Genomic DNA, 57,671 nt, shown 5'->3' with positions numbered 1-57,671 from the left:
CTTGGAAAACGCGTTGGTAACATCGTCCAGACCCATGATCAGCTCGGCGATGTTGGCGTTCATCACCTCAGTATGGGCGTGAACATCCTCAAGCGAGGCATTTTCGATGTCGATATCGGCCTCGGCCGTTCCAATCTTGGCCCGCGCCGCTTCGATCCGCGAGGTCAGCCCCTCAATCTGCGACTGGCTTTCGCGCACTTTCGTTTGCGTTTCTTTGATAAGCGCTTCGAATTGCTGGTTCGACATCTCTGCTGTCCTTTTTTTCTTTAATTACCCAATAAGATAGGGAATGTTACGGTCATTTACATCCCCTTGAGTCCAAAAATCACGCAAACTCTGGCAAACTTGGGGTGGAAAGGAAAGCCACGTGATCGCAACCTGACGTAGAACTCAACGCTGCGACTATGCTGCAACGATTGGGTCTGAAAATAATTTGATCAAATCTGGGCTGATCGACCCGCATCGGTGGACATAGACAAAGCCCTCAACACCTGATTGGGTGCGGCAACTCAACTTCTGCGCGGAGAATGACATGCTGGACGCAACGACCGATCTGAAATCAATTCTGAAGAATCCTGACTTGCTTGTAACCAAAGCCTATATCGGTGGTCAGTGGGTGGACGGTGACAACGGAACTTTCGACGTGACCAACCCGGCCCGGGGCGATGTGGTGGCCAAAGTGGCCGATGTCAGCCGAACGCAAGTCGCCGGAGCAATTGCACAGGCCGAAGCCGCGCAAAAGGAATGGGCCAAGTTGACCGGCAAGGAACGAGCGGTGATCCTGCGGCGCTGGTTCGACCTGATGATGGAGAACGCTGAAGATCTGGGCAAGATCCTGACCGCGGAGCAGGGCAAACCACTGGCTGAGGCCATCGGCGAAGTCGGCTATGGTGCCTCCTTCATCGAATTTTTCGGGGAAGAGGCCAAGCGCGTGTATGGCGAGACCATCCCGGGGCATCAGCGCGACAAACGGATCATGGTGCTGAAACAGCCCATTGGTGTGGCGGCCTCGATCACACCCTGGAACTTTCCCAACGCCATGATCACTCGCAAGGCAGGACCTGCGCTGGCGGCGGGGTGTGCTTTTGTTGCCCGCCCGGCGGCAGAAACGCCACTGTCCGCGCTGGTTCTGGCGCGTCTGGCGGAACAAGCCGGCGTGCCAGGTGGTGTGTTCAACGTGGTGCCTTCATCTCAGGCCAGCGAGATCGGCAAGGAGTTCTGCGAAAACCCCGGTGTACGCAAGCTGACCTTTACCGGCTCGACCGAGGTGGGGCGCATCCTGCTGCGGCAAGCTGCTGATCAGGTCATGAAATGCTCGATGGAACTAGGCGGCAATGCACCCTTTATCGTGTTTGATGATGCGGATCTGGATGCTGCGGTCGAAGGCGCGATGCTGTGCAAATTCCGCAATAACGGCCAGACCTGTGTCTGTGCCAACCGCATCTATGTACAGGCCGGTGTTTACGACGCGTTCGCTGCCAAACTGAAAGCGGCGGTCGAAGCCCTGAAAATCGGCGACGGTCTGGCCGAGGGCACCACAACCGGTCCGCTGATCAATGCCGATGCGGTCACCAAGGTGGAAGAGCATATCAAGGATGTCACGGACAAGGGCGGCGCCGTTCTGACCGGCGGCTTGCCTCACGATCTGGGCGGTACGTTCTTTCAGCCGACCATCGTGACTGGAGTGACTCAGGACATGATGGTGGCGCAGGACGAAACCTTTGGCCCGCTGGCCCCGCTGTTCAAGTTCGAGGATGAAGATGACGTGATCGCCATGGCGAATGACACAATCTTTGGCCTGGCCTCGTATTTCTATGCAAAAGATCTGAGCCGCGTCTACAAAGTGGCCGAAGCGCTGGAATATGGCATTGTCGGCGTGAACACCGGCATCATCTCGACCGAGCTGGGCCCGTTCGGCGGCGTCAAGCAATCCGGTCTGGGCCGCGAAGGCAGCCATCACGGCATGGAAGACTATCTTGAGATGAAATACGTCTGCATGTCGGTCTGATCTGGCGGCCATCGCCTTGGGGCGGTGGCCATTCTGCCCACAGGCGAGGCGTTGTTCCGGTCAAACGGGCCGGTGACGGCTGGGCGACGGCTGGGCAATGACGTTATTTCACCAAGCATGAATTCCCCGCGGGCAAGCTTCGTGGGGACTTTTCTTACAGGCCTGATCCGATCCCAAGCTTACGTCTTTTCCTCTTTCGCTATCACGGTCGTTACGGGGCGCGTCACCCGACTTCTGGTGATTGCAATCGCCCCTATGACCAAGGCACAGGCTATGGCTTGCGCAGTTGTGATCGCTTCTCCAAACGCGAAGAACCCGACTGCAAACATTGTGGGCAATTCAATGCTTCCGACAACCGCAGTTTGAGAAGCTCCGATCAGCGGCGAACAGATCGTGTAGACAAGCTGCGGCACAAGCGCCGTGACCAATCCAATTCCAATGATCAGAACCCAATCGGACTGACCTTCAGGAAGCAGCGTGGAAACGTCTGCATTTAGCATCAAAGGCAAAAGCCCAAGAACCGATCCCAGAGACACCGAGGCGATACGGGCAAGTGGCGCAATTCGTGACAACCTGTGGACCAGAACAGAAATCCCGAAGCCAAAACCAAATGGCGCCGCCAGCGAGATTAAAAGCGTAGGAATGTGCTCGACCGGAACGGATGCTGGCGAGCCTGCTATGATGGCAGCCAGAATGATGAGACCAGACGCAAGAAACGCGCGCCTTGTGGGAGTATCGGCGAACAAAGCCCACGCAATGATCAACGTGAAAACTGGATATGTCATATAGAGCACGCCCACCGTCGATGCGGGCAGTGTCTTTAGGGCTGTGACATATCCGATCCAGCCAAGCCCCATCACCACTCCGACCGCAAGACCCCAACAAATCTCGCGCCAGGCTGTTCGATGTACGACGAGAACTGGCAGTAACAAAACCGCCGGAACGATGTAGCGGTAGAATGCGACGGCGAAAGGTGCGACGCCCTGCTCGGTCAATCCCCTGCTGAAATAGGGAACAAGCCCGAAACAGACTGATGCGAAAAGTACGCCAACAACCGCAAGCGATTGGGGAATAGCCGGTCTGGTCTGCGTGTATGCCGTCGACATCTGCAAGTTCTAGCACAGGTTCACGATGAGTGTAGCCGAGTTTACCGGGCCCACGCTTTGATGTGCAAAGGCGCTTTCATCAAAGAACAACGCCCCGCGTCTGGAGGAACGCGGGGCGCGGGTGTTGCGGCAGTCCGGGAGGAGGAGACTGCCGCTAGGCTTTCAAAGCCTCAGTTCACGGCCTTGGCGTCAACCACATCTTTTTCGATGGCTTTGGCCGAGGTAATTTCGATCCGGCGCGGTTTCAGGGCCTCGGGCACTTCGCGCTTCAGGTCGATGTTCAGCATTCCGTTTTCATGACTTGCGCCGGTGACACGGACGTGATCGGCCAGCGCAAAACGACGCTCGAACGCGCGGGTTGCGATGCCGCGATGCAGATAGCTGCGGCTCTTGTCCTCGGATGCCTTCTTACCCGCAACAACCAGCGAGTTTTCTTTCACTTCAACGGACAGGTCGCTTTCCGAAAAACCAGCGACGGCCACCGAGATACGGTACGTGTCGACATCGGTTTTTTCGATGTTGTAGGGCGGATAGCTTGGCTGTGCCACATCATTGGTCAGAACGCGATCCATCATGTCGGCGATCTGGTCAAAGCCAATGGTGGCGCGGTGCAGCGGTGCAAAATCAAATGTACGCATGTGTCATATCCTCAGTCTTGAGCGATTCACGATCTGGCCCTCCGGCTGGACGGACCAATGTTAATGACGGACCCCGTTGTGGCGATCCGATATCAGTGACATGGGAAGCGATTTGACCGAGTTCAACCCCCGCCGGAGCTGATGAATTTCGCACCAGACCCGGACGTGCCGGACCCAGCCTGTAACCGGCGGATCGTAGCCGTTGGTTTTGGCGCATCGCGCCGCATGATAGACTTGAGTTCGGCCACTATCTCGTCAAGCTCCATGCCGAACCCCACCTTTCTGCGACCGTTCGTGCCTACCGCTGAAACCACGGACAAAACCTGCCAGCGCGAGCCGTTTTTTGCCAGAATGGCGGATCCGGAAGACCCGAAGGTGACGTCGCAATCAAAAGTGATCAGGCCCTGCCTGCGATCCAATACGCGGCACGACCTTTCCCGCGTGATCGCCTCGGATCGTCCGCGCCCATACGAGGCTATGCTGATCTCGTTTCCCGAAACTCGCCCGCTGTGCAACACGAAAGGATCGGCAATCGAATACGGGATGGGCTCATTCAGCCGCATCAGGGCGACATCCATCCGAACGCCTTCGTGCGAAAGCGGGTTATTTGAAGCGTAGCCGGGCAGAACGGCAATTTGCGTAATCTGACGCTCGGCCAACGCGCTGCCGTTGCTCAGACCCGCACGAAACGTGATGTCTTCGGGCGCGTATGTTTCCTCGGTACGGCGGTCTACAGCACAATGGGCAGCGGTCAGCACCATGTCCTGCGCGATCAGAGTACCTGTGCAATAGGACTCTTCGCGCACATCCAGCCGCCCGATTGCTTCCCAACCATAAAGGTCGTCCCGGTCTGTCAGCTTGCGTTTGTTGGCTTGCGCGTGGGATGCGGTCGCCAGAACACTCAGGCCCAAAAGCAGACTTAGAAAGACCTTGGTCATGGCCGGATAAACCTTGCACCGACGTTCTTGCCCGTCCCTGAACCGGAGGTCGACAATCCAAATCCGTGCCCGGCAGACAGCTCGTCGCGCAGCAATTGCAGCGAATGTTCAACCGCAGTTCCAATCGCAACGCTCTGGCCATCCATGCTGGCCTTTGCCGCCACAACCGACACGATCTGAGGGCGCGCGCCTGTAAAGGAAAAAACCGGTGCTCCTGAAGATCCGAAGTCGACGTCGCAGGACATGATCATAACGCCTGCCTGCCGGTTCATGACCGAACAAACCTGTTGCAACGATGGCGCTTCTGACCGGTCATGTGCATATGACACTACGCCCACTTCCGCACCCCGGCGCGGCTGATCTCCTGATTCAAACGGAATGACCGATGTGTTGCGGATCGGCTGCCAAAGCTCGATCAGGGCGACATCCGAGCCGACACGGTCCGTCGACGACTCGGCACTGAATTGATAATCCGGGTGAATTACAGCTTGTCTTGCCGTTCGATAAGCCAAAGCGCGGCCCAGCCGCCACCCGGCCAGAAATTCGATATCGGACGGGTTCACCCGCTGCCCGGACACCTTGTCGAACAGGCAGTGCGCCGCTGTCAGCACAAGGGTCGGCGACACAAGCGTTCCGGTGCAGAACCCTTTTCCGGCAATATCCAGACGCCCGACAGCCATCCATTCGCGCCCGGAATCCGAGGTCTCCAGGCTTTCCAGCCTGGTGTCCTGTGCTGTAGCCGCCATCGGCAAAGCACAAAGAACAATCGCCTTAATCCATTTGCGCACTCGGGTCTCCGGGGACTCACTCTGAAGCTTTTGTCCTACGTGTCACGTTGGGCAAAAATAGGGCGTTCGGTGTTCAGGTGAATTTCCTGAGGAAATGATGCGGGGCGGCATCAGAGTGGCTTATCGCAAAATTGGAACAGAGTCTCCTGCCCGTTGCAACGCGGGTGGTTTCGGCCCCCCTGTTGCCCAATCCAGCAACTCGACCGTATGAACGACTGGCACTTGGGTGCCGGACCCGATTTGCATCATGCAACCGATATTGCCTGCTGCGATGATATCAGGTTTCTTGACTTCAAGTGTCCTGATTTTACCCTGCTTCAACTGACCCGAGATTTCCGGCTGCATCAGGTTGTAAGTCCCTGCGCTACCGCAGCACAAATGGCTGTCGGCGGGCTCGACCACTTTGAACCCGGCACGTTTCAGCAGGTCTTTGGGATAGGTCTTGATCTTCTGCCCATGCTGCAGCGAACAGGCTGCGTGATACGCAACTGTAAGGTCCTGATCACGCCCTTCGGGCAATTTCAGCTTCATAACCAGCTCACTGATATCCATCGCGATACCCGAGACCCGCGCAGCATCGACCGAGAGCGCGTCGTTCCGGAATATATGCCCGTAATCCTTGACCGTCGTCCCACAGCCCGAGGTGTTGATCACGATGGCGTCCAATCCGTCGCCGTCCATCTCGCGAATCCAGGCCCTGATATTGGCGATTGCGGCTGCGTGGCTGTCTTTCACCTTGCCCATGTGATGGGTCAGCGCTCCACAACATCCAGCACCCTCAGCCACCACAACCTCACATCCCAGCCGGGTCAGCAGACGGATCGTGGCGTCATTAATGTCAGTATTCAGCGCTTTCTGAGCGCAGCCCGTCATCAGGGCCACCCGCATTTTCCGCTCGCCTTCGGGCGCAAAGCTTTGAGGGTCATCGTTACGGCTGACCGGCGGAATGTTCTTGGGCGCCATGTCCAGCATGGCACGCAAACGGGCATCTGGCATCAAAAACCGGAACGGGCGACCCAGTTTCGCCCCGATCAGGGCCCAGCGAAAGCGCATCGGATAGGGCAGGATCTGCGCCAGAACCCAACGCAAAATACGATCCGCCAAAGGGCGTTTGTAATTCGCCTCGATATATTCCCGCGCGTGATCGACCAGATGCATATAGTGCACACCAGATGGGCAAGTGGTCATGCAAGCCAGACAGGACAGGCACCGATCGATATGTTTGACCGTCTTTTCATCGGGCTGCCGCTCGTTTTCGAGCATATCCTTGATCAGATAGATGCGCCCGCGCGGACTGTCCAACTCGTCGCCAAGAACCTGATAGGTCGGACAAGTCGCCGTGCAGAATCCGCAATGGACGCAATTGCGCAGAATTTCGTTCGCGCGCTTGGTTGCCGGGTCTTGCAGCTGCCGTTCTGAGAATGATGTCTGCATAAACCTATCCCATCAGCCCCGGATTAAACAATCCACGTGGGTCAAACTTAGCGCGCAACCCCTTTGTCAGGCTCGAGACGGCCGCGTTCTCCGGTTGAAAACGCCCCAGTCGCGCGACTGTTTCTGCATCCGCTCGTACAAGTGTCGCGTGGCCAGAAAACACACCCAGACGCGCGCGCAGATCCGTACCTTTCGGGACGCGCAGCCAGACAAGCCCACCGCCCCAGTCGAAAAGCAACTGATCCGCTTCGGCACGCGCTGAAACTTCGGCCGCATCTCCGGGTTTTACTGAAAGCCGCCAGACATCCCCGTCCTGCCCCTGAAACGGATGAGCATCGCGGATACCAGCCCAAAGCGTGTCTGCATCCGCTTCCTCTGAAATCTCTCCAAACCGGGACAGTTCAGCCGTCAATCTGCCTGTGCGATATGCGACCGCGTCCGTGAAGCCTTCGACCCTAAGCAGGGCTTTCCCGGCGTCGGGATCATACGCGGCCCCCGTTACCTCGAACGGCGATCTCAGCGCAGCGGACAGAACCCGAACCGCAGTTCCAGCATCCCGAACTCCAACAGATAGTGTTGCGGCGCGTTCCGGTTTGGGCAGCACCTTCAGCGAGACCTCGGTCAAAACCCCTAAAGTACCCCAGGACCCGCCCATCAATTTGACCAGATCGTACCCGGTGACGTTCTTCATCACGCGGCCACCGTTCTTGATCACCTGCCCGCGCCCATTGACATAGCGTACCCCCAGCAGAAAATCCCGGCAGGCCCCGGCTTGTATCCGTCGCGGGCCCGAAATATTGGCCGCGACGACGCCGCCAATGGTCGGTTCACCTTGTGTCCCCAGCAATCCGCGATGATCCATCGGCTCAAACGCCAGGTGCTGGCCCTCTGCTTCCAGCGTCGCCGTGATCTCGGCCAAGGGCGTCCCCGCCCGTGCAACAAGGGTCAGCGCCCCGGGTTCGTATAGCGTAATACCGCGCAAAGCTCCGGTTTCGACTTCCGCATACGGGCTGGCAATTCCACGCGTCCCGCCTCCGACAATGCGTACAGGGTTTTCTAACCCGACCACCAGCTTTGCCAGATCGGCCTCAGTCTCAGGTCTCATTGGCTTCATCTTTTCCAAAATACTCCGGGGGCAAGGGGGCGGCACCCCCTTATTCTGCAGCCATACGCCGCGGCTCCGACACGTCGAGCGGAAACACTTTGGCCGCGTTCAGCAGCCAATTGGGATCGAAAACGTCCTTAACCGCCATCTGCGCCTCAAGGTCGGCAGGTGAATATTGATGAGACATCAGATCCCGCTTTTCGATCCCCACACCATGTTCCCCAGTCAGACAGCCGCCCTCGTCAACACACAGCTTCAGAATCTCTGCCCCAAAAGCTTCGCATTTTTCCAGATCGCCGGGTTTGTTGGCATCGAACAAGATCAGCGGATGCATATTTCCGTCGCCCGCGTGGAACACATTTCCGACCGGCAACCCAAACTCCTCACTCAATTCTCCGATACGACGCAGAACGGTTGGTAGGGCTGACACCGGGATCGTGCCATCCAGACACATATAATCGTTCAATTGTCCCATGGCACCGAATGCAGATTTCCGACCCAACCAGATCTTGGCGCTTTCCTCAGCCGACTGGCTTTCGCGCAATTCAACCGGGTCATGGCGTTTTGCTATCTCGATGATTTTCGAAAGCTGAAAATCTATTTCAGCGTCAGACCCCTCCACTTCGACGATCAGCAGCGCGTTGCAATCGGGATACCCGGCATGGGCGAAATTTTCGCAGGCCCTGATGCACAATGTATCCATGAACTCGATCGCGACCGGCAATATGCCCGATTGGATGATGTCCGAGACACACTGCCCCGCAACCTCATTGTCATTAAAACCCATCAGGACCGGTCGTGCGCCCTCGGGCTTGCGAAGAATACGCAGCGTGGCCTCGGTCACCACACCCAGTTGACCTTCGGACCCACAGATGACGCCCAACAGGTCCAGACCTGGTGCATCCAGATGCGCACCACCGATTTCGACAACGCTGCCGTCCATCATGACCATGGTCACGCCCAACAGGTTGTTTGTTGTTACCCCATATTTGAGGCAATGCGCTCCGCCCGAGTTCATCGCGATATTGCCAGCAATGGCACAGGCCAGCTGCGAAGACGGATCGGGGGCGTAGAAGAAATCCTCTTCCTCGACCGCACCGGTAACGCTTAGATTGGTGCGACCCGTCTGTACTTTGATGAAGCGGTTGTCATAGTCGATTTCCAACACCTCATTCATCCGTGCGACGCCCAGAATGACGCAATCCGCCGTCGGCAAGGCTCCACCGGCCAGTGAAGTTCCCGCCCCGCGCGGCACCACAGGCACGTTTTCGTCATGACAAATGCGCAGAACATCCGAAACCTGCTGTGTGCTTGACGGCAGCACGGCCAGCATTGGCGGGCATTTATAGGCCGTCAAAGCGTCACACTCGTAAGCGCGGGTTTCGGAGGGGTCATGGATGATCGCATCTTCGGGCAGAACCCGCGACAGCCGCGCAACAAGCGCAGATTTCCGGCTCAGAACATCCGGGCTTGGCTTTGGCATCTCCATGGCATTCCTCCTTTTGGTAAAATTATATTACCAATTTATCGCACTGGCAAGTTCCCATGCCCGACCTTACTGTCGCGGTCATGATCTGGATCGAACGTGCCGCTCTTTTTGCCCCTCTAGACTACGCATCATTGCTTTTGCTGCTGGTTGCGTGGCTGTGGATCGGGTGGAAAATCGAACATCCGTCACCGCAGAGGCAATCCGTAGCCCTCATGATGGACGATTACCGGCGCGACTGGATGCGCGAGATGGTGACCCGCCAACCGCGCATGTTCGACGCGCAAGTCGTGGCGGCCATGCGGCAGGGCAGTACATTTTTCGCGTCGACCACGATGATTGCCATCGGGGGCGGGCTGGCCTTGCTGGGCAACACCGAAAGGCTGGCAGGCGTCGCAATTGACCTTGCCATCGGCAGTGTCCCGGCAATGGTCTGGGAGATCAAAATCCTTTTCGTCGTATTGCTGCTGGCCAACGCATTTCTGAAATATGTCTGGGCGCACCGCCTTTTCGGATACTGCGCCGTGTTGATGGCTGCAGTTCCCAATGACCCCGAAGACCCGCAAACCTATCCCCGCGCCGGTCAGGCGGCTGAGATCTGTGTCACCGCCGCGCGCAGCTTCAACCGCGGTCTGCGCGCAACCTATTTTGCACTGGCGTCGTTGGCATGGCTTCTTGGACCTGTCGCGCTCATTTTGGGCACAGCGGTCACGTTTGGCGTCTTGTATCGGCGCGAGTTCGCCTCACACTCCCGGGAAATACTGATGGCCCGAGCCGCCAGCACGGATACGTGATACCGATGCGCTATCCCACTGGTTACACTGGTGCGATGCGATACTTGATTCTCTTCGCCTTACTGGCCAGCCCTGCCCTTGCCGACCCGCCAACAATCGAACAGGTCCTCACCAGTGCAAACAGTGATACATGGCGGTTCGATGTGACGATCCGGCATCCCGATACGGGTTGGGATCATTACGCCGACGGCTGGCGTGTTCTGGATATGGATGGAAACGAGTTGGGAATGCGCGTCCTGCTCCATCCTCACGAAACCGAACAACCCTTTACCCGCTCTCTGGGCGGGGTGGTCATTCCCGATGGCATGACCCAGGTGCAAATTCAGGCGCGGTGCATCGTCGATGGATGGAATGAAGGCACCACAGTGGTCAAACTGGATTGACCCTCAGAAAATACCCATGGCCAGACCGGCACTCAAAGCGGCTCCTGTCTCGCGGCATTGATCCAGTTGGTCTTGCGGGATTGTCTTTTCGGCCAAAATGGCCTCGGGCGTTTGCGCATGAGTACAGATGATCAGCGGAGGCTGAACAGCTTTTAATCGCCAACCGGTGGCTATCCGTGCGATCTGACGGGCGGCGTTTTCACCATCCGATCCTGCGCAAATCATCTGCGCATAGGGTCGGCCTTCTAGCTTTCCCAGCACCGGGTAGTAACAGCGGTCAAAGAATTCCTTCATCAGACCCGAAATTGCCGCCAGATTTTCTGGTGCGCAAAAAATGTAGCCATCGGCAGCCAACAGATCGTCCGGCCCGGCTTGATCGGCTGGCATAAGCTTTGTGTCAGCCTCACCTCGCGCCGCTTCGGCCGCGGCTTCGGCCATCTGCCGGGCACCGCCTGTGCGCGAGTGGTAGACAATCAGTAGCTGCGCCATGTCAGACCCGGTGATAGGGGCCACCTGACAGAATGGTCGCGGCCCGGTAAAGTTGCTCGGCCAGCATCACACGGACCAGCATATGGGGCCAGACCATCGACCCGAATGAAATGGAAAAATCCGCCTCGGTCCGCAGAACCGGGTCAATTCCATCCGCACCACCGATCACAAATGCCAGGTCCTGCCGACCCGCGTCGCGCCAATCACCCAGCTTCTTCGCGAAATCGGGCGAGGACATGACACGCCCCCGTTCATCCAGCGTGCACAACACCGCCCCTTTGGGCAGGGCCTTGCGCAGCAGCGCGGCCTCGGCTGCCATCCCTGCGTTTTTCTTGTCTTCAACCTCGATCACCTGCGCAGGCCCAAGGCCCAGCGCACGGCCGGTCCGGTCAAATCGGGTCAGGTAATCGTCAAGCAGTGTCTTCTCGGGTCCGGCGCGCAATCGCCCGACCGCAACTATGCTGATACGCATATCTCTCTCGCCTCCGGCCTGTTAATGCAGGCCGGGATAGCGCCTCAGTTCGCCGAGGCGCTGCCGCCCTGAGGCAGCCACATCTTTTCCAGCTGATAGAATTCACGCACTTCGGGGCGGAAGATATGGACGATGACGTCGCCCGTATCGATCAGCACCCAGTCGCCGGTATCCTTGCCTTCGACCTTCGAGGTGAAACCGAATTCCTGCTTGATGCGATCCGTCAGCTTTTCCGCCATGGCCGACACCTGACGGGTCGACCGACCCGAGGCAATCACCATGTGATCCGCAACCGATGACTTGCCCTGCAGGTTGATCTGCACGACGTCTTCGGCCTTGTCATCGGAAAGTGAGGAAAGGATTCGTTCAAGCAGCTTGTCGCTGATTGACTGAGAGTGGGCCATTATGTTGACCCCATCATCGGCGGGCAAACCCGCCTGTGTATGTAGAGACAGGACATAGTCCTCCTTTGTTGCGCGCCGTGAAACCCCGGCGCCGGGGTACTAATAAGGTAGCAAGGGGAATGCAACATTTCAATGAATGCGCGCTGCAGCGCGTACACAGACGCTTACTCTGTGATGATCTGTTGCGCAGTTGCGCCGTCCGGTAACAGTCGGATTTCGCGCTGCGGGAAGGGGATCGAGATACCTTCTTCCTTGAATGCGTCCCAAAGCGCCAGATAGACATTGCCCCTGATATTGGTCAGCCCCTTTGTCGGGTCGCTGATCCAGAACCTCAGCACATAATCCACGCTGCTGTCACCAAATCCGGTGATGTGGCAAACCGGTTCATGTTTGCCGCCGCTCAGGACCCGGGCAACCGCCTTTACCGCCCTGATTGCGGTTGCGCGCACTTTATGCGGATCGTCGTCATAGCTGGTACCAAAATCCAGATCCAATCTCACGAACCGGTCGGAATGCGACCAGTTCACCACCTGGTTGGTAATCAGATCTTCGTTTGGTATCAGGTACTCGCGCCCGTCCCGTGTTACGACCGACACATATCGCGCGCCAAGTGCATTGATCCAACCGAACGTATCCCCCAACGAGATCACATCGCCCGGTTTGATCGAGCGGTCCATCAGGATGATGATCCCCGATATCAGGTTCGACACCACTTTTTGCAAACCGAACCCGATACCCACGCCGATGGCGCCGGACAAAAGCGCGATGCCGGTCAGATCGAACCCCAACGTTCGGATCGCAGCCATAAAGACTGCCCCGTAAAGCAGAACCTGTATGCCTTTTGACAGCAGCACCTGCATGGACGGGGTTATGTCGTCATTGCTTTGCAATGCGCGTTCGGCTGCGCGCGTGCCGATACGGGCCAGTGTCAGCAGGATGCCAATCAGCAAAGTTGCCTTGAGAATCCCAAGAGCCGAAATATGCAGGTCCCCAATGGAAATTGCGACACCGTCAAGAAAACCCGCGACATCATCCGTCAGATTCAGCGCGACAAGCGTTGCGTAGATCCACATTGCCCACTTGAAAATCCGGCGAAGCGTGCGGTTTTGGACCAGTCTCGCGACCAGTGCTATCGCCAGCCACGCCGCCGCCAACGTAGCTATCACCCCGATAATATAGCTGCGCGACGGCCAGGTGAGCTGCTGCATGGTCAGATACAATGCCCACGAAAGCAGAATGAAGTAGACCAGCGCCAACCGCCGCATCAGCTGAACCAGAACCCGCAGCCGCCATTTCGGCCATCCCGTGCGTGAACGAGCCCAGGCATCCCATCTAGACTGGGTCAGGAATTTCAGCAGCAAAGCCAGCGCCCACAGCAACAGGATGATAAGCAGTTGATATTGTCGCCAGCCCGGCGTGACGATCAGATCAAGCAGCCTCTCGAATTGCGCGGAAAAAGCCGCAACCATGTTGTTATAGAGGTCGGTCAGCGTACTTGGGATCAGGTCTTGGTTCATGCACGTCTCCTGCGGGGCCAGCTTGGACAGCAATGCAGGGCGATGCAAGCCTGACACTGGTTTTGAACCTTGATTGCCGGAAGGGCGCGGTATATCTGAACCGCATGAGACTCAATGTGGCCCAACTTCAGAATCTGGAAGATCGCGCGCGCTTGCGTGAACGGTTCTTTGGCGCTGCCCGCACGGTTTTGGCGCGCCTATCCGTCGCCTGAGCCAACTCGCCAGCTATTTCTCATTACATACGGGAGAGGACCGATGTCCCCCAAGACACTCTATGACAAGATCTGGGATGCCCATGTCGCGCACGAAGCCGATGATGGAACCTGCCTGCTTTATATCGACCGCCATTTGGTGCACGAAGTCACCAGCCCGCAGGCATTTGAAGGGCTGCGCATGGCAGGCCGTAAAGTGCGCGCGCCGGAAAAAACCATCGCTGTACCGGACCACAACGTGCCGACCACACCGGACCGCGTGAATGGGATCGAAAACCCGGAATCACGCATTCAGGTCGAGGCGCTGGACAAGAACGCCAAGGATTTCGGCATTCACTACTACCCGGTAAATGACGTGCGCCAGGGCATTGTCCACATCGTTGGCCCGGAACAAGGTTGGACCCTGCCGGGTATGACCGTTGTCTGCGGCGACAGCCACACAGCGACCCACGGTGCATTCGGCGCGCTGGCCCACGGCATCGGTACGTCCGAGGTTGAGCATGTTCTGGCCACGCAAACGCTGATCCAGAAGAAGTCCAAGAACATGAAGGTGGAAATCACCGGCAAGTTGCAACCGGGCGTGACCGCCAAGGACATCACTCTGGCTGTGATCGGTGAGACCGGCACTGCTGGCGGTACCGGCTATGTCATCGAGTATTGCGGCGAAGCAATCCGTGATCTGTCGATGGAAGGACGCATGACCGTCTGCAACATGGCGATTGAAGGCGGGGCTCGTGCTGGTCTGATCGCGCCGGATGAAACAACGTTCGACTATGTCAAAGGCCGCCCGCACGCGCCGAAAGGGGCGCAGTGGGAAGCGGCTCTGACATGGTGGAAAACGCTTTACACCGACGAAGACGCGCATTTCGACAAGGTCATCACTCTGCGCGGCGAAGACATCGCGCCGGTCGTGACCTGGGGCACCAGCCCCGAGGACGTTCTGCCGATCACCGCAACCGTCCCGAACCCCGAGGATTTCGAAGGCGGCAAAGTCGATGCAGCCCGCCGCTCCTTAGAGTATATGGGACTGAAAGCCGGCCAGAAGCTAAGCGAAGTTGAGATCGACACCGTCTTTATCGGCTCGTGCACCAACGGCCGGATCGAGGACCTGCGAGCCGCCGCCGAGATTCTGAAAGGCAAAAAGATCAAGGACGGCATGCGCGCCATGGTCGTTCCAGGTTCGGGTCTGGTCCGCGCGCAGGCCGAAGAAGAAGGTCTGGCGGATATCTTCAAAGAAGCCGGTTTCGAGTGGCGTCTGGCAGGATGTTCGATGTGTCTGGCGATGAATCCCGACCAGTTGCAACCGGGTGAACGCTGCGCCGCGACTTCGAACCGCAACTTTGAAGGCCGTCAGGGCCGGGGCGGGCGTACCCACCTGCTGAGCCCGGCAATGGCCGCCGCAGCGGCAATCACAGGACGGCTGACAGACGTTCGTGAAATGATGTAAGCTACCCTCATAACTGGATATTTGAGGGATTGAAGACATGAGTGACTGGACAAAATGGCTATTGCTTGGACTTCTGTCCATCGTGTTCGGCATCTTTGTGCTGGGCGCACCGGTCGTGGCATCAATTACCGTGACGGTGGTCACAGGTGTGTTGCTGTTGATTTCGGGCGCATTGCAGGTTGTTGGCGGCTTCACAGTCGAAGGGACAGGCAACAAGATACTGTCACTTATCATGGGTGTCGTGATGCTGTTTCTGGGCTGGTCCTTTCTGGATCACCCACTGCAAGGAACGCTGACACTGGCAACCGTCTGCCTGATCCTGTTCATGGCTGGCGGCATTGCCCGCGTGATCCTGTCGTTCCAGATGCGTGGAACACAGTATTTCTGGGCGACGCTGGTCTCGGGCATCATGTCGATTGTTCTTGCAATCCTGATCTGGCGCTTTGCTGCAATGGACCCTTCGGTGCTGCTGCAATTGCTGGGCATCCTGCTGGGGATCGAGATGATCTTTAACGGGCTCGGCCTTGTCTTCATGGCGTTCTTCGTCAAGGACGCACCAAAAGAAACGAAACAAACTTAACGCGGGGTCTGGGCGCGGCCCTCTCCCGCAGGAGTGTGAACATGGATAAGTTTGAAAAAGTCCACGGGGTGGCCGCCCCAATGCCGCTGATCAATATCGACACCGATATGATCATCCCGAAAGTACACCTGAAAACCATCAAACGGTCGGGCCTGGGTGTCGTTCTGTTCGACGAGATGCGTTATCACGATGACGGTCGGGAGAATGAAGAATTCGTCCTGAACAAGCCCGCCTATCGCGAGGCCGAGATTCTGGTTGCTGGCGACAATTTCGGCTGTGGGTCCTCACGCGAACACGCGCCCTGGGCGATCAAGGATTTCGGCATCAAGGTCGTGATCTCGACCAGTTTTGCCGACATCTTCTTCAACAACTGTTTCAAGAACGGCATTCTGCCGATTGTTGTCGGGGTAGAACACCACGCGATCCTGATGGATGATGCGCATAAAGGCGAAAACGCCCGCATGACCGTACATCTGGAAGACCAGCAGATCACCACATCGGACGGCGTCGTGATCGATTTCGAAATCGATCCTCACCGCAAGCACTGCCTGCTGAATGGTCTGGATGATATCGGGCTGACGATGGAAAAAGATCATCACATCGACAAGTTCGAGGATCACGCCAGTCAGGCCCGTCCCTGGGTGTGATTCTGGGGGCGAATCTGTGGATACTCAACCTGACGGGGTCGCCAAGGCGGCCCCGCTCGCATTCTTGGGGTTGATTTTTCGAAAACCACAACATGTGGGTATCAATTTGAGATACACGTCGGATTTGCGTCGAAAATGATGCAATACCGCACCAGTTGCGCCATCTTTTTGCCCGAAATCCCGTGTTTTCTGCACCTCGGCTTGAGCAAAATGCCGCTTATCGTTCATGTTGACGCTGAAGAGGCATCCGTCAACGTCAGACGAAGCGACGGGCACAAGTTGGAAACAAGTCGACAAAGATCGGCTGATCCGGTTTGAAAAAGGGTTCGGATAGTGATTGCGCGCACAACAGGGGCGGCGATACGCGGTATACTTGTTGCACTTATGGTGCTGACACCTGCGTTGTACCTGCCTGTCTCATCTACGAACGGGACCGAGATACTGGTCTTTCTCGCGATCCTCGCGTTTATCCTGACCTTTGCCGAATACAATTCAGCCTTTCCCAGCTTCATCGAATTTCGCGACGCGCCCCCGGTCAATCGCCTTCGGTTTGTCGGCCTGATGTCGATGGTCACCTTTCTGACGCTGATCTGCAAAAACGCCTTTGAACCAACGCAGTTGACCACATTCTCTTATTCGGTTGGTTTGGCTGTCGCAAATGTGGTGGATTTCCCCTATTCTCCGGTGCGCCTCATCGTGTTGATGTTGCCCCCGGATGCCAGCCACGCCTTGATTGAACTGGTCCGCATCACGGCCAGCGTGGCTTATGTCGCGGCATTGGTCACGATTGTCAGCTTTGCCTATGCGGTCAGGGTTCGGGGTTGGCCAACCGGAAATGGTGCCTTCAATGTTTGGACAAACCTGCCGCTGTTTGACCCGACCAAAGGGGGCGATGTCGTTACGCGCCTTCAACGGGATGGCCGCCTGAACATCTGTATCGGCATTCTGCTGCCATTCCTCATTCCGGCGATAATCAAGTTGATGAGCAGTGTGATCGCCCCAATCTCTCTCGGGAACCCACAGACCTTGATCTGGACCATGAGCGCATGGGCCTTCCTGCCCGCCAGCATGATCATGCGCGGCATGGCGACCCTTAGGATCGCGGGCTTGATCATGGAAAAACGCCGCGCTTATTCGACCAGCGAGTCAACACAGGCCGCATGATCCGCACCCTATGTCTGCTATTGCTGCCCTTTGCGGCACAGGCAGAGGTCGTGCGTATCGCCACCTATAATACCGAGCTCAGCGAAAAAGGTCCTGGCCTACTGCTTCGCGACATTCAACGCGATGACGCGCAGGTTCTGGCCGTTGTCGACGTTATCGCGTCGGCGCGCCCTGACATAATCGCCCTTCAGGGTATCGATTGGGATCTGAACAATACTGCTGTAATCGCCCTGACCGGGAAACTGCGCAACGCGGGGCTTGATTACGGATATTACCTTGCCACACAACCCAATGCCGGGCTGGAAACCTCGCTTGATCTGGACGGTGATGGCAAGACCCAAGGCCCCGGCGACGCCCAAAGCTGGGGGCAATTCACAGGTCAAGGTGGGCTGGCGGTGTTGTCGCGATATGAAATCATCACCGCTGAGGTTCAGGATTATTCCGAGCTGTTGTGGCGGAGTTTACCGGGCGCCACCCTGCCCGGCGTAAACGGGCACCCCTTCCCGTCTGACGCGGCACATCAGATACAACGCCTGTCTTCTACCGCACATTGGGTTGTACCGATCGAAACCCCTTATGGGCGGCTCAATCTCATGACCTTTCATGCCGCGCCACCCGTTTTCGATGGGCCCGAGGATCGAAACGGATTGCGCAACCAGGATGAGATCCGGCTCTGGTCTGTTTTACTGAACGGTGAACTGGGGCCAGTTCCCGAAGGTCCCTTCGTAATCGCCGGCGATGCCAACCTTGACCCAACGCGTGGAGAGGGCCGTAAACAGGCCATTCAGTCCCTTCTGGCCCATCCGCGTTTGCAAGACCCGCTGCCGAAAGACCCGTCAGGTTCAACCTCAACGGTCGCGTGGAAGGCCACTGGTGAAATGCGCGTGGATTATGTGCTGCCGTCGGCCGACCTGCGCATTTCGGATGCCGGTATAACGTGGCCGGAAGAAGGCACCAAGCTGTACGAATCCGCCATGCGCGCCAGCAGGCACCGATTGGTCTGGATTGACGTCACCCTGCCCTAAGGCGTGACCGACTCTCCGTTCGCATAGGGCAAAGCCACAAGGCTGGGTGAGATCGCAGAACGCAATGCATCATCCAGATCTGTCTGATGCACGGAACCCAGCAACTCGGTCAGGTACGATCCGTCCAACTGATGTGGCACCTGCCACAGGTACCGCATTTCAATCAGGTGTGAGGACATGCGCCAGAATGGTCGCGCCAGCTGCAATGGCCACCATTGCATAGGCTTCACGGATATGTCCCGCCCGGTCACTCTCGTCAGAGACTGCGCGATCTCAGCTCCGGTCAGGGTGTAGCCAGCAAAAGGAACATCGCAGAACCGCGGCAGATCCTTTCGGATTTCACATAGCGCGACGGCAGCTTGGGCCAGATCAGGCAGATAGGCCCAGGCGTGCGGGGCCTCCGGATCTCCGGGATACACGAATTGATTGCGCGACAGATGCTTGATCATGACCTGATCGAACCAGTTTCCAGATGCCTCAGTGTCAATGAAATCGCCTGCTCGCAGAAGGATCGTTCTGACGGTTGAAGCGCGATACGCCTCCTCCATTTCAATCCGGATACGGCCAAGCGGATTGGTGGCCAAGTGCGGTGTAAGGCCGGACCATGGGCCTTGCGTGTCCGCTCCAAACACATAGACGTTGCCGGGAACCAGTACGGTGGCTCCGGTCTCGGACGCGGCGTCTATCACACGTCTGGTCAGGTCGGGCATTTCACGCGACCAATCAGGATAGAGCGGGTTCCACCCATTTACGATGACATCTACCCCTTTTGCCGCCTGGGAAAGAGAACCGGACCCGCGACGGAATGTCTGCACGGTCCAACCCGCATTCCGAAACGCCTTTGCAGCATTGCGCCCAAACCGGCCCGACGCGCCGAGTATCAGAGCAGTTTGTGTCATTGATGCCTCCTGTTTCAGGCCAACCTATCCATTCAATGCACGTATGGAATTGCCGGGAAATGTAGAATGTGTATTCAATTATGAATGGATAAAGCACTGACACATGCGGATTGGTCTCTGATCCAAAGCTTTCTGGCCGTGGCCGAAACAGGATCCCTGTCTGCCGCTGCTCGGCACCTTGATCGCAGCCAACCCACATTGGGGCGGCAAGTACAAAGCCTTGAGACCGAACTGGGCGTATCCTTGTTCGACCGGCACGCGCGTGGCTTGAAACTGAGCGTGGCAGGTTCCCAACTCTTGCCAATGGCGCAGCAAATGCACAGCGCCATGACTGCCTTCAGCCTTGCCGCCGCAGGGCAGTCGCAACAGCTTGAAGGCTCGGTCCGCATCACCGCTTCGGTCTTCGCGTCGCATCATCTGCTGCCTCCGATTCTGGCGAATATCCGAAGGCAGGAACCCGCCATTCAACTTGAGCTGGTCGCCACCGACACCACGGAAAACCTGTTGTACCGCGAGGCAGATATTGCCGTTCGCATGTATCGCCCCGCGCAAATGGATATCATTTCGCGTTATCTGGGTGAGGTGCCGTTATGCTTCTGCGCGGCCAGGTCCTATCTCGACCGTAAGGGACGCCCCAAGACACCCGAGGAACTTTTTTCCCACGACCTTGTGGGGTTTGACGCCAATCAGGAAATCATCAAGGCCATGCGCGAAAAAGGATGGCCCGCAAGCCGCAACAGTTTTGCGACCCGCTGCGATCTGCAAAGCGCCTATTGGGAACTGATCCGCGCGGGATGCGGCATTGGCTTCAGTCAGGTCCAGATGGCCGAAGCCGACCCGGATGTCGAAATCTTGCCGCTGGATGTTGAAATCCCGGTTCTGCCCGTATGGTTGGCTGCGCCGCAGGCCATGCGCCAGACCCCACGTATCCGCAGGGTCTGGGATTTGCTGGCAGAAGGGCTCAAGGCCAGCCTCTGAGGATCAAAGAGGGCCCGTATACGTTCCGCGCGCCGGGTAGTTATTGCCCAACGTGAACTTCAGACCATCCGCGATATCCGACATCGACGGACGTCCAAAAGGCGTGGTCTGCTGCCACCCAAAATAAAGCGTCCGGTCAGGTGTGATGTAAAAATGTCCGGGTTCCGCAAACAGGTCTGGTTCGGCACTGCCTTCGCGCCTGGTCGAGATGTTCAGCCCCCAACCCTCCCGTGCCTCAGACAGGGGCAGGCTGTGGCCTACACGCAGGCGGGAAACATTGGCTTTTGCGGCGGTTTCAGCGGCACGTTCGGCGGTATCGGTGGTGATCATGATAACCTCGACACCCAGCGCCGCGAAATCGTCCAGCGCCGCCTCGGCCTCGGTCATCTGCCTGATGCAGATCGGGCAATGCAATCCGCGATATTGAATCACCAGCGTTCCGTTTTCGCCCTTGTTGGTCTCGAGGTCGAAACTGCCATGGGCGACAGTTTCGATTTTCAGCGCAGGAACCAGATTTCCGGGTGTCAGCATGTGTTTTCCTTGTGTTTTGACAGGTCTGTCTCATTGACCCGATGCTGCGCAGACGCTAGGGCCTGTGCAACAAAACGCAAGGAGACCCTTCATGCCCAACCCCTCGCTCCTCATCCTGCCCGGAGACGGAATTGGCCCAGAAGTTATGGCCGAAGTGCGCAGAATCATCGATTGGTTCGGTGCCAATCGTGGTCTTCAATTTGACGTGAGCGAGGACCTGGTGGGCGGAGCCGCTTATGACGCCCACGGCAAGCCTCTGTCCGATGAGACCATGGCAAAGGCGCAAGAGGTTGACGCGGTTCTGCTGGGCGCCGTCGGCGGTCCGAAATACGACGATCTGGATTTCAGCCTGAAACCCGAGCGTGGCCTGCTGCGCCTGCGTAAGGAAATGGACCTGTATTCGAACCTGCGCCCCGCGCAGTGTTTTGACGCGCTTGCCGATTTCTCTTCGCTGAAGAAAGACATCGTTGCCGGTCTGGATATCATGATCGTGCGCGAATTGACGTCGGGCGTCTATTTCGGTGAGCCGCGAGGCATCTTCGAGGAAGGCAACGAACGCGTCGGCATCAACACCCAGCGTTACACCGAATCCGAGATTGAACGTGCTGCGCGCTCGGCTTTTGAACTGGCAATGCGCCGCAACAAAAAGCTGTGCTCGATGGAAAAAGCCAACGTGATGGAATCGGGCATCCTGTGGCGCGAAGTCGTCACCCGCGTCGCAGCGGACTACCCCGAAGTTGAGCTGAGCCATATGTACGCCGACAACGGCGCGATGCAGCTTGTGCGCGCACCGAAACAGTTTGATGTGATCCTGACCGACAACCTGTTCGGTGACATCCTGTCCGACTGCGCCGCGATGCTGACCGGGTCGCTGGGCATGTTGCCTTCGGCCTCTCTCGGCGCGCCGATGGCTAATGGTCGGCCCAAGGCAATGTATGAACCCGTCCATGGCTCGGCCCCGGATATCGCGGGTCAGGGCAAAGCCAACCCGATCGCCTGTATCCTCAGCTTTGCTATGGCCCTGCGCTACAGCTTTGATCAGGGCGAAGAAGCGGATCGTCTGGAGGCCGCAATCGAGAAAGTATTGGCCGATGGTGTACGCACCGGCGACCTGCTTGCAGATGAGGGCGTTCAGCCTGTATCAACCACTGAAATGGGCGACGCGATCCTTGCGGCCTTGGATGCCAGCGTCTGAAACACAAAACAGCGAAATGACAAAAGGCGGTGCCCGATGCACCGCCTTTTTTCGTTTTTTCCCTCAGAGAAGGCTCTAGTTTCCACCGAAAATATTCTTCAGCAGATTGTTGATATCATCGGCAAAGCCTCCGCGCTTTCGACGCGGTTGTGGCTGTGCGACCTGAACCGGAGGTGCCGGTGCCATCATCGGCAAAGGTGTGGGTGTCATCCCTTCGGTGACACGCAGCATGGTTTCTCTCCAGATTTCCGCAGGCAAACCTCCGCCGGTCACACCAGATAGGGGCGTGTTGTCGTCATAGCCCATCCAAACGCCGGTTACGTAATCCGCAGTAAACCCGATGAACCATGCGTCCCGCGCCGCCTGGGTTGTGCCCGTTTTGCCCGCCACCTGCCAGCCGGGCAACTTGGCCCGTCCACCTGTGCCTTCGGACACCACACGTTCCATCATCCATGTCAGCTGTTTGGCAGCCGCGTCGTTGATTACCCGTTCACCGATACCGGTTGTCGTAACCATGACAGGTGCTTCATCACCCAGCAGCTTCAACTCGGTCAGGCCATAAGGTTCAACGGCAGAGCCGCCGTTCAGAATACCTGCATAGGCCCCCGTCATCTCAATCAGCGTGCTTTCCGACGCGCCCAGCGCCAAGGCCGGACCTTGCGCCAGATCGCTGGCAATGCCAAAACCACTGGCCACGGTGCGGACGTTATCCAAACCCGAAATCTCGGCAACTTTCACCGCCGGAATATTCAGCGAGTTCTTCAAAGCATCCGCCAGTGACACGCGCCCGTAGTACTTGTTGGTATAGTTCTTGGGGCACCATTGACCGGACCCGGGAATGTTCACGCAGTAAGGTTCATCCATCACCGTATCCAGCGGCGAATAGCCGAGTTCCAGCGCGGTGGCGTAGACAAAAGGTTTGAAGGACGAACCGGTTTGGCGCTTGGCGATGGTGGCCCGGTTGAACACCCCGGCAACCCGTGTTTCTCGGCCGCCGACCATGGCTCTCACCGCTCCGTCCGCGGACATGACCACGATGGCCGCCTGCGCCTTGGAGCCTTCGCGCACCTTTTCCTGAAAGATGAATTGCAAAGCCTCTTCCGCCGATCGCTGAATCCGCTGATCCAAAGTCGTCTGAATCACAACATCTTCGGTTGTGTTATCACCAAAATAACTGGGAAGTTCCGAAACAACCCAATCTGCGAAATAGCCGCCCGCTCGGGCAGCTGCAGCTTCAGACAGTTGCGCCGGGCGCGTACGCGCTTCGCTGGCCTGTGCGGCGGTCAGATATCCCTGATCCTCCATCAGACCGATCACCAGCCGCGCCCGATCCTGAGACCGTTGCAGGTTGTTGGTCGGCGCATAACGTGTAGGCGCAACCAGCAGACCAGCCAGCATCGCGGCCTCTGCGGGCGAAACCTCGGCGGCAGATTTTCCAAAGTAGCGCTGGCTTGCGGCTTCGAACCCACGCGCGCCTGCGCCAAGAAAAGCGCGGTTCAGGTAGATCGTCAGGACCTCGTCCTTGGAGTATTTCACCTCCATTGCCAGCGCATAGACAGCCTCCTTGGCCTTGCGCCACAAGGAACCCTGACGGCAGTCGGCCTCATACGCGGCCTCGGAATCCCAATCGCCGGGATCATAGGGAACACCCAGACACAGCAGTTTCGCGGTCTGTTGCGTGATCGTCGATCCGCCATGCCCGGACAAAGGCCCGCGGCCTTCTTTCAGGTTGATGCTGACCGCGCTGGCGACACCACGCGGGCTGACCCCGAAATGCCGGTAAAATCGTTTGTCTTCGGTTGCGACAACCGCGTTTTTCAGATGCGGAGACACGGTATCGGCCGTGATCACGCCACCAAACTGATCACCACGCCAGGCAAAGACCTTGCCGTCACGATCCAGTAAGGTCACGGACCCCCGCGCACGCCCATCCAGCAAGGCATCCACATCCGGCAAGGTTGCGTAGACGATACCCACCGCCAGCGCGAGCAGCATGGCCGAAATCGCGCCGACACGCCAGGTCAGGCCCCAGATCAGCCGCCAGATCCACCGGAACAAACGGCGAAAGATACCACCGCCTTTGCCCCCTGATGACTTGCGGGTTTTCCTGCGTGTGGTTTTGCGCGTGGCCGTTTTGCGCGCCGTCGATTTCTTGCCCGCCGCGCTTTTTGTCGCCGCCGGTTTTCGGCCCTTTGAAGGGTACCGTCTATCCGCGACCAATGTCGGCTTGCGGCGCTTGGACTCAGTCATGCTCAAACTCTGCCCGGTTATACTTTTTGGTCACCATACCTCGACAACCGCAGTATGTAGAGGTCCGATTTTCCGGAATTTCCCCTCTCTATAGTGCTCAATTATTAGTCGCAACGGCCGTGTTGTGCAAAAATTGTGCAACTTCGCGTTATTTTCCGACTGGTTTTGGACCCGGAAGCGTTTCTTACTGCGCCGCGGCGCGCTTTTTTTCTGCAGGTGCAAACAAGCCGGTCCCACCGGACAATCAGAGGGGAAAGACGTGAAACTGATCATTGCGACAATCAAGCCGTTCAAGCTGGAGGAGGTGCGCGAAGCACTGACCGAGGCTGGCGTGCGCGGCATGATGGTAACCGAGATCAAGGGCTTTGGCTCGCAGTCCGGTCACACCGAAATCTATCGTGGTGCCGAATATGCGGTGAACTTCGTGCCCAAGATCAAGCTTGAGATCGTGGTGCCTGCGACAATGGCCGACCAGATCGTCGAGACCATCACCAAAACCGCCAAAACCGGCAAGATCGGTGACGGCAAGATTTTTGTCCTCGATGTCGAACAGGCAATGCGTGTGCTTACCGGGGAAACCAACGAGGACGCGCTGTAAGTGCGCCCACTCACAATCATTCGAGGACTGACAATGAACCTGATGAAATCTCTCATCCCTGCCGCCGCCATTGTTGCGCTGCCGCAGATGGGTCTTACGCAAGAGGCCGCCGCAACCGGCGAAGCGGCACAGCACACCCAGTATATCTTTACTACGCTGCTGTTTCTGATGGCGGGCTTTCTTGTTTTCTTCATGGCCGCAGGTTTCGCCATGCTGGAAGGCGGTCTGGTACGATCCAAGAACGTTGCCATGCAGATGATCAAGAACGTGGCATTGTTTTCATTTGCCGCAATCATGTACTGGCTGATCGGGTTCAACCTGATGTATCCCGGCGACGGTTGGTCCATCACGGGCTGGCTTGGCCCGTTCTTCTCGACCACAACGCTTGATGCGGTTGGTGTTGCGCCGGCGGATGCGGCACTGGACTATGCTTCGGTCGGTTCAGACTTCTTCTTCCAGCTTGTGTTCGTGGCCGCGACCGCATCCATCGTTTCCGGCGCCGTGGCGGAACGGATCAAGCTTTGGCCCTTTCTGATCTTCGTCATCGTGCTGACAGGCATCATGTACCCGATTTCCGGTTCATGGAAATGGGGTGGCGGCTGGCTGGATGCCAAGGGCTTCTCGGACTTTGCCGGTTCGACCATCGTACACTCGGTCGGTGGCTGGGCTGCGCTGGCAGGGGCCCTTATCCTGGGTCCGCGGATCGGCAAGTACAAAGATGGCAAAGTTCACCCAATGCCCGGCTCTAACCTGGCGCTGGCAACCCTGGGAACGTTCATCCTGTGGCTGGGTTGGTTCGGATTCAACGGCGGCTCGCAGCTGGCGATGGGAACAGTGGGTGATGTATCGGACGTGTCACGCATCTTTGCCAACACCAACATGGCGGCTGCTTCGGGCTCGGTTGCAGCGCTGATCCTGACTCAGGTTCTGTACAGGAAGCCCGACCTGACGATGGTGCTGAACGGCGCGCTGGCGGGTCTGGTCTCGATCACGGCCGAACCGCTGGCCCCAACCCTGTTCGGTGCCCTGTGGATCGGTGCCGTGGGTGGTATTATCGTGGTCTTCGCGGTCCCGATGCTGGACAAGTTCAAGATCGATGATGTTGTCGGTGCCATCCCGGTCCACCTGTTCTGTGGCATCTGGGGCACCATTGCCGTCGTCTTCTACGGTGACGCAAGCCTGGGCGCGCAGCTTCTGGGCATCGCTGCATACGGCGTTTTCACCTTTGTCGGCGCACTGATCCTGTGGACGATCCTGAAATCCACCGTCGGCATCCGTGTCAGCGAAGAGGATGAGATCAACGGCCTCGACATGGCGGAACTGGGAATGGAAGCATACCCCGAATTCTCGAAAGGCTAAGCCTTGCCGCCACCTGACAAAAAAAACCCGGGCGTTCGCGCCCGGGTTTCCGTTTCGAATGTCGCGTCGGCGTCTAAACCCCGACATCCACAATTGCTTTGGCCAAAATCGGCACAGTCGCTGCGTTCAACCCGGCAATGTTTAGGCGACTGTCACCGACCATGTAGATACCGTGTTCAACGCGCAGTTTCTCGACCAGTTCCGGTGCCGCCCCAAGACGCGAGAACATGCCGCGGTGCTGGGCGATGAACCCAAACCGGTCGGATCCGGCCAGACGCTGCAACTCGTCAGCCAATTGCTGGCGCAGGCCCAGCATGGACAGGCGAACCTCTTCCAGTTCAGTTGCCCAGTCTGCCCGCAATGCTTCATCCATAAGAATGGTCGTCACCACGCGCGCGCCGTGGTCCGGCGGGAAGGAATAGTTCTGGCGATTCAAAAACGCCAGCGTGGCCTGATTCAACGCCGTTTCAGCCGCGTTGTCACTGACGGCCATCAGCAACCCGGTGCGCTCGCGATAGACGCCGAAGTTTTTGGAACATGACGCCGCAATCAGACATTCCTTTACCGATGAGGCCACCAGCCGCACGCCTTGCGCATCCTCTTCCAGACCGTCACCAAAACCCTGATAGGCAATGTCGATCATCGCAACGAGGCCCAGCGCATTGATCAGGTTCACAACCTCCTGCCATTGCACCATGTTCAGATTGGCACCGGTCGGATTGTGGCAGCAGCCATGCAGCAAAACCACGTCACCCGCTTTGGCGGTTTTCAGGTCTGCGATCATCCCATCGAAATCGACGCCCCGGGTCTCTTCATCGAAGTAACGATACTGAACGGTTTCCATCCCCAGGTAATTCAGGATCGACAGATGGTTGGGCCAGGTCGGGTTCGACACAAACACACGTGCCGAAGGGTTCGCCATCCGGATCAACTCGAACGCCTGACGACAGGCGCCGGTGCCTCCGGGTGTCGCCACTGCGGCGATGTTGCCACGCGGCACCGAAGTACCCAAAATCAATCCGATCATCGCATCCGCATATGCCGGATCACCGGCCAGACCGGTATAGGCCTTGGTTTCCTGTTCTTCCCAGATGCGCTGTTCGGCGGCTTTCACCGCGCGCATCACCGGCGTCACGCCTTCGGCATTCTTGTAGACACCAACACCCAGATCGATCTTCTGATCACGCGGGTCTTCGCGGTACATCTGCATCAGCGCCAGAATCTTGTCGGCGGGCTGCGGTTTCAGGTTCTCGAACATCAGTTCTCTCCGGTTGCGACGGGCAGGGTCGGGAAGGCACCCCATTCAGCCCAGGAGCCGTCATAAAGCGAGTGGTCTTTCTTGCCCATGCGTTCCAACGCAAGGCTGAGAATGGCGGCCGTGACACCTGAACCGCAAGAGGTGATAGCCGGTTTAGACAGATCGACGCCTGCAGCCTCGAATATGGCGCGGCAGTCCTCGGGCGACTTCATTGTTCCATTGGCGTTCAACAACTGCCCAAAGGGCACATTGCGCGAGCCCGGAATGTGGCCCGAACGCAGCCCTTCGCGCGGCTCGGGTGCGGTTCCGGCAAACCGGTCGGCCGAGCGGGCATCGATAATTTCGTGATCTGCCAGTTTGGCGGCGGCGGAAACTTGCGTGACATCGCGGACAAGCTGGTTTTGCACGCGAACAGTCATGTGACGGTCGCGAATGACCGGAGGCAGATCCTCGATCTCGCGCCCCTCGGCCTGCCACTTCGGCAACCCCCCATCCAGAACCGCGATGTTTTCCTGCCCCATCAGACGGAACAGCCACCAAACGCGCGCAGCAGACATCAGCCCGGCACCATCATAAACTACAACCTGATGACCATCACCGACACCCATGGCGCGCAGGCGCGACATGAATTTTTCGACCGGTGGCGCCATATGAGGCAGGTCGGAACGGTGATCTGATATCTCATCAATATCGAAGAACCGTGCTCCGGGGATATGCCCGGCATCATATTCGGCCTTGGCATCACGGTTTTGCGCGGGCAAATACCACGACCCGTCCAGAATCCGCAGATCCGGGTCTTTCATATGCGCGGCCAGCCATTCGGTGGATACGAGGGTTTTCGGATCGTCCTGCATCAAAGCCTCCCCTAAGCGAGCTTGGGGTTTCCCTATACCCCGTGGCATGGGCGTTCAAGGCTGGATAGCGCTAGCGCTTGCTAACCGCTGGATTTATCGCGCCTTACGCAGGCGGAAATGCTGGATGATGCCGATGAAGCTGATCACAATCCAAAACCCTTCGATCAGCATCGAGGCCAGATTGAAATTCTCAAGCAGCGAGAAGACGATCAGGACAGACCCCAGCAGGTTGATCACCGGAAAGGCCAGGTCATCGGAATTCATCATCCGCATCTGCGTCGCGAAATACGCCGCCACCACGATCAGCGCCCCGAATGAGCCGATGGCATCCACGATGGTAAGTGTGTCAAAGATAGCCGTCATATCTGGGCCGTGCCATTTTCAGGAAATTCAGTGTGTTGCGCATAGTGATGCATGTTCAGAAACGCGGCCCCCTGCGAACCGGCGCGATACCCGTGCGGCAGGTCCGCAGCAAAGCGCAACCCCTGCCCGGCCTGCAAAGGCACCCAATCCTCGCCACGCAGAATTTCCAAAGTACCACTGAGGACAAACACTTCCTCGGTCACCCCGACGGCATGAGCCGGGGATTCGTGGCTTTGGTTCGCGGCAAGGTTCACGTGAAAGGTCTCGGCTCCCAGTGCGGGATCGAAGGGAAAGACGATCTTGACCTCGATACTGCCGGGAAAGGTTACAGTCTGAAAGACCGATGGATCGCCCAGCGTTGTATCGATCAGCCCGCTGAGCGGTATCTGAAAGCCTTTGGCGATTTTCCAAAGCGTGGCGATCGTTGGGCTCGATTCGCCGCGCTCAATCTGACCTAGCATGGCTTTGCTGACCCCGGTCATCTCGGCGACTTTAGACAGGCTCAACCCCGAAGCTGTCCGCACATCCCGTAATTTCAGCGTAATGTCGTCCATAGCCATACCCGCGCCCTGCGATTTACCTTGTACGTTATAACGCACATGTGCTACGTGCGCTATAACGCACGAACCCCGAATTATGCAACCCGAGGCAACAGGGAAAACAGCATCATGCCAATGTACCGATCCAGAACCTCTACCCATGGCCGCAACATGGCTGGCGCACGTGGCCTTTGGCGGGCCACAGGTATGGGTGACGACGATTTCGGCAAACCGATCATCGCCATCGTCAACTCGTTCACGCAGTTTGTGCCGGGTCACGTGCATCTGAAGGACCTGGGCCAGATGGTCGCGCGCGAGGTCGAAGCCGCGGGTGGCGTGGCGAAAGAGTTCAACACCATCGCCGTGGATGACGGCATCGCAATGGGCCATGACGGGATGCTGTATTCGCTGCCCTCGCGCGAAGTGATCGCGGATTCGGTCGAATATATGGTCAACGCCCATTGTGCGGATGCGATGGTCTGCATTTCGAACTGTGACAAGATCACTCCCGGCATGCTGATGGCCGCCATGCGCCTGAACATCCCGGCCATTTTCGTCTCAGGCGGTCCGATGGAAGCGGGCAAGATCGACATCGCAGATCTGGAGGCCAAGAAGATTGACCTTGTGGACGCTATGGTGGCCGCTGCGAACGACAAGTTCACTGACGAACAGGTTCAGCATATCGAGGAAAACGCCTGCCCCACATGTGGTTCATGTTCGGGCATGTTCACCGCGAATTCGATGAATTGTCTGGCTGAGGCACTGGGTCTGGCCCTGCCGGGTAACGGCTCGACTCTGGCGACGCACGCAGACCGCAAAGAACTGTTCCTTGAAGCCGGCCGCAGGATCGTCGAGATCACCAAGCGCCATTACGATCTGGATGAAAAAGGCTTTCTGCCCCGTGAGATTGCCACCTTTGATGCGTTCGAAAATGCCATGAGCCTTGATATCGCCATGGGTGGATCGACCAACACGGTGCTGCACCTGCTGGCCATCGCGCATGAGGGTGAAGTTGACTTCACCATGGCCGATATGGACCGCCTCAGCCGTCGTGTTCCCTGCCTCTGCAAAGTCGCGCCCAACACCGAAAATGTGCATATGGAAGACGTCCACCGTGCCGGTGGTATCTTCTCGATCCTGGGTGAACTCAGCCGCGCGGGCCTGCTGCACAACGAATGCAGCACGGTGCATTCGGCCACGATGGGCGAGGCGATTGCCAACTGGGACATCACCATCGCCAACAACCCCAAGGCACAGGAACTGTTCAAGGCCGCCCCCGGCGGTGTGCGCACCACACAGGCGTTCAGCCAGTCGAACCGGTTCAAGGAACTGGACACTGATCGCAAGGGCGGCGTGATCCGGTCCAAGGAACACGCGTTCAGTCAGGACGGTGGTCTGGCGGTTCTGTTCGGCAACATCGCCCGCGACGGCTGCATCGTGAAAACCGCTGGTGTGGATGGCAATATTCTGCAATTCACCGGCTCGGCTTACGTGTGCGAAAGCCAGGATCAGGCAGTCAGCGATATTCTCACTGGCAAGGTGAAAGAGGGCGACGTGGTGGTGATCCGCTATGAAGGCCCGCGTGGCGGTCCGGGGATGCAGGAAATGCTGTACCCGACATCCTATCTGAAATCGAAGGGTCTGGGCAAAGCCTGCGCCCTGCTAACCGACGGGCGGTTTTCGGGTGGAACATCCGGTCTGTCGATCGGCCATGTCTCACCCGAGGCGGCTGAAGGCGGAGAGATTGGTCTGGTCCAGAATGGCGACACGATTGAAATCGACATCCCCAACCGCTCGATCAATCTGGCCGTCTCAGATGAAGAGCTTGCCGCCCGGCGCGAAGCACAGGACGCAAAAGGCTGGGTGCCTGCTGCGCCGCGCAAACGCAAGGTGTCTACTGCGCTGAAGGCCTATGCCAAGCTGACCACCAGCGCGGCAAAAGGTGCCGTACGCCAAGTCTAAACTGACACATTACCGGTCTGCTGACGCGGCAGACCGGTAACCCGATCATGCACAGGCGCTCTCGGGCTAAACCAGAGCAGATGTTTCGCATGAAACGTTGACAGTGGACGGGGCGTCCTGCCTTAAGATCAATCGCCCAGCTTGGCGTGAATTTCGTCCAGATCGATTTCGCCGATCGGCATCTTGTTGGCCGGGTTTTCGAAATCGTATTTGAACAACTCGAAATCCTGCTTGTAGATCTCGTAGACCAGATGCATCGACAGGTCGTCGAAATAATCCTCGACCGGATGTGCGCGCTTGGGGCCATGGCCTTCGGATTCGTTGAACCGGGGTATTTCGGACAGCGAAACTGAATGCTTCAGCTTGGTATTGTCCAAGACACCCTGCATCCCGTCGTTGAACGCTTCGGTCCAGAAGATCCGATCATAACGGCCACCGTTCACGATGAAGGTCGACACGTGACCAGACATGGCCGACCAGTGAATGTCCGGGTCCATCGGGCGTCGCCAGCGGATGGTATCCCGCGCAAACAGCAGGAACCGGCGAAAGCTGGCGATTTGGTCAAACTCTCCCTTGCCATCGTCACCGCCCACCTCGATCCCGTAATTGTAGATCAGCGTCGGCACCAGATTGCCACGATACCGTTTGCCGTTGCGCTGAATCCCGCAGATCTTGTCGAAAAACGAGCTCAGAATACGCGTGTATGGGTTGCGCACACAGGTAAAGGAATACGAAGCATGATCGCGCACATTTTTGGAAATCAGATCCTGGCTCTGATCAAAGGCCCATTTGTGCATGCCATCCTTGGCGTCATGGATGTCACCGTCAAAGAACTGGCCGTGATCCGAATAATACATGATCTGCCCAATGGTCGAGCAGGCGCATTTGGGCACGACGCGGTACACCATGCTTTCGCTCTCGGTCATCCAGGTACCGGGAAAACCCATCTGCTGTGCCTCCTACGCTGGTCTGGTCTCAAACCGATATGCCAGCTTTTGATAACAAGGAACCAAAATTATTCTGTTTATTCAATCGCTCATCCTCAGTATCACGGTTGAAACCGGGCAGAAACGGAAATTACCTAACCTCGATGGCGAAGATTGCCTATATATTGCTGTGCCATAAGGACCCTGATGCAATCATTGCACAGGCTGAACAGCTGACTGCTGCGGGCGATTGCATGGCTATCCACTTTGACGCCCGTGCCAGCGTCGAAGCCTACGGGCGCATTCGTTCCGCGCTGGATCAAAATCCGAACGTGACCTTTGCCAAAAGGCGTATCAAATGCGGCTGGGGAGAATGGTCGCTGGTGCAGGCCACGCTGAACGCCTTGCAGGCCGCCGTCGAAACCTTCCCCCGCGCCACGCATTTTTACATGCTGTCCGGTGATTGCATGGCGATCAAAACGGCAGAATACACCCATCGTTTTTTGGATGATCACGACAAGGATTTCATCGAAAGCCACGACTTTTTCGAAAGCGACTGGATCAAGACCGGCATGAAAGAAGACCGGCTGATCTATCGCCATTATTTCAATGAACGCACCCAGCCGAAACTGTTCTACGCTGCCTATGAAACGCAGAAGCGTTTCGGGCTGACGCGGCGAATTCCCGAAGACCTTCAGGTTATGATAGGCAGCCAATGGTGGTGTCTGCGCCGCCGAACGGTCGAGATGATTCTGGACTTCCTGCGACAGCGCAGGGACGTGATCCGGTTTTTTGCGACCACCTGGATACCCGATGAAACCTTCTTTCAAACGCTGGTACGCCATCTGATCCCGAAGGGTGAAATCGAAAACCGTACACCGACATTTCTGATGTTTTCGGATTATGGAATGCCCGTCACGTTCTACAACGATCACTATGACATGCTTCTGGGTCAGGACTATTTGTTTGCCCGCAAGATCAGCCCAGAGGCGCATGAGCTGAAAGAGCGCCTCGGCTCACTTTACGCGAGTGAGGGCATCGACTTTTCCATCTCGAACGAGGGGCGCAGTCTGTATGCGTTTCTGGCCGGCCGGGGGCGCATCGGGCGCCGGTTCGGGCAACGTTTCTGGGAGGCCGGAAGTGTTCTGGGCCCCGACCGAGAGCTGTTTGTGATCGTGTGCAAGAAGTGGCATGTCGCCAAAAGGCTGGTCGATCAGATCGCGTCTGAAACAGATATCCCCTGCGTCGAATACCTGTTTAACGAAGAGGAAACTCAACTGCCTGATCTGGGCGGTATTGAAACGACGCTGACCAAGCGCTCGCGCCATCGGCGGGCCGTTGTACGAATGCTTTTCGAAAGTTTCGGATCAAACCAGTTGGTTCTTTGCCTCGACCCGGCCAATCTGGACGTTGTTCAGGATTTCAGCGGTGATCAGGCCAAAACCCATGTGCTTGAGATCGAATGCGAATATTCGGACGAATACCTGATCGGACATGCGCGCCGCGTCGGCTTGGCGGGGGACAACAGCCCGGTCGAGACTGTTTCCCATCTGCTGCCGACACTTCGCAATGATCTGAGTTACGAGTCCCAACAAATCCGCGCCGCCGGTTTGGACAATTACCTGCGACTGCGGGAAACCGCCCAGCGCGCCGAAAACGTAGCTGTCATATCCGAATTTCTAGGGGTGGACGAAGAAAAGGCCAGCGCGGTTATGCGGCTGGACTACCTGTTCGCCGATTAAACGGAAGATCAGCCTGAAATCCGACAGCTTTTCGGCCCCCTTCGGTGCATAAGGTGCACCGCATATTTGCCTGCCGGAGCGGACGGCCTAAACCCAACATCACTGCCACCGTGATTTTTATTCAAAAATCGGATACTGTGCAGCCAATTGGGCCAATTTGCTTATACTTTTTCTTTGGCAGGCCGGCCCTGGCCAGTGACAGGCAAAAACAGACCCGCCCTTAATTCAGAATGACGGGTATCTGCACATCGCAAAACCCGAAAGCCCCGGCTGGCCGCACTTAGACATTTGAAACGCAACTCCGGGGGGAACAGTTGTGCTTATAGATCAAATTGAAACGTCCAGATCATATATCCCAAATGACGCAGACTGGAACCTGATATACAAGGTTCTGCCGGGCGAGGCCAAGATTGCCGACCCGTCAGTTATTAACCCTCATTTCGAATGTATCGAGGTGACCGACAACACGGTTCTGCCAGCAAGCGGCATGTATGTTGTTCTGCGCGGTGTGGTTCAGCTGCGGCAGAATGGAAATCCTTTGGCCAGCGCGGATGTTGGTGACTATTTCTATGAAGAGCACCTTCAGATATCGGACATTCCCGTCAGCCTCGAAGCGCTTGCGCTGGACGGATCGCGGCTGGCTTTTCTGTCCAGCGAGAACTGGCGTCAGATACCAGAGGAAATCCGGCAACCCTGCTTCGCCACGATGTTCGGCGATCTGGTCAGTGTTCAATTGCAGAATTTCCAGCAGCCGATCAATTGTTGCAGCGTGACGGCTGCCGCCCTCAGCATGTCCGCGTTGGGCTTCAGTTGCGAAGTGAACGACATTTTCCGTGAATGCGCGCTGCCTTCGTCTTTCGTCGTCAATGACGGTATCTCACTGGGTGAGCTGTTTGACGTCGCGTGTACCTACATTCATTCGCAGGGCCTGCGGGACAGGGTTCAGGTTCAGGCCTATTTCATGGACGAGGACACGACAAACGTGCAGCTGTTGCTGGATGCGATTGACGAATCCAACCGGCTGGGTGGTGACAACGATATTCTGGTGGCGAATTTTCAGGTCGGCGTCGCCCATGGCAAAGCGAATATGCCGGGCGGGCATTTTGCCGTCATCGCCAAGTGCAACCCAAGCACTGGGCTGGTGCACATGATGGACGTACATCCTGAAAAATACGGCAAGCTTTGGGTTACAACCGCAGACCGGCTTTGGAAGGCGATGTCGGACCGTGATGGAACCTCGATGCGGTCGCGTGGCATTTTGCGCTTCTCGGCGCGTGCCGCGGTCAAGACGCATCTGAAGACATTCAAGCAACGATGCAACTATGTCGACAGTACACTTTATCTGGCAAAAGACCCAAAGAAACGGCGCAACCTGTTCCGCCGCGCCACTCCGAACATGAACTCCTTGGGTGTTTTGGTGGAAAGCCTCGCCATTCACGGCGACGACAAGGTAGACGAAGACGAGCTGCTGCGGGCCACCGAAGCCTCTTTCACGGATGTTGTCTCACGGGTGGCCACGGCCGCGGACATGCACGACATGGCCCAGAAATACCTGAACGGGTCCGAAAACGTGCACCTGAGCAGTTCACTTCGCAGTTTCGGAACGCGCGAGGACACATCGATCGATACCCCCGAAGACTGGTTCAAGATGCAACTTCAGGGCCTGGACGCCATTACGGACCGTCACCTGATGATCAATATCGACTTTAATCGGGTCACCGGGATCGAAGCCATCCGCCCACCGGTAAACGTTTACCGGGAAACCGCGTTGCTCGAAGAATTCTGGTGCCTGTGTATCGCATATGATGAAGCAACCGACCTTGTGACGATCGTCGACATGAGCCCCGCAACGTCACAGGTCTGGCAAGCCCCTCGCGGCAACATCTTCCGCGGCCTGCGCGATCTGGAAAATCCGGCGTTGCTGGTGATCGAAACGGTTGAGCCGCCCGAAGACCCCGGAGATGTCGCCAGCATTATCCGGAACAACCCCATGGTTCTGTTTTATGAAGATGAAGACCCATGGTCCTACATGCTCAGAAGTGTTCTTTCGAACATCGGTGCGACCAGCGTAAAGCAGGTGGATGTGGGCGGTCGCGACCCCAACGCGATAAAGATGCGACGTCAGCTGATATCTTTAGGTGAAAAACCCAAAGTTCCCTACCTGTTTTTCCAAGGCCAATGCATCAGCAAAGGCGAAAAGCTGGAAGACATTGTGGACATGATCAAGGCGGGTCACCTTCAGGACCGCATGATCGAAGCGGGTCTTCCCGTTTCCAAGCTTGAAGAGACGCCCAGCCTGAACAAGAACATGTTCGGCTATCCCAAAGGTGTGATGAACCAGGTAAGCAGCGGCAAACGCAACGTGCTGCTTTGTGCCTGCGGATCATCAGCGGCAGACAAGATCCCCGAACTGGTTGAGCGCATCGTCGACGCCGGACACAATGTCAAACTGATCCCTTCCACTTCGGCCGAAAAGTTCTTTCGGGACTTCGGCGCTGAACGGATCGACGCCAAGATCACCCATAACGACTACTACCGCGACGATGATGAATGGAACTTCCGTTACATGGAATTCGACATGCCGGTGCGAGCGTCTCATCTGGCGCTATGCGACTGGGCCGATTGCGTGATCGTCGCTCCTATCACCTGCAACACCATGGGCAAAGTGGCAAACGGGATCGCCGATAACCTTCTGACCTCGGTCTTTGTGGCATGGCAGTACCAGAAGAAGCCCGTGATCCTGTGCCCGGCCTGTAACACGAATATGTGGAACAACATCACCACCCAGAACAATGTCGCAAGGTTGAAGACGCTGGGCATTGATTTCATAGGTCCCCGGGAAGGCCGGCTGTCAAACGGTCGGATGGGGATTGGCATGATGGCCACACCTGACCAGATCATGGAGGCACTGGGCGAGGCGTTCGAAGAACTGGACGACCAGAAATACCGCGTGTGCAAATGGGCCCGAGAGGCTGCCGCCGCTGACGATATCAATGAATGGAAACGTGTGTTCCGCGCCATCGATGAAGGTGTCGTGGGCATCAATATCGTGGACGAAGCCCACGGCGATTCATTGTTGCATTATGCGGCCGGTGGCGAAGGCGAATTGAACGAAGGCGGTCACGATCTGGGCAAGCCCGACTATGAAGCGGCGCAGGATTTGATCGACCGCGACATCGACGTCAATATCGTCAACGATCACGGTTTCACCGCATTGCATGTGGCTGTGATGAACAAAGCCCCAAGGATGGTCGGCATCCTGTTGCGCGCCAAAGGCATGGATGCAACCTCATGCATTGAATTTGTTCAGGGCATGGATATCCCGCCCGAAATCCGGACCATGCTGGATGCTTGGGCGCAGGATCACAACCTTAAGATAAAAGATGCGGAACAGGGCCGTGACGAAACCTTTGTTGCCATCCAGGAACCCACCTATCTGTATTTCACATACGGCTCCCTGAAACAGGGGTTCCCGAACCATGAGGCACACAACCGGGTTTTGAATGACTTTGTCGGGCCTGCCCGCACGCGGCAACCAATGCCCCTGATCGTTCCAAATGAACCGTTCTGCGACAATCCGAACTGTGGCTTCCTGCACCGAATGGCAACCCTTGTCGATCAGCAGGGCATGGGCAAACAAGTAAGCGGAGAGGTTTATCGGGTGACGGAATCGGGCCTGCACGAACTGGACAAACTGGAAGGCTATCATGGTCCGGGCTCACCCAAGAACGTCTATATCCGCAAAAAGATCAACGTGATTGTGGACGGGGTGATGAAACCCGCTTACGCCTATGTGATCGCCGATCCTGAAAAATACCTGCAAGACTGGCGTGACGGCAAATCCGAAGTCATTAGCGACTACACGCTGGATATGGCGCAGGGTGAACCCAAGCCCGGATTTGCGCCGGCCATCTAGTTTTCCGCTGCGCTGACTTGTGGCGGTTTCGGGCTTTCCATGGAGCTAAGGTTATAGGCCGTAATCACCACCATACAAAGCAGCACGAACGGCCAGAACCCGGCCTTGGGAATAAGGTTGTCCCGATAGTGGATGATCCGAAACGACGTCTCAACGTCGGACGCAAACAGGTATGTATTGACCGAAACTGCCAGCAGCATGAAGTACATCATGAAAAAGAACGACTCCATATAGATCACGGGAGAGCCCGCGAACCCTTCGCGCAGCTGCACATGGGCCAGCAGGATCACGAAAAACAGAACCGAGCATGTTCCAATCACACTGGAGGTGCTGAAGTCATGCCGATCGGCCAGCCCCTCACGGCGTGTGACGGTCATCAGCGCCCCAAACAGCAGCATTGTCACGACAAGCAGCGGGACCATGTGCACGATAAATGCGTTTGCGAAATTGCGTTTGATGACAAAGTTATAATGCAGTTCGGGCCTGTTGGTTTGATAGGTGTTCTGCGTGATGCCCAACGTCGTATCCAGGTTTGACAGCTTATAGTCGAAATAGGTGTTCTCGCGTTCCCAGGTGCCCATCACGATCTGACTGTCGATGCCGAAAATATCATCCGGCCCGGTCGCGGTATAAGCCTCAATGTCGGGAACCAGCGCAACATTGACGTCAAAAGATGCGGGCCAGACGCGCACCCAGACCGTTTTGTGATCAAAGGGGTAACGGGTGTAGTCAAAGCTCTGACGAAGGGTTTGTTCAAAGTACCACCCGATCAGCACGCCATCCTTTTGCGGTAGCCGATAGGCTTCTTCGATCAGGCCATTTGCTGTATCGACCGCTTCGGGCAGAAGGAAACCGATCTCGCCCTCGGCTGGACGGATCTTGTCATGTTCACCTTCGACGTAATGCTGCCAGATGTAGCCGGTGACCTGAACGTCGCTAGCACCAAGAAAGCTGAACGATTTGACGAATATCCCCGTTTTGACGCGGTAATCTGGTGCTGAGTCCAGCTCATCCAGAAAGGCATCCACCGATGCCTGATCCGGAAGCTGCGTTGGATCCCCCTCAAAATGGTTCAAGTCGATCCAAAGCCTGAGCAACAGACCGGCGAGCCCAAGGGTCAGCAAGCCAGAAATCAGCCACACCTTTCTTTCTACACTCATTCAGCCTCCTGCGGTGTCGCCTAATCAACCAGAAACCCCACTGAACCCACAAGGGATTGCGTGATGCCCATCGTTGCAAATTGCGTTTTCAGGTCAGCATATTCCGCGTGCTGTTTGGGCAGAGTGTTCTGCTGTCCGCTTTCAGCCAGCAGTTGTGTTTGGCGAATGGACAGATCGACCATCGGCAAAGGCTCGGTGGTGGTGAAGGCTGCAAGCCCATCTGCATATTCAATTGCTGCGTCCCAATCGCCGCGCGCCAGCATGACGGCGCTGGCATCCGAGTAAAAGTGCAGGTGACTGTGCCCCACACATCCCTCGGCAATGATTTCAGACCCCAGGTTCAACAAGCGCGTTTGCTCATCAGGGTTGGTCTCGGCCATTGCCAGAGCCGACAGAGCCTTGGGCCCTACAAAGTTCCGCCCATGTTCAAGCGCGATTTCAACCGCGCGACGCCCAGTCGTACGCGCGCGGTCTGACTGTCCGGTATAAACCTGTGTTCGCGCCAGGTGTTCAAGGGCCTGCGCCTCAAGACGTTTTGCCCCGACGCGTTCCGCAATTTCGGCTGAAACAATGAACGCGTCCAGCGCCTGATCAAGGTTGCCCAGAAAGGTCTCGGCCACGCCCAGGCAGGTCTGTGCAACGCATTCCGGAACAAAGGCAAAGTACTTTTGCGAGATTTCAATAGCCTCAATGGCGTCCGCCTTGCCCTGTGCGACGTCCCCGGTGTAACTGCGCGCGACGCTGAGATTGTGCAGATTGGCAGCCAGATCGCGGACCAGCCCTTTTTCGCGCGCCCGCTCAACAGCCTGCGTATAAAAGCCTGTCGCTGTCTTCATGGTGGCTTTCATGAAGTTTGCATCACCAAATCCGCTTAGCGCCCCTACCTCAAGGCGGGCAGAGCCAAGTTTGCGGGCAAGCGTCAGGGCGCGTTCATTGGCGCTCAGCGCTTCCTTGTCCCGGCCCAGAGGGAAATAAACATTACCGCGCACGTAGCTGATCTGAGCCACATCCCGCTCTGACCCGCAACGCTCGGCGGCGGATTCAGCCATATCGAGTGCCTCCAGGGCATCCTGATACAGGCTGGCTTGCCGTGCGGCCTGCGCCAGCCCGATATGCGCGCGGCTGATTTGCTCATCGGTTTCGGCAACCCGGGCAGCTTCCCGAAATTCACGCAGTGCGTCGCCGGACAGACCCTGAAGCCTGTGCGTCTCAGCACGAGCGCACAGCAGGTCGAACCGGACACCTGCAGGGGACGGCAGTTCCAGGGCGCGTTCGATCAATGGGCTGGCATCGTCGAATCTGAAGGCCTGGATCAGTTTGTCTGCCGCCTCCAGATACGCCTGCGCGGCGTTATTCGCCCCGGCCCGGTCCAGATGCTGTGCGCACAGGGTCGCATCGCGATCCTCGAACCACTTGGCGGCCTGCCTGTGCAGGCGCGCGCGCTCGGATTTGACCAACGTCGCATAGGATCCATCCCGGATCAGCGCGTGGGCGAACATGAGGTCAGGCCCTGCCTCTCGGACCAGCGCGGATCGGATCAGGCTGGTCGTATCCAGATGCCCTTCACCCAGAATGAAGTTCAGAACTTCTGCAGAGAACCGTTGCCCCAATACCGATGCTGCCTGAATGGCGGCGCGGCTGGTTCGATCAAGTGCATCCAGTCGGGACTGAACGATCCCCTGAATACTGCCGGGCACGCTTTGTTGGGTAAGTACATCCGTATTGCGCAACAACTGTTCAAGAAACAGCGGATTGCCCCCGGCGCGTTTGACACAGGTGTCCAGCAACTCGGGGTCGATGGCCGTGAATTCTTCGACCAACAGTCTGGCCTGTTCCTCGCCCATCGGCGCCAGTTCCATCTTGGATACCAGCGCGCCATCGGTTGCCATTTGCCAATCCCGGTCAATCGGGTCGCCTTCGGCCCGGCTGGTCATCATCAACACGCAAGGGATATCCCGCGTTGCCGCCGCAATATGAGAGCAGGTCATCAGGGTCTCGGGCGAAGCCCAGTGGATGTCCTCGATCTGGATCAGCAGGGGGGCTTCCTGGCTGCAGGCCGACAGCAACTCGTCAATGACCTGCCGCCGTCCGCGCAGGCGGGTCTTGTTGTCCATCACCGCAAACACCTCGGCCAGTCCCGAATCCTGCTCCAGCTCAAGCAGCGCATTGAGGTGCGCGGCGTTCGGCGGGCTGACCCAGCCCCTGGCGATTGCGTCCCTGGCCGCTGCGGCACCCGTTTCCGCGCCGTCTGACGGGCCAAGACCCAGAATGCTGCGGGCGACCATCTGAATGGCCGAATGCCCTTCGCGCGCGCCGAAATCCATCACGACGCCGTTGTGGATCGTGTAGGACTGGCCGGATGCCAGTTCAGCAACCTGCTCGGACAAATGGGTTTTCCCGATCCCGGGCTCACCCAGAATCACATGGACTTCGCCCTTGCCGTGGCGTTTGCATCGGTCGAATGTGGCCGAGAACACCGACAGCTCCCGCTCGCGCCCGATGAATTTGTGACGCCGTGTGCGAATGTTCCGGGCCAATCGATCCAGACGCCAAACTTCGACAGGATCATTCAGCCCTTTGATGGCCTTCACACCAATGGATTCGCCCACGAAAAGCGGCCCCAACGCGCGCTGAATGTCATGTGAAACCAGAGTCTCACCCCCAGCGGAAATATCCGTAAGGCGGGACGCCAGATTCACCCCATCCCCTGTAACGGTGTATTCTGTATGCGACTGACTTCCGGTCGTACTGGCAATGACCTGACCTGACGCAATACCGATGTGGCAGGAAAGCGGCGGCGACAAGGTCGGTAGAACTACATGTATCTCGGCAGCAGCACGCGCCGCCCTTTCGGTGTCATTGGTATGCGAAATCGGCGCTCCGAAAACGGCCATGACCGCATCACCGATATGCTTGTCTATACGACCACCATACTTTTCGACGACATTGTCTACTTTGCTGAAGAATTGATTCAGCAGCGCATGCAGATCTTCTGCATCCAGCTCGCTGGATAGTTTCGTGAATGCGGTCAGATCGGTAAACATCACTGTAACCTGTCGGCGCGCAGCCTCGAGCTGCGTGGCAGGTTCAGGCTCTGCTGATGTATGGCTGGCATCAATCTGTTCGATGGCGCGCAGTAGCCGCCGCCGATCACCGACGGCCGTCACCCCGATTTCGATCAAATCCTCGGCCGTCAAATCAGGCAGGATGGAGAAATCGATTTTGTTGTCTGCGAAGGCCTGCGCGTACTCGTTTAATCCAATTGCGCTCAGCCAGCCCCTCAGGTCCTGAGACATGTTGCCCCTCTGAAGTCCCCCGCTTCATCCTGGAACCTAGCATGTGCACAGCTTCGAGTCTGCTAAAACCAAATTAAATTGTGATTTTGAGCAGGGTTAATCCGGTACTCGTTCTTGCACCAAGCCAGCATTTCCAAAACCGCTCGTCAGGATATACGAACAGCACGTCTGGGTGATCTCGCGGAAGCGGGCTCTTTCTCGGCGGTAAAGATATACCTCTCGCTTGTCTGGCAAATCTGAAATCGAGCGAAAGGCGACCGCATCCGGGATGAATTGCGCGACGGTCTGCGGCAGGACCGTGATCCACTCGCCTGCCCTGACCGTTGTGATCAGCGAGTGCGTGTTGTGAATGGTGACCTCGGCCCGGTCCAGAATCTTTTTGAACGAGGAGGATTCAATAATGTCGCACAAGGCGTTTCGCACGAAGGGTGCCGCCATCAGGTCACAGATTTCGGGCGGTTTGGCCCGTGTCATAAGCGGATGATCGGATGCTGCAACCAGTCCAAAACGATCCTGAAAAAGCGGCTCGGCACTGACTCCATTCAGGGGATGATGGCCGGATGCAATGCCGATATCCGCCTTGTCCCCGGCGACGGCGTCCAGAACCTGTTGCGAATCCCCGTCTCGCAACTCGATCTTCAACCCCGGAAAGCGTGATGTCATATGTCCCAGCAAGGCGGGAAAGACCAAGGCCCCCACCGACGGCACGGATACGATACGGATCAACCCATGTTCCGCCTGCGCCGCCATTTCTATGTTCTGAACAGTCTGATCAAAATCGCGCACCTGTTTGAGAGCAAGGTCCAGAACCTGCTGACCCAGCGGCGACAGGTGATTTTTCCGTTCACCTTCAAACAGTTTCTTGCCCAAGTGATCTTCAAACTGCTTCAGCATCATTGAGACGGCGGATTGTGTCCGACCCAGACGGCTGGCAGCCTCGGCAAGGTTTCCGGTTTGGGCCACGGTACAAAAACACCGCAGCATCTCGACTTTCATCGCCATACTTCAAACTTTCTGAAGCTTCCTAAAGTTATTTGAGTTTGACTGATGTTAGCCGAAAGTTCCATCCTGGCCCAAATCGAAATTTGCGAATTTGGGGCCTGACGTGACCAAACTGAACCTGATTGCCGGCGAATGGCTGGCGGGCGAAAGCGAAATTGAAAACCGCAATCCTTCGGATCTAAGCGATCTGGTTGGCATGTTCACACAGGCCAGCGCCGATCAGCTTGAGGCGACGCTGGATCAGGCGCGCGTCGCGCAGGCCGAATGGGCTGCCTACGGGCTGGAGCGGAAACAGGCCGCCCTGAACGCCATCGGCAACGAGTTGATGACCCGCGCCGAAGAGCTGGGTACATTGCTGAGCCGCGAAGAAGGCAAGCCGCTGGCCGAAGGCAAGGGTGAGGTTTTCCGGGCCGGTCAGTTCTTCACATATTACGCCGCCGAGTGCCTGCGCCAGATCGGTGAGAACGCCGATTCCGTGCGCCCCGATATCGAAGTGGATGTGCGCCGCGAAGCTGTTGGCGTTGTCGCAATCATCAGCCCGTGGAACTTCCCCACTGCAACGGCCTCGTGGAAGATTGCCCCGGCGCTGTGCTATGGCAACGCGGTTGTGTGGAAACCTGCCAACATCACCCCCGCCTCGGCTGTGGCCCTGACTGAAATCATCGAACGGCAGGATATTCCGAAAGGTCTGTTCAGCCTTGTGATGGGCTCGGGCCGTTCAGTCGGGCAACGTCTGGTGGAAAGCCCCAAGGTCAATGCGATTTCCTTCACCGGATCGGTGCCCGTGGGCAAAGGCATCGCCGCCGCAGCAATCCAGAACCTGACCAAGGTTCAGATGGAAATGGGGTCCAAAAACGCGCTGGCGGTGATGGACGACGCCGATCTGGATCTGGCAGTGACGCTGGCACTGGGCGGGGCCTTTGGCGGCACCGGTCAAAAATGCACCGCCTCATCGCGTCTGGTGGTTCACGCGGGCATCCACGATGCCTTTGTCGAGAAACTGGTTGCCGGTGCGCAGGCAATGAAAGTGGGTCACGCACTGGAAGCAGGCGTGCAGATGGGCCCCGTCGTCAGCCAGCAGCAATTGAATGAAAACCTCGCCTATGTCGACCTGGGCAAATCCGAAGGGGCCGAGCTGGCCTGTGGCGGTCAGCGCCTGGAGATGCCTCATGACGGTTTCTACATGTCGCCGGGCGTGTTCCTGAACACCACCAACGACATGCGCATCAACCGCGAAGAAATGTTCGCACCGCTTACATCCGTCATCAAGGTCGGCAGCTATGATGAAGCGCTGAGCGTGGTCAACGACACCAATTTCGGCCTAACCTCGGGCATCGTGACCAAGTCGCTGGCCCGCGCCACCCATTTCCGCCGCAACGCGCGCACCGGCGTGGTGACGGTTAACCTGCCCACCGCTGGCACCGATTACCACGTGCCTTTCGGTGGCCGGGGCGACAGCTCATATGGTCCACGCGAACAGGGTAAGGCAGCGGCTGAATTCTATACGACGGTCAAAACCGCCTATATCAGCGCAGGCCCCGTCTGATGAGGGTCGACGGCCTGCAATATGCCAATTGGTCGGAGAAGATATTTCGCCAATTGCGCGAAGGGCGCGTGGACGCGATCCACGTCACCATCTCCTACCATGAGAATTTCCGCGAAACGGTTCTGAATTTCGAGAAATGGAACCGTTGGTTCGAGCAATATCCGAATCTGATCATGAAAGGCCGGTGGGCCAGTGATATCGACACAGCCCGTGAAACAGGCCGGACCGCCGTGTTTTTCGGGTTTCAGAACCCGTCGCCCATCGAAGACGACATCGGGCTGGTTGAAATCCTGCACGATCTGGGCGCGCGGTTCATGCAACTGACCTATAACAACCAATCCCTGCTGGCGACCGGTTGTTATGAGGCCGAAGACACCGGCATCACCCGAATGGGCAAACAGGTGATCAAAGAGATGAACCGCGTGGGCCTTGTGGTGGACATGAGCCATTCGGCCGACCGGTCAACAATCGAGGCGGCTGAACTCTCAGACCGGCCCATCGCAATCACACATGCCAATCCGCACGATTGGTCCCCGGCCCTGCGCAACAAGCGAGATGATGTCATCCGCGCCGTGACTGAAAACGGTGGGATGCTGGGTTTTTCGGTCTACCCTCACCACCTGAAGGACAAGTCTGACTGCACGCTGGATAGCTTTTGCGAGATGATCGCCCGCACTGCGGACAAATACGGGGCCGAACATCTGGGGATCGGCACTGACCTGTGCCAGGATCAGCCTGACAGTATCGTTGAATGGATGCGTGTGGGGCGGTGGACAAAAGAAATCGACTATGGCGAAGGCTCGGCCTCTGCTCCTGGGTTTCCACCAATGCCGGGCTGGTTTCAGGACAACCGAGACTTTGGAAACATCGAACAAGGGTTACGCGCGACCGGCCTGAACGATGACGAAGTGGCCGGGATCATGGGCCGGAACTGGTATCGGTTCTTTGCCGAGAACTTCGTCCCACAAAGGTAGCCAAATGGAACCACACGCGCAGACAGAGATCGCCAGACGTGACCCCGCTACGGTCATGCGGCTGTCACGGCTGGGATCATTGCATCAATGCCGGCTCAGCTTTATGCGGCAACTGACACGCCGCATGGCCGATGAAAACTGGAGCTTTTCGCGACCTGCATTCGAAATTGACGACAAAGGTGTCGGCCATGCGGTCTATACCGCACAAGGCCCCGTTCGCGCCTATTCGCTGGTTGCATTTGCCCATGACCTGCCTGCCGATCAACGGTCAGACCGGGTTATTGCCGAAGCCTGGGACGCCACCTTTGCGCTGTTCGACGGTATCCCGACGCCAGAAGACATTGATCGGCTGTCGCGGAACGTACCGCTGCAAGAAGCAGGGCGTGTCAGCGAAACCGAATTGTCACTGTCACGCGCCAATCGTTCTGTGCGACTCTGGGCTCATGTGGTGGATCGTTTGGCTGCGGGCCAACAACCGGACCTGGAACAGATTTATCAGGTCGGCTATCTGATGAGGACCACGGCTGTTTACGGGTCGGGCAAATTCGGCGCTGCGGATCGTGAGAAAACGGCAGACCGGGATGAGGTCAGCGGTCCCTTCCAGATCGAAATGCTGTCGGTGTACCTGACCCGGATTTTTGTACGCGATCTGGTGCAATATATGGCGCAGGTGAAAGGTGGGGATCAAACCGCCGAGCTTGATCCTGAAATCGCACGCTGGCTGGGCATCGGAAATTCCACGGGACTGGGAATGGCGCCGTTCATCGTGAACCATCCCGTTCTGTTCAACAACTGGATCATGGCGCGGGAAGAGGCCATCTCGCGCGTGCGGTCAATTAAGACAGCGATCGAAAAAGACGCGTGCGTCTTTCGCGACGTATTCGCGCGCAGCAAACAGTCAATCGCGTGGTGGCAATCTGAACACTCGATACAGGTGGAAAAACTGGCGGCACTGAAGGACGACCTGAATTCGATCGACGTATTTCTGGCTACAGACGACCTGACACGAGACCATCCGTGGGATCGCATGATCCGATGGTCGGAAACTGCGCTCAGCGAAGAAGGCCAGGAGTTGCTGGCCTCGCTGATCCTTGAGCCTTACGGAGATGTCGTGGATGGGCTGTCCAGCTGCATGGCGGACACAAACACGGCTGCACAGGTTATTGATGGAACAATGCCGGTGTCAGGGGTGCGTACCTTGATCCGGAACAGTTTTGACTGGGCGCTGGATCTTGATTGGAGTGACCCGAAAAACTGCGCGCGCGCCTGGTACGTTTCCGAAGAGAAACTTGAACCCCGACTGGGTGAACGGTTTGAAGAACCAATTGCGGACTATGAACAACCGCTCGCGCCCGCGCGTGATGCGGCGATGGCTTTCAGGGCTCTGCAAGACTGGCCGGATGATGCACCGATAGCAGAGTTTCTTTTGCGCCACCCCGAGCACCGCCACACCGTACGCCGCGCCCAAATCAGCCGTATCGCCCCATATGGTGAGATCCATGACAACACAATCGGCGCGAAAGTGATGCCCATCGATATGTTGCGCGCAAAGCTGTCCTTCTTTGGCGCGACGCATTTCGACCCTCGTTCAGATCGCTGGGTCCGCATCTGCATGTATGCCGGCGCCCCCTACCCTGATGAGCTAAATACCGCGAACGCAGATTTGTGGGTTTATCCGGAGGTTGCGCAATGACTTTTTCATTGAACGAAGTCGAAGCAACCGCCAAACGCGCAACCCGCGGGGCCGGATATGCCTGGGGCGTGGCGGAAGAGGCTGCGAAGGCCACCCGTTGGCTAAGCGCCCAAGGGTTTGACGGGCCCGCTATTCTGGCCCAACTGCTCAAACGTGAATATGCGCCCTGTCTGGAACGCCACATTCCTGTGCTTCAGAACGGAGTATGGGTTGGCGAACAAGACCTGTGCCCCCTGATGACCGGAGCTGTGATATCGGATTCCCCGACCGTCCTGTCCCAAGGCACCATTGCGATTTCAAATCTCGCAGCACCGCTGCTGTTGCTGCCCTTTGTCGCTGCGGGGGCCAAAAAGCTGGGAACGACAGTAGAAGTGGCCTTCGACGGGTATTCTGCGACAACTGATGGTGTTCATCTAAGCTGTGCAGACAGCAATTTGGACCGCGCTGATCATGTTGAGATAACCGAGGGCGACCACATTCAAAACGGTCGCCCCCTGCTAAGCCGTGCCGCCCCAAATGCAGAGGCGTGGCAGATCCTCAACTCCATGGCACACCGTACATATGCCCCTGCAACTGAAGAATCCCGACTGCTTGGCGCTGGTTCCGGCCTGTCGGACAATGACTGAAGGATCATCAGATGACCGAGACCCAAACCCTGTCGCTTGCCGAAATCGAAAAGCTGTCCTTCACCGCGTTGGTTGCCGCTGGCACAAGTGAAGAAAACGCGCGCCCTCTGGCCGTGGCCACTGCGGCAACCGAAGCGGATGGGGTGGCCAGTCATGGTCTGGCTTATATCCCGATCTACTGTGAACATGTACAATGCGGTAAAGTCGACGGTCAGGCAGTACCGGCGCTGGAAACCCCGCGCCCCGGCCTTATCCGCGTAGACGCTGCGACCGGGTTCGCACATGCAGCCATTGATCTAGGCTTTGATGCATTGATCCCGGCGGCACGCGAACAGGGCATCGCGGCCCTTGCGATCACCAACAGCTACAATTGCGGTGTGTTGGGTTATCACACGTATCGACTGGCGCAGGCGGGTCTGGTTGGTCTTGGATTCACCAATGCACCTGCATCCATTGCACCTTCGGGTGGATCGAAGCCCGTTGTCGGCACCAACCCGTTCTCTGTTGCGGTACCGGGTCCAGACGGGCAACCCGCCTTGCTGATTGATCAGAGCGCCAGCACCATCGCCAAAAGCGAAGTGATGAAACACGCCAGAGAAGGCAAGGCCATCCCGGTCGGCTGGGCGCTGGACCCGGACGGAAACCCGACAACAGACCCGAATGTCGGTCTGAAAGGAAGCATGGCCCCATCCGGCGGGTACAAAGGTGTGGGTATCGCTTTGCTGACTGAAATCATGGCGGCGGCTTTGACAGGATCTACTCTTGGGCTGCATGCCTCTCCGTTCTCGGGGACAGTCGGGGGTCCGCCGAAAACCGGGCAGTTCTTCATCGCTATTGACCCTGCGGTTTCGTCAAATGGACTGTTTTCAACCGCAATATCGGATCTGGTCGCGTCGATCAGAGATCAGGACGGCGCGCACCTGCCCGGAGATGGGCGCCGTGCATGTCGCCTTGCCGCAGGTCAAAAAGGTGTCGCCGTCAACACTGCTACATTGGCCAGAATTGACGCGATAATTCAGGAAAACAGTTAAGAGCAGCCACCAGACCGGGCGGATATGGTAGCCGCTTGCGCCTAGTTCACGAAATGCAGCGTGTCGAATTCACTGCGCCAGGCAGAGACTTCCGAAGCGACAGGCTCGCCGTCCAGTCCTCGCCTGATCAAATCGGCGAGGCGATCAGCATCTCGAGAGGTCATGCCCCAGCGAACCAATTCAGGAGTGCCAATCCGCAACCCGTTCAAGTCCCCTTCAACCGGCTTGACAGGCAATCCGATGCCGCATGCAAGAAACCCGCTTTCGCGAAGCCTCTTCGATGCCGCCTGCCCTCCGCCATAGGGCTCTGCCAGAACCGCGAACTGATGCGAATTGGTGAAGCCTTCCGCACCCTCAAAGACGCGAACACCCTGCGCATCCAACGCTGCGGCCAGTGCTTTTGACAATGCGATCATCTCGTTCGCGTACGCCTGACCAAAGTCTTTCCAATCCAGCATGGTAACCGCAAGCGCGGCCGTTTTGGCGGCATCGAAATTGGCTGTCATCCCGGGAAAAGCAATTGCATCCAATGATTTGGCAATGTCGACATCGTTCGACACGATCAATCCACCTGCTGGTCCACCAAGGCTTTTATAGGTGCTCATGGTCATGAAATGTGCGCCCTCATTCAACGGGTTCGACCATGCACGCCCCGCGATTATCCCGCACTGATGCGCGGCGTCGAACATGACTTTCGCTCCAACTTCGTCCGCAATGGCCCGCACCTCGGCAACAGGGTGTTCAAAAAGGTTCAGACTTCCGCCGATCGTGATCAGCTTGGGGCGCTCAGCTCGCGCCAGATCGCTCAGTTGGTCCAGATCGACTGTGTAGCCATTTGTGTTAACCGGTGCCTCAATCGTGCGCAGCCCGAACAGCCCTGCACAGCCCGCAGTATGATGGGTCACATGGCCGCCGATCGTTGCAGGCGGGGCAATGATTGTATCCCCCGGCTTACAGGTCGCCATGAAGCCATAAAGATTTGCAATTGCGCCCGACGGCACACGAACCTCTGCAAATCGGGCATCAAAGACCTCTGCACAAAGCTCGGCCGCGATGATTTCGATTTCTTCGATTGCTTCCAGCCCCATTTCATATTTGTCACCGGGATAGCCCAGCGAAGGCCGCGACCCGATGCCCGACGACAAAAGCGCCTCGGCCTTGGGGTTCATGACATTGGTCGCGGGGTTGAGGTTGAAACACTCTTTCTCGTGAATGCGGCGGTTTTCCTCTGCCAGATGCGCGATCTGGTCCAATAGATCGCCGGACGATGCTGATGCTGTCTTTGTCGCGATATTCTGAACCAGCGTTTCGCTAGCGGCGGGCACCCAGTCTCTATGTGCAAGTGTCATCTGACATCCTCCTGTTTCGTGCACTGTGACTGCTGCTGCGTGACTTCGCAAAGCAGATTTGTTATTTCTTGGCGTAGAAAAACTAAGGCTAAGGTGATGAGCGTTTCCCCAAAGCGCCCCAAAGGGCCCCCACTGAACGCAATGCGCGCTTTTGAGGCGGCGGCGCGCAACATCAGCTTTGTCGCCGCGGCTGAAGAGTTGAACGTCACACCGGGTGCAATCTCGCAACACGTCAAAACGCTGGAAGGCTGGGCCGGTGCAGCACTTTTCCGGCGCAACGCGCAAGGCGTAGAACTCACACCCGAGGGGCAGTCGCTTGTCGCTGAATTTACCAGGGCTTTTGACCAATTGGCCGACGCGGCCCGTGCGCTGCGCAACCTTAAACCCAATGCAGATTTTCATATCGCTGCTTTACCGGCCATTGCTCAGCTTTGGCTTCCCAAAAGGCTGCGCCAGATCCGATCTCAATTTCCTGACATCAGTTTTTCCGTCACTGCGCTGGAAGCGCCGCCGAGCCTTGGGCGTGAACTGTTCGACCTGTCAATCTTCTTCGCTCCACCGGACGACACGGCCAATCAGGTGGTCGTATGCCCGGATGAGATCGTGCCGGTTTGTGCCCCGGCGCTTAAGGACCAAGTTTGCCGCGCAAACGGTTTTCTGGGCGTTCCGTTGCTGCACGATCTGGTGTGGAACGAAGATTGGACCAAATGGGCCCAACACTCTGGCTATGACCTGCATAGTGCCAAGGGCGGTGCTCAATTCTCCCTCTACAGTCTGGCCGTAGAGGAGGCGAAGGCGGGCGCAGGAATACTGATGGGGCACCTGTGCCTGATCGAAGACGCCCTGGCCTCTGGCGAGCTGACAGTTGCACATACCAGGTCTTTCCGAACCGACCGATCTCTGGTGATCCAAATGCCGCAACGAACCCGCAGGAGACCGGAAACGGACCAGATTATCGCTTGTTTGTCCCGTTGACCCAAATTGTCCCAGACCCCAGCGCGGGATAGGTGGGAACTGAAAGGGGGGGCGAAAGATTGCCCAAAACACCGGGCACTTATTTTCGTCAAACTCGAACGCTTGGTCCCAACTTTGCATGTTCAGTCATGTTTGGGTACACACGAAAAACTGTCAGAGCGCTTCCGCAATCGTGGCCACTCGGTTTGGCCAGCGACACGTGGAGGGTCACAGTGCTCCGCGCCCGTAGAAGACGGGCTGCGTCAAACGGGTTTAGTCGGTCTCAGCTTTTGGCTTTGCCTGCGACCTTGGAGGCAGCTTCCATGTTTTCGCCGATGATGTCTGCTTCTGTTTCGCTTACGTATTTTGCACAGCGCGACATCATTTCGAACCATTCACGTGCGTCATCCACCATTCGTTCCATGGAATGGCGTTGCCATTCGGCGACGGCTTGCATCGTTTTGCTTGGATCTGGGTTGTCGCCAAACGTAGCTTCCCGGGCAGTTTGCAGCGCGGTGCGTGCAGCCTCATGGCGGCGCTTGAACCAGAGGCGGGAGTATTCCTCCGCCTCGCTCAGCAGGTGGTCCTGCGCTTTCCAAAACTGCTCGATTTGCGGCGTCACCACGGAGTTCATGGACATCATGCCCTGCATGGATTTCAACACGTCGGTAAGGGCTTCCTGTGTCTCGATTTCGGCTGATTTTGTGGGCATTTGAACTCTCCCTGGAAAAGAAGACGGTGATTAATTTTACCACACCCAGAGGTGCACTCACATTAACCGAGATCAAATTCACTGGGTAATTCGCGCCGTCGTTTCACAATACGCCCGTCCACAACATACACGGTCGGTTGATATCAACTCATCTGGGCGACTGACCGTCTGAACATAACCAGACTTGTCATCAACAGGGCCAGACCCAACACAGCCATCCAAACGAATTCCGGCCAGACCGTTTCGATTCCAGCACCTTTGAAAACAATTGCTTGGCTGGCTGACATATAGTGGCGCGATGGCAGAAACAGCGTTCCGGCTTGCAACCAGCCTGGTTGCCCTTCGACTGGTGTTTCCCCTCCGGACAGCATCAGCATTGGCAGGACAATCAGCATGACCAGAAGCGCAAATTGCGCCATTGAGCGCGCAATCGTCGCCAGAAATACCCCAAGCGCCGTGGCTGAAAACAGAAAAAGTGCGGTTCCAAATAGGAACAGTGTCTTTGATCCGGCGATACGAATGTCCAACGAACCCTGCATGACAAAAGTCAGCGATAACCCCGCGGCGATCAGAACAACGGCCGCATTGGCCCAGATTTTGGCCATCGCAATGTCGAGCGGAGTTAGAGGCATGGCGAGCAGATGCTCAATTGTTCCATGCTCTCTCTCCCGGATCATGGCAGCGCCGGTCAGGATGGTCGTAAGCCACATGATCTGACCGATCAGCGCAACGATGCCCGCAAAACGCACCGTATCTCTGTTTGGGTTGAAGGCACTTCTCAGAATGACATTGATTGCGGGAGGATCTACGAGGTCGACACCAACTGCAAAGCGATGGATTTCAGCGCTCAATATATTGGTGATGTAATTGGCTCCGATACCTGCCTGCTCCATAGCCGTGGCGTCAATCAGAACCTGTATCTCTGGTGTGCTTCTGGCACGCAGGTCTTTTTCAAAACCTGGAGGAATGGCAACGATGAAGATAAACCGCCCGGCATCCATGTGCGCTGGACCGGTCCCCGGTTCAATTTGCACGACCGGTTGAAACTCCGGTGGGAAAAACGCAGTGGCAAGGGTGCGCGATAGTGGAGAGTTATCCTCATCTGCAAATGCGATTGAGGCGTTATTCACCGAGCTTGCAACGCCTGTTGCTTCCATGATCGGAGCCAGCGTGAATGACCAGACCAGCAAGGCCATCATCACCCAATCGCGGCGCAGGCTCATCATTTCCTTCAACCCCAGCCAGAATATGCAAAAAAGGCGCTGCATTCACTTCTCCTGCGCGCGCAGGCAAAGGGCGGCGGCGAGTGTCAGCACTGGACCGAAACAGGCAAGCGCAAGAATGTCCGGGGCAAGTGATTCCCACCCCAAGCCCTTGGTGAACGCGCCGACGTTCAGGTGCAGAAAATAGGAAGATGGCCAGAGCGAGCCGATGAACTGAGCCCCCCCTTCCAAAGTGGAAACGGGCTGCAACAGGCCCGAGAACTGGATGGTCGGCACAACCGAGGCGATGGCTGTCGCAAATGTCGCTGCCACCTGGCTGGATGTCATTGTGGCAATCAGCAATCCATAGGACGTCGTTGCCCAGATATACAAAAACGCACCAACCGCTAGCGGAATGGGATCGCCTTTGAGCGGCACACCGAAGACGAGAATGGTCATCGCTGCCAGCAACAGAAAGTTTGCAAAAGCAATTGCAATATAGGGAATTTGCTTACCAATCAGGAATTCGAGCCGGGTTGTCGGTGTTACGTAGAAATTCACCACAGATCCCAGCTCACGCTCACGCGCGACACTGACCGCCGTCAAGACGGCCGGCAACATGATAAGCAAAATCGCCGGCATGGCCGGGGCCATTGCTGCAATGCTTTCAAAACTCTGATTGTAGCGAAATCGCGGTTCTATCCGGGCAATCTCGAAGTCCCGTTGCCCCGTGTTTCGGGCGTGTTCGTCCAGAAAGGACTGATGCAGTCCCGCGACATATCCTTCAACGGTCTCGCCTTTAAACGGAATGGCACCATCGACTGTCGCGAGGACCTGTGTTGGCTCGCCTGTGCGCAGCTTACGACCGAAGTTCGGTGGCAACTCTAAGACCAGTGAAACGTCTCCTGCCTGGAGCCGGTTGTGGCCTTCCATAGCGCTTTCCAATGGCGGCGTGGGTTTGAAATAGGACGACCCCGCGAACTCAGTTGCATAGGCACGGCTCTCAGGACCCTGAGAAAGGTCTAGAACGGCAAAGTCCAGTTCATCAATGTCAAGCGTGATGCCAAAGCAGAAAACCAACATCAAAATGGCTGACCCAAGAAACGCGAAGGCAAGGCGCACAGGATCGCGCGCCACCTCGACGGCCTCGCGTCGCGTATAGGCCAGTGCGCGCCCGACACTGCCACCGACGTGTTTGGAATTGGTGGCCAAATCAACTCTCGGTGCTTCAACCGGCGCCGGTTTTTCTGCCGCCTCCAGAATTGAGATGAACGCAGCCTCAAGGCTGTCGGCGCTTTCGGCGGCGATCAATTCGGCTGGTGTGCCTTCTGCCAAGACCTGGCCTGCGTGCATAAACGAAACACGGTCACATCGTTCCGCTTCTGCCATGAAATGGGTGGAGACAAAGATCGTTACCGCGTCTTGTCGGGACAACTCGACGAGCAAGGCCCAAAACGTATCTCGCGCCTCTGGGTCCACTCCGGATGTCGGCTCATCCAATATCAGCACACGCGGGCGATGGATGATCGCAACCGCCAGCGACAGGCGCTGTTTGATCCCAAGGGGCAGGGCGGCCGCAAGGGTATCACGATGAGCGCCGAGTCCGAATCGTTCCGTCAGTTCCGAAATGCGCGCGTCGCGGTCAGGGATTGCGAAAATCCGGGCGTGCAACTGAAGGTTCTGATACACTGACAATTCACCGTACAATGAAAACGCCTGGCTCATGTACCCAATCTCGCGGCGCACCTTTCGATCTCTGGCGTCAACGGGTTTGCCGAACAACAATGCCTCGCCTGAGCTTGCAGGCAGCAAACCGGTCAGCATTTTCATCGTCGTGGATTTTCCGCATCCGTTTGATCCCAGAAACCCGAAAATCTCTCCGCGATTGATCGAGAAATCAACGTTGTTCACGGCGGTGAAATCGCCAAAGCGCCGTGTCAGCCCGCGTGCAGTAATCACTGGATCCGTTTTGATCTGTCGAACGGTTGATTGACCCGGCGCTGAACCAGATGCCTCGTCTGCCCGCAAGCGTCGGTACGCAGTTTCGAAGTCCTTGTCGGCACGCTTCAATTCGGCGGGTTTGCCCTGAAAGATGACGCGACCTGCGTCCATCGCGACGATCCAGTCAAAGCCTTCAGCCTCCTCCATATAGGCTGTAGACACAAGGACAGAGAGCTTGGGGTTTTCCGTTCGGATAGCGTCGATCAATGCCCAAAACTGTCGACGCGACAACGGATCAACCCCGGTTGTTGGCTCATCCAGAACCAGGAGTTTGGGGTCATGAATCAACGCACAACACAGGCCAAGCTTCTGTTTCATTCCACCAGAAAGCCTGCCCATCAGGCGATCCTCAAATGGTGCAAGCGCGGTCGCTGTCAGCAATGCGGTGATCCGGGCGTCACGCTCGTCGTGCCCCTGTCCGAAAAGGCCCGAGAAGAACTCCAAATTTTCGCGTACCGACAGTTCTGAATAGAGATTCCGACCCAAACCTTGCGGCATGAATGCGATCGCAGGGCATTTACGTCTACGATGAGTGGGCTCATCAATCGCACCGCCCAGAACGTCGATTGATCCGGATTGAAGCTTTTTTGCACCGGTGATCAACCCAAGCAATGTGGACTTGCCCACCCCGTCTGGGCCAATGAAGCCGACAAGCTGCCCGGTTGGAAGGTCCAAGGTTACAGAGTTCAACGCGATGTGTTTTCGATACCTGTGTGTGACACCGGCAATTCGAAACTCTGACGAGGCGACTGTGGCATTCATTCGAACAGCTCTTGCGGGATGGGCTGTTCAAGCGCCTCGGGCCATGCGCTGGTGGGATCGATCCGTATCACGGCAATGCCGCGCAGGCCCGTTTTTACGTGTTCAATCCGGCTTTCAACCAGGTCCTGGGGGATACGAACGCGGACACGAAAGACCAGTTGCTCGCGTTCATCCAGAGTCTCGACTTGTTTCGGCGTGAATTGCGCCTCGGGAGAAACAAAGCTGACATAAGCAGGTGTGGCGTATTCGGGTAAAGCATCAAGCACGATGCGAGCTTCGGCTCCAATCGGCAACAGCCCGGCTTCCCGCGCAGGAAGGAAAACTTCCATATACACGTTCTCGAGACTGAGAAGGGTCAGGATCGGTTCACCCGCTCCGACGACCTCGCCCGGCTCTGCCAATCGATAAAGAACGCGACCCGGCATTGGTGCCAGCAAGGAACTGTCTTCGATTTGCGCCTCAATCCTGCGCACCTCGGCTTCTGCAGCGGCAATCCGGCTTTCTGCGGTTGCAACTCGGGCTTTGGCGGCACCCAACACAGCAGACGCAACTTGGTGGATGGTTTCACGTTCCTCAAAAACTGTCTTAGAGATATTGTTCCCGGTCAGTAGCGCTGTAGCACGTTCAAGTTCCTGCGCCGCCCGACGTTGCTCACTTTGGCGTTGCAGAACCAAGGCTTCAGCTTCTGCTTTTGTCTGGCGCGCCAAGGCTACCTCGGCTTTTGCCCGGTCCAGCGCTGCAGACAGTTCATCTATGTCCATCCTGGCAAGTACATCACCGGCGGCGACCATGCCGCCTTCAGGTGCCAGAACTTTGGCAACACGCCCGGCGATCGTTGGCGCAATTTCAACCTGCTCTGCCTCTATCCTTCCATTACCCTGTACGAAGCCACTCGGCAATTGATCGCCGTCTTGGGAGATGACGGAGTAAATAACCGCGCCAGCAACCACGATGACTACCAGAGCCAAAAAGATGGGTGAACTCTTCTTCATAGCTTTTGCCAGGTCGTTGAATGCGACGGTCAGTCTAGTGCCTGGCAGGATTGGGGACTTTGCGATGGATCAAGCGTTTCCAAAGCATGCTTGGGGGAACGACATATCCTGTCTGTCGGAATGGACGTGTCCTGTTTTCGTGCCGCCCCAGGTGCTCGTTCAGCCTCTGTTGCGCATTCATCACAGGGTGAATTGCGTCCCTAATGCTTCCAGAGTGCTTCGAGTTGAGTTGGTGTGAACGCAGAAAGCGCCCCTTGGGGCGCTAAGTGCTTGATATCTGACTGGAAGTATTGGTTGCGGGAGTAGGATTTGAACCTACGACCTTCAGGTTATGAGCCTGACGAGCTACCGGGCTGCTCCATCC

The 57,671-nt window shown here is 57.1% G+C and carries 50 protein-coding genes (1 of these 50 running past the window's edge); 22 read left to right on the top strand and 28 right to left on the bottom strand.

Annotated elements, in window-relative coordinates; genetic code table 11:
• Window positions 1-246, bottom strand: partial view of a hypothetical protein gene (locus AC2FPW_RS00885; protein ID WP_496812279.1) — the start only. The gene continues 834 nt to the left of window position 1, outside the view; only the first 246 of its 1,080 coding nucleotides appear in the window; its start codon is at window positions 244-246; its stop codon lies beyond the left edge, outside the window.
• A gap of 286 nt (window positions 247-532) precedes the next feature.
• Here AC2FPW_RS00885 and AC2FPW_RS00880 point away from each other — a divergent pair, with 286 nt between their 5' ends.
• Window positions 533-2,008 (top strand): NAD-dependent succinate-semialdehyde dehydrogenase, encoded by a 1,476-nt coding sequence (locus tag AC2FPW_RS00880; RefSeq protein ID WP_496812278.1) that lies wholly within the window; start codon window positions 533-535, stop codon window positions 2,006-2,008.
• A 179-nt stretch (window positions 2,009-2,187) separates the two neighbouring features.
• On the opposite strand, the gene AC2FPW_RS00875 is transcribed toward AC2FPW_RS00880, so the two are convergent.
• From AC2FPW_RS00875 to AC2FPW_RS00845, 7 genes are all read right to left on the bottom strand, one after another.
• On the bottom strand, window positions 2,188-3,114 hold the full coding sequence (locus AC2FPW_RS00875; RefSeq protein ID WP_496812277.1) for a DMT family transporter: 927 nt from the start codon (window positions 3,112-3,114) through the stop codon (window positions 2,188-2,190).
• 170 nt (window positions 3,115-3,284) lie between these two features.
• A complete protein-coding gene (locus AC2FPW_RS00870; protein WP_209599221.1) occupies window positions 3,285-3,752 on the bottom strand; it encodes an Hsp20 family protein in 468 nt (155 codons plus the stop codon).
• 122 nt (window positions 3,753-3,874) lie between these two features.
• The gene (locus tag AC2FPW_RS00865) at window positions 3,875-4,690 is read right to left on the bottom strand and encodes a trypsin-like serine peptidase (protein ID WP_496812276.1); all 816 of its coding nucleotides are present in this window, start codon (window positions 4,688-4,690) and stop codon (window positions 3,875-3,877) included.
• The gene (locus AC2FPW_RS00860; RefSeq protein ID WP_496812275.1) at window positions 4,687-5,478 is read right to left on the bottom strand and encodes a trypsin-like serine peptidase; all 792 of its coding nucleotides are present in this window, start codon (window positions 5,476-5,478) and stop codon (window positions 4,687-4,689) included. The genes AC2FPW_RS00865 and AC2FPW_RS00860 overlap by 4 nt, the downstream gene beginning before the upstream one ends.
• A 120-nt stretch (window positions 5,479-5,598) precedes the next feature.
• Window positions 5,599-6,912 carry a glycolate oxidase subunit GlcF gene (glcF, locus tag AC2FPW_RS00855; RefSeq protein WP_496812274.1) on the bottom strand — a complete coding sequence of 438 codons (1,314 nt, stop codon included), beginning with the start codon at window positions 6,910-6,912 and terminating at the stop codon, window positions 5,599-5,601.
• 4 nt (window positions 6,913-6,916) lie between these two features.
• Entirely contained in the window at window positions 6,917-8,017 is a 1,101-nt protein-coding gene (locus AC2FPW_RS00850; protein WP_496812273.1) for an FAD-binding protein, read from the bottom strand.
• Window positions 8,018-8,066: 49 nt separating this feature from the next.
• The gene (locus AC2FPW_RS00845) at window positions 8,067-9,506 is read right to left on the bottom strand and encodes an FAD-linked oxidase C-terminal domain-containing protein (RefSeq protein ID WP_496812272.1); all 1,440 of its coding nucleotides are present in this window, start codon (window positions 9,504-9,506) and stop codon (window positions 8,067-8,069) included.
• Between the two features lie 80 nt (window positions 9,507-9,586).
• Between AC2FPW_RS00845 and AC2FPW_RS00840 the strand changes: the two genes are divergently transcribed.
• Together AC2FPW_RS00840 and AC2FPW_RS00835 are read left to right on the top strand one after the other, a co-directional pair.
• On the top strand, window positions 9,587-10,297 hold the full coding sequence (locus tag AC2FPW_RS00840) for a DUF599 domain-containing protein (protein WP_496812321.1): 711 nt from the start codon (window positions 9,587-9,589) through the stop codon (window positions 10,295-10,297).
• 35 nt (window positions 10,298-10,332) lie between these two features.
• Window positions 10,333-10,680 (top strand): hypothetical protein, encoded by a 348-nt coding sequence (locus AC2FPW_RS00835; RefSeq protein ID WP_496812320.1) that lies wholly within the window; start codon window positions 10,333-10,335, stop codon window positions 10,678-10,680.
• Window positions 10,681-10,683: 3 nt separating this feature from the next.
• Here the strand turns inward: AC2FPW_RS00835 and AC2FPW_RS00830 are convergent, their stop codons facing one another.
• The 4 genes from AC2FPW_RS00830 to AC2FPW_RS00815 all read right to left on the bottom strand — a co-directional run bounded on the left by AC2FPW_RS00830 (window position 10,684) and on the right by AC2FPW_RS00815 (window position 13,562).
• On the bottom strand, window positions 10,684-11,169 hold the full coding sequence (locus AC2FPW_RS00830; protein ID WP_496812271.1) for a flavodoxin family protein: 486 nt from the start codon (window positions 11,167-11,169) through the stop codon (window positions 10,684-10,686).
• Between the two features lies 1 nt (window position 11,170).
• Window positions 11,171-11,641 (bottom strand): 23S rRNA (pseudouridine(1915)-N(3))-methyltransferase RlmH, encoded by a 471-nt coding sequence (gene rlmH, locus AC2FPW_RS00825; RefSeq protein WP_480623305.1) that lies wholly within the window; start codon window positions 11,639-11,641, stop codon window positions 11,171-11,173.
• A gap of 44 nt (window positions 11,642-11,685) precedes the next feature.
• Complete coding sequence (rsfS, locus tag AC2FPW_RS00820) at window positions 11,686-12,045, bottom strand: ribosome silencing factor (protein ID WP_209599225.1); 360 nt, start codon at window positions 12,043-12,045, stop codon at window positions 11,686-11,688.
• A gap of 164 nt (window positions 12,046-12,209) precedes the next feature.
• Window positions 12,210-13,562, bottom strand: a complete 1,353-nt coding sequence (locus AC2FPW_RS00815) for a mechanosensitive ion channel family protein (RefSeq protein WP_267365897.1) — start codon at window positions 13,560-13,562, stop codon at window positions 12,210-12,212.
• A gap of 116 nt (window positions 13,563-13,678) precedes the next feature.
• On the opposite strand from AC2FPW_RS00815, the gene AC2FPW_RS00810 reads away from it, so the two are divergent.
• The 6 genes from AC2FPW_RS00810 (at window position 13,679) to AC2FPW_RS00785 (ending at window position 18,637) form a co-directional block, all read left to right on the top strand.
• Window positions 13,679-13,774: an isopropylmalate isomerase gene (locus AC2FPW_RS00810; protein ID WP_245220657.1), complete on the top strand. Its 96-nt coding sequence runs from the start codon at window positions 13,679-13,681 to the stop codon at window positions 13,772-13,774.
• Between the two features lie 43 nt (window positions 13,775-13,817).
• Window positions 13,818-15,221, top strand: a complete 1,404-nt coding sequence (gene leuC, locus AC2FPW_RS00805) for a 3-isopropylmalate dehydratase large subunit (protein WP_496812270.1) — start codon at window positions 13,818-13,820, stop codon at window positions 15,219-15,221.
• Window positions 15,222-15,258: 37 nt separating this feature from the next.
• A complete protein-coding gene (locus AC2FPW_RS00800) occupies window positions 15,259-15,801 on the top strand; it encodes an HdeD family acid-resistance protein (protein WP_496812269.1) in 543 nt (180 codons plus the stop codon).
• A gap of 41 nt (window positions 15,802-15,842) precedes the next feature.
• On the top strand, window positions 15,843-16,448 hold the full coding sequence (leuD, locus tag AC2FPW_RS00795; RefSeq protein ID WP_496812268.1) for a 3-isopropylmalate dehydratase small subunit: 606 nt from the start codon (window positions 15,843-15,845) through the stop codon (window positions 16,446-16,448).
• A 333-nt stretch (window positions 16,449-16,781) separates the two neighbouring features.
• Window positions 16,782-17,612, top strand: coding sequence for a hypothetical protein (locus AC2FPW_RS00790; RefSeq protein WP_480483884.1), 831 nt, complete (start codon window positions 16,782-16,784; stop codon window positions 17,610-17,612).
• On the top strand, window positions 17,609-18,637 hold the full coding sequence (locus AC2FPW_RS00785) for an endonuclease/exonuclease/phosphatase family protein (protein WP_496812267.1): 1,029 nt from the start codon (window positions 17,609-17,611) through the stop codon (window positions 18,635-18,637). Before AC2FPW_RS00790 ends, AC2FPW_RS00785 begins: the two co-directional genes overlap by 4 nt.
• Here AC2FPW_RS00785 and AC2FPW_RS00780 read toward each other — a convergent pair.
• Window positions 18,634-19,536 carry a Rossmann-fold NAD(P)-binding domain-containing protein gene (locus AC2FPW_RS00780; RefSeq protein ID WP_496812266.1) on the bottom strand — a complete coding sequence of 301 codons (903 nt, stop codon included), beginning with the start codon at window positions 19,534-19,536 and terminating at the stop codon, window positions 18,634-18,636. The two genes, AC2FPW_RS00785 and AC2FPW_RS00780, sit on opposite strands and share 4 nt — an antisense overlap.
• Before the next feature lie 84 nt (window positions 19,537-19,620).
• Between AC2FPW_RS00780 and AC2FPW_RS00775 the strand changes: the two genes are divergently transcribed.
• Complete coding sequence (locus AC2FPW_RS00775; protein ID WP_209599231.1) at window positions 19,621-20,514, top strand: LysR family transcriptional regulator; 894 nt, start codon at window positions 19,621-19,623, stop codon at window positions 20,512-20,514.
• Window positions 20,515-20,517: 3 nt separating this feature from the next.
• Here AC2FPW_RS00775 and AC2FPW_RS00770 read toward each other — a convergent pair whose 3' ends face one another.
• On the bottom strand, window positions 20,518-21,045 hold the full coding sequence (locus AC2FPW_RS00770; RefSeq protein WP_496812265.1) for a redoxin domain-containing protein: 528 nt from the start codon (window positions 21,043-21,045) through the stop codon (window positions 20,518-20,520).
• Window positions 21,046-21,136: 91 nt separating this feature from the next.
• Between AC2FPW_RS00770 and leuB the strand changes: the two genes are divergently transcribed.
• The gene (leuB, locus tag AC2FPW_RS00765; RefSeq protein ID WP_209507247.1) at window positions 21,137-22,240 is read left to right on the top strand and encodes a 3-isopropylmalate dehydrogenase; all 1,104 of its coding nucleotides are present in this window, start codon (window positions 21,137-21,139) and stop codon (window positions 22,238-22,240) included.
• Between the two features lie 75 nt (window positions 22,241-22,315).
• On the opposite strand, the gene AC2FPW_RS00760 is transcribed toward leuB, so the two are convergent.
• Entirely contained in the window at window positions 22,316-24,490 is a 2,175-nt protein-coding gene (locus AC2FPW_RS00760; RefSeq protein ID WP_496812264.1) for a transglycosylase domain-containing protein, read from the bottom strand.
• A gap of 259 nt (window positions 24,491-24,749) precedes the next feature.
• Between AC2FPW_RS00760 and AC2FPW_RS00755 the strand changes: the two genes are divergently transcribed.
• Window positions 24,750-25,088: a P-II family nitrogen regulator gene (locus AC2FPW_RS00755; protein ID WP_496812263.1), complete on the top strand. Its 339-nt coding sequence runs from the start codon at window positions 24,750-24,752 to the stop codon at window positions 25,086-25,088.
• Between the two features lie 33 nt (window positions 25,089-25,121).
• On the top strand, window positions 25,122-26,447 hold the full coding sequence (locus AC2FPW_RS00750; protein ID WP_496812262.1) for an ammonium transporter: 1,326 nt from the start codon (window positions 25,122-25,124) through the stop codon (window positions 26,445-26,447).
• Window positions 26,448-26,520: 73 nt separating this feature from the next.
• On the opposite strand, the gene AC2FPW_RS00745 is transcribed toward AC2FPW_RS00750, so the two are convergent.
• The 4 genes from AC2FPW_RS00745 to AC2FPW_RS00730 all read right to left on the bottom strand — a co-directional run bounded on the left by AC2FPW_RS00745 (window position 26,521) and on the right by AC2FPW_RS00730 (window position 29,482).
• Complete coding sequence (locus tag AC2FPW_RS00745) at window positions 26,521-27,705, bottom strand: amino acid aminotransferase (RefSeq protein ID WP_267364233.1); 1,185 nt, start codon at window positions 27,703-27,705, stop codon at window positions 26,521-26,523.
• Window positions 27,705-28,559: a 3-mercaptopyruvate sulfurtransferase gene (gene sseA / locus AC2FPW_RS00740; RefSeq protein WP_480488175.1), complete on the bottom strand. Its 855-nt coding sequence runs from the start codon at window positions 28,557-28,559 to the stop codon at window positions 27,705-27,707. The genes AC2FPW_RS00745 and sseA overlap by 1 nt, the downstream gene beginning before the upstream one ends.
• A gap of 93 nt (window positions 28,560-28,652) precedes the next feature.
• Window positions 28,653-28,922: a CBU_0592 family membrane protein gene (locus AC2FPW_RS00735; RefSeq protein ID WP_480587339.1), complete on the bottom strand. Its 270-nt coding sequence runs from the start codon at window positions 28,920-28,922 to the stop codon at window positions 28,653-28,655.
• Window positions 28,919-29,482 carry a helix-turn-helix domain-containing protein gene (locus AC2FPW_RS00730; RefSeq protein WP_496812261.1) on the bottom strand — a complete coding sequence of 188 codons (564 nt, stop codon included), beginning with the start codon at window positions 29,480-29,482 and terminating at the stop codon, window positions 28,919-28,921. The genes AC2FPW_RS00735 and AC2FPW_RS00730 overlap by 4 nt, the downstream gene beginning before the upstream one ends.
• A gap of 108 nt (window positions 29,483-29,590) precedes the next feature.
• Between AC2FPW_RS00730 and ilvD the strand changes: the two genes are divergently transcribed.
• Window positions 29,591-31,423, top strand: coding sequence for a dihydroxy-acid dehydratase (gene ilvD, locus AC2FPW_RS00725; protein ID WP_480967824.1), 1,833 nt, complete (start codon window positions 29,591-29,593; stop codon window positions 31,421-31,423).
• 128 nt (window positions 31,424-31,551) lie between these two features.
• On the opposite strand, the gene AC2FPW_RS00720 is transcribed toward ilvD, so the two are convergent.
• On the bottom strand, window positions 31,552-32,370 hold the full coding sequence (locus AC2FPW_RS00720) for a sulfotransferase family protein (RefSeq protein WP_209599235.1): 819 nt from the start codon (window positions 32,368-32,370) through the stop codon (window positions 31,552-31,554).
• A 143-nt stretch (window positions 32,371-32,513) separates the two neighbouring features.
• On the opposite strand from AC2FPW_RS00720, the gene AC2FPW_RS00715 reads away from it, so the two are divergent.
• Both AC2FPW_RS00715 and AC2FPW_RS00710 read left to right on the top strand, forming a co-directional pair.
• Window positions 32,514-34,091: a DUF5928 domain-containing protein gene (locus AC2FPW_RS00715; RefSeq protein WP_480773948.1), complete on the top strand. Its 1,578-nt coding sequence runs from the start codon at window positions 32,514-32,516 to the stop codon at window positions 34,089-34,091.
• A 316-nt stretch (window positions 34,092-34,407) separates the two neighbouring features.
• Window positions 34,408-38,007 carry a flavoprotein gene (locus AC2FPW_RS00710; RefSeq protein ID WP_496812260.1) on the top strand — a complete coding sequence of 1,200 codons (3,600 nt, stop codon included), beginning with the start codon at window positions 34,408-34,410 and terminating at the stop codon, window positions 38,005-38,007.
• Here AC2FPW_RS00710 and AC2FPW_RS00705 read toward each other — a convergent pair.
• The 3 genes from AC2FPW_RS00705 to AC2FPW_RS00695 all read right to left on the bottom strand — a co-directional run bounded on the left by AC2FPW_RS00705 (window position 38,004) and on the right by AC2FPW_RS00695 (window position 43,465).
• Window positions 38,004-39,167 carry a ligand-gated ion channel gene (locus tag AC2FPW_RS00705; RefSeq protein WP_496812259.1) on the bottom strand — a complete coding sequence of 388 codons (1,164 nt, stop codon included), beginning with the start codon at window positions 39,165-39,167 and terminating at the stop codon, window positions 38,004-38,006. The genes AC2FPW_RS00710 and AC2FPW_RS00705 overlap by 4 nt on opposite strands.
• Before the next feature lie 20 nt (window positions 39,168-39,187).
• A complete protein-coding gene (locus AC2FPW_RS00700) occupies window positions 39,188-42,463 on the bottom strand; it encodes an adenylate/guanylate cyclase domain-containing protein (RefSeq protein ID WP_496812258.1) in 3,276 nt (1,091 codons plus the stop codon).
• A gap of 96 nt (window positions 42,464-42,559) precedes the next feature.
• Window positions 42,560-43,465: a LysR family transcriptional regulator gene (locus AC2FPW_RS00695; protein WP_496812257.1), complete on the bottom strand. Its 906-nt coding sequence runs from the start codon at window positions 43,463-43,465 to the stop codon at window positions 42,560-42,562.
• A 103-nt stretch (window positions 43,466-43,568) separates the two neighbouring features.
• Here AC2FPW_RS00695 and AC2FPW_RS00690 point away from each other — a divergent pair, with 103 nt between their 5' ends.
• The 5 genes from AC2FPW_RS00690 to AC2FPW_RS00670 are packed head-to-tail and all read left to right on the top strand — an operon-like array spanning window position 43,569 to window position 49,335.
• Complete coding sequence (locus tag AC2FPW_RS00690) at window positions 43,569-45,011, top strand: aldehyde dehydrogenase family protein (RefSeq protein WP_480539457.1); 1,443 nt, start codon at window positions 43,569-43,571, stop codon at window positions 45,009-45,011.
• Window positions 45,011-45,985, top strand: coding sequence for a membrane dipeptidase (locus AC2FPW_RS00685; RefSeq protein WP_496812256.1), 975 nt, complete (start codon window positions 45,011-45,013; stop codon window positions 45,983-45,985). The genes AC2FPW_RS00690 and AC2FPW_RS00685 overlap by 1 nt, the downstream gene beginning before the upstream one ends.
• A 4-nt stretch (window positions 45,986-45,989) precedes the next feature.
• Window positions 45,990-47,678, top strand: coding sequence for a hypothetical protein (locus tag AC2FPW_RS00680; RefSeq protein ID WP_496812255.1), 1,689 nt, complete (start codon window positions 45,990-45,992; stop codon window positions 47,676-47,678).
• Window positions 47,675-48,304, top strand: a complete 630-nt coding sequence (locus tag AC2FPW_RS00675) for a DUF3726 domain-containing protein (protein WP_480488183.1) — start codon at window positions 47,675-47,677, stop codon at window positions 48,302-48,304. Before AC2FPW_RS00680 ends, AC2FPW_RS00675 begins: the two co-directional genes overlap by 4 nt.
• Window positions 48,305-48,315: 11 nt before the next feature.
• The gene (locus AC2FPW_RS00670; protein WP_496812254.1) at window positions 48,316-49,335 is read left to right on the top strand and encodes an Ldh family oxidoreductase; all 1,020 of its coding nucleotides are present in this window, start codon (window positions 48,316-48,318) and stop codon (window positions 49,333-49,335) included.
• A gap of 41 nt (window positions 49,336-49,376) precedes the next feature.
• Here AC2FPW_RS00670 and glyA read toward each other — a convergent pair whose 3' ends face one another.
• Window positions 49,377-50,684, bottom strand: a complete 1,308-nt coding sequence (glyA, locus tag AC2FPW_RS00665; protein ID WP_496812253.1) for a serine hydroxymethyltransferase — start codon at window positions 50,682-50,684, stop codon at window positions 49,377-49,379.
• A gap of 96 nt (window positions 50,685-50,780) precedes the next feature.
• On the opposite strand from glyA, the gene AC2FPW_RS00660 reads away from it, so the two are divergent.
• Window positions 50,781-51,659 carry a LysR family transcriptional regulator gene (locus AC2FPW_RS00660; RefSeq protein WP_496812252.1) on the top strand — a complete coding sequence of 293 codons (879 nt, stop codon included), beginning with the start codon at window positions 50,781-50,783 and terminating at the stop codon, window positions 51,657-51,659.
• Between the two features lie 262 nt (window positions 51,660-51,921).
• On the opposite strand, the gene AC2FPW_RS00655 is transcribed toward AC2FPW_RS00660, so the two are convergent.
• The 4 genes from AC2FPW_RS00655 to AC2FPW_RS00640 form a co-directional block, all read right to left on the bottom strand.
• The gene (locus AC2FPW_RS00655) at window positions 51,922-52,350 is read right to left on the bottom strand and encodes a phasin family protein (protein WP_496812251.1); all 429 of its coding nucleotides are present in this window, start codon (window positions 52,348-52,350) and stop codon (window positions 51,922-51,924) included.
• Window positions 52,351-52,493: 143 nt separating this feature from the next.
• A complete protein-coding gene (locus tag AC2FPW_RS00650; protein ID WP_496812250.1) occupies window positions 52,494-53,618 on the bottom strand; it encodes an ABC transporter permease in 1,125 nt (374 codons plus the stop codon).
• Complete coding sequence (gene rbbA / locus AC2FPW_RS00645) at window positions 53,619-56,315, bottom strand: ribosome-associated ATPase/putative transporter RbbA (RefSeq protein ID WP_496812249.1); 2,697 nt, start codon at window positions 56,313-56,315, stop codon at window positions 53,619-53,621.
• Window positions 56,312-57,307 (bottom strand): HlyD family secretion protein, encoded by a 996-nt coding sequence (locus AC2FPW_RS00640; protein ID WP_496812248.1) that lies wholly within the window; start codon window positions 57,305-57,307, stop codon window positions 56,312-56,314. The genes rbbA and AC2FPW_RS00640 overlap by 4 nt, the downstream gene beginning before the upstream one ends.
• Window positions 57,308-57,671: the final 364 nt, after the last annotated feature.

The sequence above is a fragment of the Ruegeria sp. SATB027 genome, assembly GCF_059613825.1.
This window is presented reverse-complemented; position numbering and strand designations above follow the sequence as displayed.

Coding starts and splice junctions, on each gene's coding strand:
- AC2FPW_RS00880 (WP_496812278.1), top strand. CDS start 533: ATGCTGGACGCAACGACCGATCTGAAATCAATTCTGAAGAATCCTGAC.
- AC2FPW_RS00875 (WP_496812277.1), bottom strand. CDS start 3,114: ATGTCGACGGCATACACGCAGACCAGACCGGCTATTCCCCAATCGCTT.
- AC2FPW_RS00870 (WP_209599221.1), bottom strand. CDS start 3,752: ATGCGTACATTTGATTTTGCACCGCTGCACCGCGCCACCATTGGCTTT.
- AC2FPW_RS00865 (WP_496812276.1), bottom strand. CDS start 4,690: ATGACCAAGGTCTTTCTAAGTCTGCTTTTGGGCCTGAGTGTTCTGGCG.
- glcF (WP_496812274.1), bottom strand. CDS start 6,912: ATGCAGACATCATTCTCAGAACGGCAGCTGCAAGACCCGGCAACCAAG.
- AC2FPW_RS00850 (WP_496812273.1), bottom strand. CDS start 8,017: ATGAGACCTGAGACTGAGGCCGATCTGGCAAAGCTGGTGGTCGGGTTA.
- AC2FPW_RS00845 (WP_496812272.1), bottom strand. CDS start 9,506: ATGGAGATGCCAAAGCCAAGCCCGGATGTTCTGAGCCGGAAATCTGCG.
- AC2FPW_RS00840 (WP_496812321.1), top strand. CDS start 9,587: ATGATCTGGATCGAACGTGCCGCTCTTTTTGCCCCTCTAGACTACGCA.
- AC2FPW_RS00835 (WP_496812320.1), top strand. CDS start 10,333: ATGCGATACTTGATTCTCTTCGCCTTACTGGCCAGCCCTGCCCTTGCC.
- AC2FPW_RS00830 (WP_496812271.1), bottom strand. CDS start 11,169: ATGGCGCAGCTACTGATTGTCTACCACTCGCGCACAGGCGGTGCCCGG.
- rlmH (WP_480623305.1), bottom strand. CDS start 11,641: ATGCGTATCAGCATAGTTGCGGTCGGGCGATTGCGCGCCGGACCCGAG.
- rsfS (WP_209599225.1), bottom strand. CDS start 12,045: ATGGCCCACTCTCAGTCAATCAGCGACAAGCTGCTTGAACGAATCCTT.
- AC2FPW_RS00815 (WP_267365897.1), bottom strand. CDS start 13,562: ATGAACCAAGACCTGATCCCAAGTACGCTGACCGACCTCTATAACAAC.
- leuC (WP_496812270.1), top strand. CDS start 13,818: ATGTCCCCCAAGACACTCTATGACAAGATCTGGGATGCCCATGTCGCG.
- AC2FPW_RS00800 (WP_496812269.1), top strand. CDS start 15,259: ATGAGTGACTGGACAAAATGGCTATTGCTTGGACTTCTGTCCATCGTG.
- leuD (WP_496812268.1), top strand. CDS start 15,843: ATGGATAAGTTTGAAAAAGTCCACGGGGTGGCCGCCCCAATGCCGCTG.
- AC2FPW_RS00785 (WP_496812267.1), top strand. CDS start 17,609: ATGATCCGCACCCTATGTCTGCTATTGCTGCCCTTTGCGGCACAGGCA.
- AC2FPW_RS00780 (WP_496812266.1), bottom strand. CDS start 19,536: ATGACACAAACTGCTCTGATACTCGGCGCGTCGGGCCGGTTTGGGCGC.
- AC2FPW_RS00775 (WP_209599231.1), top strand. CDS start 19,621: ATGGATAAAGCACTGACACATGCGGATTGGTCTCTGATCCAAAGCTTT.
- AC2FPW_RS00770 (WP_496812265.1), bottom strand. CDS start 21,045: ATGCTGACACCCGGAAATCTGGTTCCTGCGCTGAAAATCGAAACTGTC.
- leuB (WP_209507247.1), top strand. CDS start 21,137: ATGCCCAACCCCTCGCTCCTCATCCTGCCCGGAGACGGAATTGGCCCA.
- AC2FPW_RS00760 (WP_496812264.1), bottom strand. CDS start 24,490: ATGACTGAGTCCAAGCGCCGCAAGCCGACATTGGTCGCGGATAGACGG.
- AC2FPW_RS00750 (WP_496812262.1), top strand. CDS start 25,122: ATGAACCTGATGAAATCTCTCATCCCTGCCGCCGCCATTGTTGCGCTG.
- AC2FPW_RS00745 (WP_267364233.1), bottom strand. CDS start 27,705: ATGTTCGAGAACCTGAAACCGCAGCCCGCCGACAAGATTCTGGCGCTG.
- sseA (WP_480488175.1), bottom strand. CDS start 28,559: ATGCAGGACGATCCGAAAACCCTCGTATCCACCGAATGGCTGGCCGCG.
- AC2FPW_RS00735 (WP_480587339.1), bottom strand. CDS start 28,922: ATGACGGCTATCTTTGACACACTTACCATCGTGGATGCCATCGGCTCA.
- AC2FPW_RS00730 (WP_496812261.1), bottom strand. CDS start 29,482: ATGGCTATGGACGACATTACGCTGAAATTACGGGATGTGCGGACAGCT.
- ilvD (WP_480967824.1), top strand. CDS start 29,591: ATGCCAATGTACCGATCCAGAACCTCTACCCATGGCCGCAACATGGCT.
- AC2FPW_RS00720 (WP_209599235.1), bottom strand. CDS start 32,370: ATGGGTTTTCCCGGTACCTGGATGACCGAGAGCGAAAGCATGGTGTAC.
- AC2FPW_RS00715 (WP_480773948.1), top strand. CDS start 32,514: ATGGCGAAGATTGCCTATATATTGCTGTGCCATAAGGACCCTGATGCA.
- AC2FPW_RS00705 (WP_496812259.1), bottom strand. CDS start 39,167: ATGAGTGTAGAAAGAAAGGTGTGGCTGATTTCTGGCTTGCTGACCCTT.
- AC2FPW_RS00700 (WP_496812258.1), bottom strand. CDS start 42,463: ATGTCTCAGGACCTGAGGGGCTGGCTGAGCGCAATTGGATTAAACGAG.
- AC2FPW_RS00695 (WP_496812257.1), bottom strand. CDS start 43,465: ATGGCGATGAAAGTCGAGATGCTGCGGTGTTTTTGTACCGTGGCCCAA.
- AC2FPW_RS00685 (WP_496812256.1), top strand. CDS start 45,011: ATGAGGGTCGACGGCCTGCAATATGCCAATTGGTCGGAGAAGATATTT.
- AC2FPW_RS00680 (WP_496812255.1), top strand. CDS start 45,990: ATGGAACCACACGCGCAGACAGAGATCGCCAGACGTGACCCCGCTACG.
- AC2FPW_RS00675 (WP_480488183.1), top strand. CDS start 47,675: ATGACTTTTTCATTGAACGAAGTCGAAGCAACCGCCAAACGCGCAACC.
- AC2FPW_RS00670 (WP_496812254.1), top strand. CDS start 48,316: ATGACCGAGACCCAAACCCTGTCGCTTGCCGAAATCGAAAAGCTGTCC.
- glyA (WP_496812253.1), bottom strand. CDS start 50,684: ATGACACTTGCACATAGAGACTGGGTGCCCGCCGCTAGCGAAACGCTG.
- AC2FPW_RS00660 (WP_496812252.1), top strand. CDS start 50,781: ATGAGCGTTTCCCCAAAGCGCCCCAAAGGGCCCCCACTGAACGCAATG.
- AC2FPW_RS00655 (WP_496812251.1), bottom strand. CDS start 52,350: ATGCCCACAAAATCAGCCGAAATCGAGACACAGGAAGCCCTTACCGAC.
- AC2FPW_RS00650 (WP_496812250.1), bottom strand. CDS start 53,618: ATGCAGCGCCTTTTTTGCATATTCTGGCTGGGGTTGAAGGAAATGATG.
- rbbA (WP_496812249.1), bottom strand. CDS start 56,315: ATGAATGCCACAGTCGCCTCGTCAGAGTTTCGAATTGCCGGTGTCACA.
- AC2FPW_RS00640 (WP_496812248.1), bottom strand. CDS start 57,307: ATGAAGAAGAGTTCACCCATCTTTTTGGCTCTGGTAGTCATCGTGGTT.